43 protein-coding genes (2 of these 43 only partly in view) are annotated in these 57,671 nt (G+C 69.4%); 30 read left to right on the forward strand and 13 right to left on the reverse strand.

Going from position 1 to position 57,671, the window contains the following annotated elements; all coding sequences use genetic code 11:
* Together istA and istB are read left to right on the forward strand one after the other, a co-directional pair.
* Nucleotides 1–474: the 3' end of an IS21 family transposase gene (gene istA, locus ACFFJD_RS15145; protein ID WP_382365626.1), read on the forward strand. The gene continues 738 nt to the left of window position 1, outside the view; 474 of the gene's 1,212 nt are visible here — the last part of the coding sequence; its start codon lies off the left edge, out of view; the stop codon is at nt 472–474.
* Nucleotides 471–1,271 carry an IS21-like element helper ATPase IstB gene (gene istB, locus ACFFJD_RS15150; RefSeq protein ID WP_382365628.1) on the forward strand — a complete coding sequence of 267 codons (801 nt, stop codon included), beginning with the start codon at nt 471–473 and terminating at the stop codon, nt 1,269–1,271. The genes istA and istB overlap by 4 nt, the downstream gene beginning before the upstream one ends.
* Nucleotides 1,272–1,668: 397 nt before the next feature.
* Here istB and ACFFJD_RS15155 read toward each other — a convergent pair whose 3' ends face one another.
* The 4 genes from ACFFJD_RS15155 to ACFFJD_RS15170 all read right to left on the reverse strand — a co-directional run bounded on the left by ACFFJD_RS15155 (nt 1,669) and on the right by ACFFJD_RS15170 (nt 6,394).
* Nucleotides 1,669–2,589 (reverse strand): hypothetical protein, encoded by a 921-nt coding sequence (locus ACFFJD_RS15155; protein WP_382365630.1) that lies wholly within the window; start codon nt 2,587–2,589, stop codon nt 1,669–1,671.
* Nucleotides 2,590–2,700: 111 nt separating this feature from the next.
* Complete coding sequence (locus ACFFJD_RS15160) at nt 2,701–3,378, reverse strand: MspA family porin (RefSeq protein WP_382365632.1); 678 nt, start codon at nt 3,376–3,378, stop codon at nt 2,701–2,703.
* A gap of 214 nt (nt 3,379–3,592) precedes the next feature.
* Nucleotides 3,593–4,807 carry a CaiB/BaiF CoA transferase family protein gene (locus tag ACFFJD_RS15165; protein WP_382365634.1) on the reverse strand — a complete coding sequence of 405 codons (1,215 nt, stop codon included), beginning with the start codon at nt 4,805–4,807 and terminating at the stop codon, nt 3,593–3,595.
* Nucleotides 4,808–6,394, reverse strand: coding sequence for a Rieske 2Fe-2S domain-containing protein (locus tag ACFFJD_RS15170; RefSeq protein ID WP_382365636.1), 1,587 nt, complete (start codon nt 6,392–6,394; stop codon nt 4,808–4,810).
* A 190-nt stretch (nt 6,395–6,584) separates the two neighbouring features.
* Between ACFFJD_RS15170 and ACFFJD_RS15175 the strand changes: the two genes are divergently transcribed.
* From ACFFJD_RS15175 to ACFFJD_RS15185, 3 genes are all read left to right on the forward strand, one after another.
* The gene (locus ACFFJD_RS15175) at nt 6,585–7,535 is read left to right on the forward strand and encodes an SDR family NAD(P)-dependent oxidoreductase (RefSeq protein ID WP_382365639.1); all 951 of its coding nucleotides are present in this window, start codon (nt 6,585–6,587) and stop codon (nt 7,533–7,535) included.
* 144 nt (nt 7,536–7,679) lie between these two features.
* Nucleotides 7,680–8,372: a fasciclin domain-containing protein gene (locus ACFFJD_RS15180; RefSeq protein WP_382365641.1), complete on the forward strand. Its 693-nt coding sequence runs from the start codon at nt 7,680–7,682 to the stop codon at nt 8,370–8,372.
* 108 nt (nt 8,373–8,480) lie between these two features.
* On the forward strand, nt 8,481–9,095 hold the full coding sequence (locus ACFFJD_RS15185; protein WP_382365643.1) for a lipocalin family protein: 615 nt from the start codon (nt 8,481–8,483) through the stop codon (nt 9,093–9,095).
* A 10-nt stretch (nt 9,096–9,105) separates the two neighbouring features.
* Here ACFFJD_RS15185 and ACFFJD_RS15190 read toward each other — a convergent pair whose 3' ends face one another.
* Nucleotides 9,106–10,452 (reverse strand): TIGR01777 family oxidoreductase, encoded by a 1,347-nt coding sequence (locus ACFFJD_RS15190; RefSeq protein WP_382365645.1) that lies wholly within the window; start codon nt 10,450–10,452, stop codon nt 9,106–9,108.
* Nucleotides 10,453–10,578: 126 nt separating this feature from the next.
* Between ACFFJD_RS15190 and ACFFJD_RS15195 the strand changes: the two genes are divergently transcribed.
* The 22 genes from ACFFJD_RS15195 to ACFFJD_RS15300 all read left to right on the forward strand — a co-directional run bounded on the left by ACFFJD_RS15195 (nt 10,579) and on the right by ACFFJD_RS15300 (nt 41,203).
* Complete coding sequence (locus ACFFJD_RS15195; RefSeq protein ID WP_382365738.1) at nt 10,579–11,913, forward strand: NAD(P)/FAD-dependent oxidoreductase; 1,335 nt, start codon at nt 10,579–10,581, stop codon at nt 11,911–11,913.
* Complete coding sequence (locus ACFFJD_RS15200) at nt 11,910–12,668, forward strand: DUF1365 domain-containing protein (protein WP_382365647.1); 759 nt, start codon at nt 11,910–11,912, stop codon at nt 12,666–12,668. The genes ACFFJD_RS15195 and ACFFJD_RS15200 overlap by 4 nt, the downstream gene beginning before the upstream one ends.
* On the forward strand, nt 12,665–13,972 hold the full coding sequence (locus ACFFJD_RS15205) for a class I SAM-dependent methyltransferase (RefSeq protein ID WP_382365649.1): 1,308 nt from the start codon (nt 12,665–12,667) through the stop codon (nt 13,970–13,972). Before ACFFJD_RS15200 ends, ACFFJD_RS15205 begins: the two co-directional genes overlap by 4 nt.
* Nucleotides 13,973–14,061: 89 nt before the next feature.
* Nucleotides 14,062–14,619 carry an ECF RNA polymerase sigma factor SigK gene (sigK, locus tag ACFFJD_RS15210; protein ID WP_382365651.1) on the forward strand — a complete coding sequence of 186 codons (558 nt, stop codon included), beginning with the start codon at nt 14,062–14,064 and terminating at the stop codon, nt 14,617–14,619.
* Nucleotides 14,609–15,322 carry an anti-sigma factor gene (locus ACFFJD_RS15215; protein ID WP_382365653.1) on the forward strand — a complete coding sequence of 238 codons (714 nt, stop codon included), beginning with the start codon at nt 14,609–14,611 and terminating at the stop codon, nt 15,320–15,322. The genes sigK and ACFFJD_RS15215 overlap by 11 nt, the downstream gene beginning before the upstream one ends.
* Before the next feature lie 21 nt (nt 15,323–15,343).
* Nucleotides 15,344–16,126 carry a lysophospholipid acyltransferase family protein gene (locus ACFFJD_RS15220; protein ID WP_382365655.1) on the forward strand — a complete coding sequence of 261 codons (783 nt, stop codon included), beginning with the start codon at nt 15,344–15,346 and terminating at the stop codon, nt 16,124–16,126.
* A 14-nt stretch (nt 16,127–16,140) separates the two neighbouring features.
* Nucleotides 16,141–16,920, forward strand: a complete 780-nt coding sequence (locus ACFFJD_RS15225) for a lysophospholipid acyltransferase family protein (protein ID WP_382365657.1) — start codon at nt 16,141–16,143, stop codon at nt 16,918–16,920.
* The gene (locus ACFFJD_RS15230; protein ID WP_382365659.1) at nt 16,917–17,765 is read left to right on the forward strand and encodes an HAD-IIB family hydrolase; all 849 of its coding nucleotides are present in this window, start codon (nt 16,917–16,919) and stop codon (nt 17,763–17,765) included. Before ACFFJD_RS15225 ends, ACFFJD_RS15230 begins: the two co-directional genes overlap by 4 nt.
* Before the next feature lie 252 nt (nt 17,766–18,017).
* On the forward strand, nt 18,018–19,721 hold the full coding sequence (locus tag ACFFJD_RS15235) for a SpoIID/LytB domain-containing protein (RefSeq protein WP_382365661.1): 1,704 nt from the start codon (nt 18,018–18,020) through the stop codon (nt 19,719–19,721).
* A gap of 124 nt (nt 19,722–19,845) precedes the next feature.
* Nucleotides 19,846–21,051, forward strand: a complete 1,206-nt coding sequence (gene glf / locus ACFFJD_RS15240) for a UDP-galactopyranose mutase (protein ID WP_382365663.1) — start codon at nt 19,846–19,848, stop codon at nt 21,049–21,051.
* Between the two features lie 13 nt (nt 21,052–21,064).
* Nucleotides 21,065–22,981, forward strand: a complete 1,917-nt coding sequence (locus ACFFJD_RS15245; protein WP_382365665.1) for a glycosyltransferase — start codon at nt 21,065–21,067, stop codon at nt 22,979–22,981.
* Nucleotides 22,962–23,567, forward strand: coding sequence for a phosphatase PAP2 family protein (locus ACFFJD_RS15250; RefSeq protein ID WP_382365667.1), 606 nt, complete (start codon nt 22,962–22,964; stop codon nt 23,565–23,567). The genes ACFFJD_RS15245 and ACFFJD_RS15250 overlap by 20 nt, the downstream gene beginning before the upstream one ends.
* A 10-nt stretch (nt 23,568–23,577) precedes the next feature.
* Nucleotides 23,578–24,489: a decaprenyl-phosphate phosphoribosyltransferase gene (locus ACFFJD_RS15255; RefSeq protein ID WP_382365669.1), complete on the forward strand. Its 912-nt coding sequence runs from the start codon at nt 23,578–23,580 to the stop codon at nt 24,487–24,489.
* Nucleotides 24,482–26,503: an arabinofuranosyltransferase AftB family protein gene (locus ACFFJD_RS15260; protein ID WP_382365671.1), complete on the forward strand. Its 2,022-nt coding sequence runs from the start codon at nt 24,482–24,484 to the stop codon at nt 26,501–26,503. The genes ACFFJD_RS15255 and ACFFJD_RS15260 overlap by 8 nt, the downstream gene beginning before the upstream one ends.
* A gap of 304 nt (nt 26,504–26,807) precedes the next feature.
* Nucleotides 26,808–27,815, forward strand: coding sequence for an alpha/beta hydrolase (locus tag ACFFJD_RS15265; protein WP_382365673.1), 1,008 nt, complete (start codon nt 26,808–26,810; stop codon nt 27,813–27,815).
* 185 nt (nt 27,816–28,000) lie between these two features.
* Entirely contained in the window at nt 28,001–29,416 is a 1,416-nt protein-coding gene (locus ACFFJD_RS15270; RefSeq protein WP_382365740.1) for an alpha/beta hydrolase-fold protein, read from the forward strand.
* Nucleotides 29,417–29,524: 108 nt separating this feature from the next.
* Entirely contained in the window at nt 29,525–30,061 is a 537-nt protein-coding gene (locus tag ACFFJD_RS15275; RefSeq protein ID WP_382365675.1) for a hypothetical protein, read from the forward strand.
* Between the two features lie 4 nt (nt 30,062–30,065).
* Nucleotides 30,066–31,034 carry a cutinase family protein gene (locus ACFFJD_RS15280; RefSeq protein WP_382365677.1) on the forward strand — a complete coding sequence of 323 codons (969 nt, stop codon included), beginning with the start codon at nt 30,066–30,068 and terminating at the stop codon, nt 31,032–31,034.
* A 101-nt stretch (nt 31,035–31,135) separates the two neighbouring features.
* A complete protein-coding gene (locus tag ACFFJD_RS15285) occupies nt 31,136–32,152 on the forward strand; it encodes an LLM class F420-dependent oxidoreductase (protein ID WP_382365679.1) in 1,017 nt (338 codons plus the stop codon).
* A 141-nt stretch (nt 32,153–32,293) separates the two neighbouring features.
* On the forward strand, nt 32,294–34,198 hold the full coding sequence (gene fadD32, locus ACFFJD_RS15290) for a long-chain-fatty-acid--AMP ligase FadD32 (RefSeq protein ID WP_382365681.1): 1,905 nt from the start codon (nt 32,294–32,296) through the stop codon (nt 34,196–34,198).
* Nucleotides 34,199–34,292: 94 nt separating this feature from the next.
* Entirely contained in the window at nt 34,293–39,644 is a 5,352-nt protein-coding gene (gene pks13 / locus ACFFJD_RS15295) for a polyketide synthase Pks13 (protein WP_382365683.1), read from the forward strand.
* A 2-nt stretch (nt 39,645–39,646) separates the two neighbouring features.
* Nucleotides 39,647–41,203: an acyl-CoA carboxylase subunit beta gene (locus ACFFJD_RS15300; RefSeq protein ID WP_382365685.1), complete on the forward strand. Its 1,557-nt coding sequence runs from the start codon at nt 39,647–39,649 to the stop codon at nt 41,201–41,203.
* Nucleotides 41,204–41,468: 265 nt separating this feature from the next.
* Here the strand turns inward: ACFFJD_RS15300 and ACFFJD_RS15305 are convergent, their stop codons facing one another.
* The 6 genes from ACFFJD_RS15305 to ACFFJD_RS15330 form a co-directional block, all read right to left on the reverse strand.
* Nucleotides 41,469–42,197, reverse strand: a complete 729-nt coding sequence (locus ACFFJD_RS15305; protein WP_382365687.1) for a VIT1/CCC1 transporter family protein — start codon at nt 42,195–42,197, stop codon at nt 41,469–41,471.
* Nucleotides 42,194–42,517, reverse strand: a complete 324-nt coding sequence (locus ACFFJD_RS15310) for a putative quinol monooxygenase (RefSeq protein ID WP_382365689.1) — start codon at nt 42,515–42,517, stop codon at nt 42,194–42,196. The genes ACFFJD_RS15305 and ACFFJD_RS15310 overlap by 4 nt, the downstream gene beginning before the upstream one ends.
* Nucleotides 42,518–42,701: 184 nt before the next feature.
* Nucleotides 42,702–46,061 (reverse strand): arabinosyltransferase domain-containing protein, encoded by a 3,360-nt coding sequence (locus tag ACFFJD_RS15315; protein WP_382365691.1) that lies wholly within the window; start codon nt 46,059–46,061, stop codon nt 42,702–42,704.
* Complete coding sequence (locus ACFFJD_RS15320) at nt 46,058–49,402, reverse strand: arabinosyltransferase domain-containing protein (RefSeq protein WP_382365693.1); 3,345 nt, start codon at nt 49,400–49,402, stop codon at nt 46,058–46,060. The genes ACFFJD_RS15315 and ACFFJD_RS15320 overlap by 4 nt, the downstream gene beginning before the upstream one ends.
* 101 nt (nt 49,403–49,503) lie before the next feature.
* On the reverse strand, nt 49,504–52,857 hold the full coding sequence (locus ACFFJD_RS15325; RefSeq protein ID WP_382365695.1) for an arabinosyltransferase domain-containing protein: 3,354 nt from the start codon (nt 52,855–52,857) through the stop codon (nt 49,504–49,506).
* A gap of 75 nt (nt 52,858–52,932) precedes the next feature.
* Nucleotides 52,933–53,349: a DUF7144 family membrane protein gene (locus tag ACFFJD_RS15330; protein ID WP_345312598.1), complete on the reverse strand. Its 417-nt coding sequence runs from the start codon at nt 53,347–53,349 to the stop codon at nt 52,933–52,935.
* 128 nt (nt 53,350–53,477) lie between these two features.
* Between ACFFJD_RS15330 and aroQ the strand changes: the two genes are divergently transcribed.
* The 3 genes from aroQ to ACFFJD_RS15345 all read left to right on the forward strand — a co-directional run bounded on the left by aroQ (nt 53,478) and on the right by ACFFJD_RS15345 (nt 56,491).
* On the forward strand, nt 53,478–53,942 hold the full coding sequence (gene aroQ, locus ACFFJD_RS15335) for a type II 3-dehydroquinate dehydratase (RefSeq protein ID WP_382365698.1): 465 nt from the start codon (nt 53,478–53,480) through the stop codon (nt 53,940–53,942).
* A gap of 253 nt (nt 53,943–54,195) precedes the next feature.
* Nucleotides 54,196–55,686: a DEAD/DEAH box helicase gene (locus ACFFJD_RS15340; RefSeq protein WP_382365700.1), complete on the forward strand. Its 1,491-nt coding sequence runs from the start codon at nt 54,196–54,198 to the stop codon at nt 55,684–55,686.
* A 154-nt stretch (nt 55,687–55,840) separates the two neighbouring features.
* Nucleotides 55,841–56,491: a GAP family protein gene (locus ACFFJD_RS15345; protein ID WP_382365702.1), complete on the forward strand. Its 651-nt coding sequence runs from the start codon at nt 55,841–55,843 to the stop codon at nt 56,489–56,491.
* A gap of 4 nt (nt 56,492–56,495) precedes the next feature.
* Here ACFFJD_RS15345 and ACFFJD_RS15350 read toward each other — a convergent pair whose 3' ends face one another.
* Both ACFFJD_RS15350 and ACFFJD_RS15355 read right to left on the reverse strand, forming a co-directional pair.
* Nucleotides 56,496–57,242 (reverse strand): MBL fold metallo-hydrolase, encoded by a 747-nt coding sequence (locus tag ACFFJD_RS15350; RefSeq protein ID WP_382365704.1) that lies wholly within the window; start codon nt 57,240–57,242, stop codon nt 56,496–56,498.
* 19 nt (nt 57,243–57,261) lie between these two features.
* Nucleotides 57,262–57,671 carry the final stretch of an arabinofuranosyltransferase gene (locus tag ACFFJD_RS15355; protein ID WP_382365706.1) on the reverse strand. Its footprint extends 1,525 nt past the window's final position, so only the last 410 of its 1,935 coding nucleotides appear in the window; its start codon lies off the right edge, out of view; its stop codon occupies nt 57,262–57,264.

Genomic DNA, 57,671 nt, shown 5'->3' on the forward strand with positions numbered 1-57,671 from the left:
GATTTCAACGCCCAGTTCACCGAGTGGCTCGCCTCCGCGAACCAGCGGGTGGTGCGCACCCTCAAGGCGCGGCCGGTTGATCTGCTGGCCGACGATAAGGCGGCGATGCTGGCGTTGCCGCCGGCGGTCCTGCATGTCGGCTGGCACAACCAGATCCGGCTGGGCCGGGACTACTACGTACGCGTGGACACCAACGACTACTCCGTCGACCCGCGCGCGATCGGTGCCCGTGTGGACGTCTCGGCGGATCTGGAGACCGTCAAAGTCCGCCACGGCGGCCGTCTGATCGCGGTCCACCAGCGGCGATGGGCCCGGCACATGGTCGTCGCCGATCCCGAACACGTGGCGATCGCCGGCACCCTGCGCACCGCGTTTCAACAACCCGTGACCCGACCCGAGGCCGAGACGATGGTGCGTGATCTGGCCGACTACGACCGGGCCTTCGGTCTGGACCGCAAGGAGTACCAGCCATGACCCCACCAGTCTCCGATAATGCCGCGACGATCAAACAAATCATCCACCTTGCCGCAGTACTCAAAGCCCCGCGGATCACCGAGTCGGCCGCCCGCCTAGCCGACCACGCCCGCGATTCGGGCTGGACCCACGAAACCTATCTGGCGGCGGTCCTCGAACGTGAAGTCGCCGCCCGCGACGCCTCGGGCGCCCGACTACGGATCCGCGCCGCCGGCATGCCCGCAGCCAAAACACTCGATGACTTCGACTTCGACCACCAGCCCACAGCACGTGGCCCGATCCAGGCCCTGGCCTCCGGGGCCTACCTGACCGAACACCGCAACGTCGTCCTCCTCGGGCCACCGGGCACCGGCAAAACACATCTCGCCACCGCACTCGGGGTAGCCGCCTGCCACCAAGGACACCGCGTCCTGTTCGCCACCGCCACCGAATGGGTAGCCCGACTCAGCGAAGCACACGACCGTGGCCGGCTCGCCACCGAGCTGACGCGTCTGCGCCGATACGGGTTGATCATCGTCGACGAAGTCGGGTACCTGCCCTTCGAACAAGACGCCGCGAACCTGTTCTTCCAACTGGTCTCATCACGCTACGAACACGCCTCACTCATCCTCACCAGCAACCTGCCCTTCAGTTCCTGGGGCACCGTGTTCGGCGACCAGTTCGTCGCCGCCGCGATGATCGACCGCATCGTCCACCACGCCGACGTCATCGCTCTCAAAGGCGCGTCCTACCGCCTCCGCGACCGAGGCCTGGAAACACTGCCCAGCATCAAAGCCGAACTAGAAAACCTAGACTAGAAACTGTTCACTTTTGGACCGCCGAAACCGTCCAGGTTTCGACCGCCGCCGACACCGTCTTGCGGTTAGCTTGAACTAATCTCCCAGAATCAGCTCTGCGGGTACCAGCCGGTGTCCTCCCACGGTGTCTGCTCTACACCCCCCCATGGGTTTAGAACGAGCTGGAGAACGATCGCCGCGATGAAGGCTACGGCGTAGAGACAGAGACACACCTTCCGGTGTCTGCTGCGAAGGTCCCAGCGTCCGTTTGTGCGCAACAGAGATACACCCACTGCGGTCAAGGCGAGCTGGATTGGTATCGCAACGATCGACCCTGTCAACGCGACAGCTAGCGTAATGACCGCAAGGACGACCTCGATTAGCTTTCGCCGAGGTGAGATCTCCGGCTGCACGCGATCTAGCCTCCAATCTGGCATGAGTCGTTCGCGTCGAAGTCTCCCGCAATCGTTGCGGTTCCACCGAAGCACTCCGTACGTTCTCCCGCACCAAGACCATTCCAGACAATTTTCTGGTCGAACTTTTCAGCAGAAAGGGTGTATCCGTGGTAGCGGTCGTAGCCGACGCGAGCGATCGGGTCGAAGGCCATTCCGGTGTAGCTCCAGGTTGGAGTCTTGGTCTCGCCTCCGCGGTGCAGAATCTTGATCGATGTCATCGTGACACCCGGCATACCGCAGATCTCAACCTCCTGCCACCAGGTGTACAGCGTGTTGCCGGCTAGAGCCTTGCGCTCCAGTGTCATCCCCTTGCGAGTGCAATATTCTTCAGCGTTCTTCCGACCGATGTTCTTGATCTGAATCAACGGATTTCCGCGAGTGGGTGTGACGTAGTTATCAGCGAGCTTTTGGTCTGCCTTGGTGTACGACAGGTACTTCGCTCGAGGATTGGCCGCCCTAACAATATCTTCCACCAGCATTTTAGCGCGGTCTAGCAAGTTCTGTGGCTGGGGGTTTCCCTGCTGTACTGTCGGTTGCCCCTGGTCCGGATGTTCGAGCTCTCGCCGTTGTGTGGGCGCGTTCATGCTCGGCGCTTCTCCCGAGTCGTCGCTATCTGGTGCCGCCTTCGTTGGCTCTACTGTCTTGTCGGGCTTGTCCTCGGGTGTCGACGGCGACAAGGTGGGCGGGTCCTCATTTCCGCCCCCGCATTTGTACGGGACGGGCGGCTTAGGGGCATCGCTTGGGCTCTTGCCGGGGTTTGCCTGTGCCCAGGTGTTTTTCCACGCGTTGTTGTAGGCGGCGGTTTCACGCTTGCAGCGTTCAGCTGGGGTCTCGGCTGTTGCTGGAGCCAGCGACACGACCAGCAGGATCGCAGTAGCGATCACCGTCGATGCAACCAGACCGGCCGCGAGTGTCCCGCGCGTCTGAATGTAACGATCCCGCGCGTCTGAATGTAACGATTGAGTGTCTGATTCTGATTCATGATCACGGAGTACTTAGATCCGGCTGGTGGGGCCGTGGTCGTAGTAGACGTAGACACCGGTGTCGGTGGTGACGCTGATCTTGGCGAACGGCTGCACTGAGATGGGGCCGAGGGCGTTGGTGACGTTGAGTTCGACGCCGGACAGGACGATGTCGGCGACGGGCTTGGTCAACGCGATCTCGGCGAGGGTGATGGTGGTGATCTTACCGGCGCCGACCTCGAATTCGAGGTCCGCGGAGGGGATCACGGTGGCTTCGGCTCCGAGTTCGCCGCCTGCTTCACCGAGCTTGCCGCCACCACCACTGCCGGAGATCGTGACCTCGGGCGCGATTTTCGCGTTGAGGCCGCCGGACAGCTTCAGTTCGGGAGTGTGAGCGGTGACCTTCACGCCGTTGGGTGCGACTGAGACGGGGTAGCCGATCTTGTAGCCGACCTCGACGGTGGCGCGTACGGTCTTGCCGTCGATGTTCCCGATCGCCGCGTGCACGTTCGAGGACAGTAAGGCCTGTCCGGACAGGGGTGAGGAGTCCAGCGGTGGGACCGCCCGGACTGACTGCTGGTTGGCGGTCAGCGCGATCGTCAGTCCTTCGCGGGTCTTGTATGTCTTGGCGTCAGCGGGACTGCCGGCTAGCAGTGTGGTGATCGCCAGCGCGCCGAGCAGGGCGAGCAGCAGGGTTGAACGGTGTCTCATCATCACTCCGATTGTGTGGTGTTTCTACGGTGGTGAGCCCCCGACTATGAGCCCGCGGTAACGGTAGGACATGTGATGCCTCTTCGTGGGAGGGGAATCTATAAACATGCAGGTAGAAGGAAGGAATCAGTTTCCGGTCCGGAATTTTCCCAAGGCGTGAACTGGGGAAACGGTTCGGTGCGTATCTTGCGCAGCTGCGGTGCGTCTCCCTAGTTCAGGGGCAGGCCGCCGGTACGTTCACGGCGTCGCCGGCGATGACGCCGGCGGCCGCCAAGGCGTCGAGGCGCTCGGCGGAGTAGCCCGCGTCGGCCAGTACGGTGCGGGTGTGCGCGCCCAGCGCCGGCACCGCGCCCATCGACGCCTCGTGATCGGCGAACGTCGCCGGCGGCAGCAGGGCCTCGACGCGGGCGTGTTCGGTGGCCACGGTGCGCCAGCGGTCCCGGGCGCGCAGCTGCGGATGATCGACGGCGGTGCCGACGTCCTTGATCACCGCCGCGGGGACACCCGCCTCGGCCAGGCGCGCGCTGAGCTCGGCCGCGGTCCACCCGACGGTGAGCTCGGCGACGGCCGCATCGCAGGCCGCGCGATGGCCGACCCGGTCGATGTTGGTGACGAAGCGCGGGTCGTCGACCAGCTCCGGTCGGCCGAGGACGTCGGCCATCAGTGCGCGCCAGCCATTGTCGCTCTGCACGCCGATGAGGATCTCGCCGTCGGAGGTGGGGTAGGAGTCGTACGGCGCGATGGAGACGTGCCCGACGCCCATCCGCGGCGGTTCGGCGCCGGTGTGCATCCGGCTGTACATCGGGTAGCCCATCCACTCGAGTGTCGCTTCGAGCATCGACACCTCGATCTGTGCGCCCTCGCCCGTGCGCTCCCGGCGCAGTAGTGCGGCCAAAACCGCTTGGGCGCAATACATTCCGGACGCGATGTCGGCGGTGGGGATACCGGTCTTGACGGCCGACTCCGGGGTGCCGGTGATCGAGATGAGGCCGGCCTCGGCCTGCACCAGCATGTCGTAGGCCTTGCGCTGCGCGTACGGTCCGCCGTCCCCGTACCCGGACAGATCCACCGTGATCAGCGCGGGGCGGGCGGCCCGCAACGCGGCCGCGCCCAGGCCGAGGCGTGCGGCGGCGCCGGGGGCCAGATTCTGGACGAAGACGTCGGCGTCGTCGATCAACCGGCGCACCAGCGCCCGGCCGTCGTCCGACTTCAGGTCGACGGCGACGGACTCCTTACCGCGGTTGAGCCACACGAAGTGGGCACCGGTGCCCGCGACGAAGTCGTCGTAGCCGCGGGCCAGATCGCCGCCGTCGGGACGTTCCACCTTGATCACCCGCGCGCCGAGATCGGCCAGCTGCCGGGTGGCGAGCGGGGCGGCCACCGCCTGCTCCACCGACACCACGGTGAAGCCCTCCAGCGGCGGCGTCACTCAGCCCTCGGCCGCGGCGGTGCGCTCGGCGCGGAGCTCGTGGCCCTTGGAGGTGAGGCAGCGGCCCGACTCCAGATCCCACTGCCAGCCGTGCAGGTTGCAGGTCAGCTTGTTGCCCTCGATCACGCCGAACTTGCTCAGATCGGCCTTCAGGTGCGGGCAGCGACGCTGAATGGTCCAGCCGTCCAGGTCGACCGAGGCATCGTCGTCGTGGGCCTCGGCGAACCAGCCGTCGGCGTAGGCGATGCGCTCATCGGTGAGGCACTTGAAGAAGGTGTAGAGGAACTCGTTGTAGCCGCCGATACGCCAGGTGGTGAAGCGCGTGGACAGGAAGATCGTGTTGACCCAGTCCGGCTCGTCGTCGCGCAGCACCGTGCGCACCAACTCCGGCGCGATCCGGAAGCCGTAGCGGTACTTGCCGTCGCCCTCTTCGCGCATGCGCACGGTGCGCTGCGGGAAGTCCAGGACGAACGTCTCGTCGCCGATCTCCAAGCCCACCGGGTAGCCGATGCCGTCGCAGATCAGGTCCGACTGCGCCATGATCGGCTCGAACAGGGCCTGCAGCTGCGGCAGCAGCGGCTCGCCGTCCGGGCCGGCCCAGGTGGCCTTCTCGGCGGCGATGATCGGCGCGAACTTGGCCTTCATCTTCTCCAGGTAGTCGGCCTTGTGTTCGCCGAAGACCTGCTCGGGCGGGTACGGGTGGTCCACCTCCAGCAGGTCGGAACCGCGGAACTGCGCCGCCGAACCGGACACCATCATCAGGCCGCGATGGCGCTCGCCGTCGTCGGTGCCGTGGGTGACCATCTGCTCCAGGAACTCGGCCTGGTCGGGAAAGATGCTGGCCTGGTCGGATTCGCTGCCGGTGTTGAAGTCGTTGAGCACGAACAGGTCGTCGTCGAGGAACATCGGCGGACCGGCCGACGGGACCACCCAGGTGGCGCCGACCTGCTCGATGTAGCTGCGGGCCCGGTCCATGCCGCGCTGGCGCTTCTGCTTGGCGAAGTTGGCCTTCGACTTGCGCGGGATGTCGTAGACCATCGGGTACCAGATGGCGCCCGAGTACTGCAGCAGATGCACGTCGACATGGCCGAACTCGTCCTTCACCACGTCCAGGTCCACCGGCCGGGCGTCGTTCATGTTGAACACGACGGTCTCGCCGTCGTCGATGAGGATGCCGGAGTCGCCGATCGGGCCGTCGGCGGGTGCGCGCAGCGCGATGATCATGATGTCCAGATCGCCCTTGGGGCCGCTGACCTTGTGCTTGACCGAGTCGGTGGTCTCGACGAACTTGTGGAAGCCGAGGCGCTCGAGATCGCGCTGCAGATCCGGCACCGGGTAGTCCGGCAGCAGGACGGTCGCGTCCTTGTTGACGTTCTCGATCAGGTTGCGCTCGTCGTAGTGATCGCGGTGCAGATGCGAGACGTAGAGGTAGTCGCAGTCGCCGAGGGCTTTCCAGTCCAGCTCGGTGTTGTCCGGGAACGGAATCCACGAGGCGAAGTAGGCGGGGTTGACCCACGGGTCGCAGAGGATGGAGCCGGCGGCGGTCTCGATGTGGAAACCGGCGTGGCCGATGCTGGTGATCTGCACGGTGGGAAGACCTTTCGGGTAGTGCAAGGCTGTGTCCTCAGCCTATCCGGGCCCGGCGACGCCGCGCCCGGGACCAAGGTCCACGGGTCGCGGACGGACCTGTGATTCCGCCCGCATCCGCGGTGGCCGTGTCGGCCGCTCGACGGTAAGGATGGAGGGGACCGGCGACCTCGAGGGAAATGGACACCGAATGCACGTGTGGGACACCCTGCTCGATCGCTCCGTGATCGCGGGCTATTCGCGACTCGGCTACGCGCTGCGCGCGGCCGGCCGCTCCGACGACGATCCCCGCCCTGGCGCGCTCGCCGGGCGCACCGTAGCGGTCACCGGCGCCACCTCGGGGATCGGGGCGGCCATCGCCGAGGGCGTGGCCGCGCTCGGCGCGCACGTGATCGTCGTGGGCCGAGACGGTGAGCGCGCGCAGCGGGTGGCCGCCGGGCTCGTCGAGCGGTTCCCGGATGCGCGGGTGAGTGTGGAGCTCGGCGACGTCTCCGACGCCGAGCAGGTGCGCGACCTGGCCGCCCGCCTGGACCGCCGCGACGTGGACGCGCTGGTGCACAACGCCGGCGTCATGCCGCCCGAGCGCACCGACTCCGCCGACGGCCACGAACTGTCGTTGGCCACGCACGTCCTGGGTCCGATCGCGCTGACCGAACTGCTGCTGCCCGCGCTGCGGCGCAGCCCGGATGCGCGCGTGGTCTTCATGTCGTCGGGCGGCATGTACACCGCGCCGCTGCCCGTCGACGACCTCGACTACCGGGACGGGCAGTACCGGGGTGCGCGCGCCTACGCCCGCTCCAAACGGATCCAGACGGCGCTGGTGCCGCTGCTGGCCGACCGCTGGGCAGCGGCCGGGGTGATGGTCGCCGGCATGCATCCGGGCTGGGTGGACACCCCCGGTGTCAGCGGATCCCTCCCGCGGTTCGCCACCCTCGCCGGACCGCTGCTGCGCGGCCCCGCCGAGGGCGCCGACACCGCCGTCTGGCTGCTGGGCACCGAGCCCGCGCCGCCGACCGGCGGTTTCTGGCACGACCGCCGCCGGCGCCCCGAGCACTACCTGCGGCGCACGCGGTTCAGCGAGGCCGAGCGTCGAGCGGTGGGCGAGCGGATCGCCCGGATCGTCGACGACGAGTACCGCTGAGCTCTCGCACGAGCTGCGCGGCACGGCGGCCGACGAAAAAACTTCGATCCGCACCCATCCGCTTGTCCCTCCGGTCCGAATGACCCATGTCACTGCTGACGGAGCCGACACCTCGCCGGCGCCACTCACAAGGGAGTTCGAACCATGGGTACTCGTACGACGACCACCGCCAAGACCGGAGCCCTGACCAAGATCGCCGTGGTGGGCTGTTCGCTCGCCGTCGCCGTGGCGATGACCGCTTGCTCCAGCGACGACTCGACCACCAGCTCGCCGAGCACCACCATGTCCACCGGGATGATGACCGACATGACCTCGGCCGACGGCTCCACCGCCCCGGCCGGGCTGATCGGCGCCGGCTGCGCCGACTACGCCGCGCAGGTGCCCACCGGGCCCGGCTCGCTCGACCAGATGGCCACCGAGAAGCTCGGTGTCGCCGTCGCGAACAACCCCATGCTGACCACGCTCGCCGCGGCCGTCTCCGGCAAGCTCAACCCCGACGTCAACCTCGTCGACACGCTCAACAGCGGCGAGTTCACCGTCTTCGCTCCGGTGGACTCGGCCTTCGCGCAGGTTCCCGCCAGCACCCTGGACGCTCTCAAGACCGACACCGAGGGCCTCACCGCGCTGCTGACCTACCACGTGGTTCCCGGCCAGGCCGGCCCGGACAAGGTGACCGGTGAGCACAAGACGGTGGAGGGCAGCATGCTCACCGTGACCGGCAGCGGCGACGACACCAAGGTGAACGGTGCGGGCGTCATCTGCGGCGGTGTGAAGACGGCCAACGCCACCGTCTACTTGATCGACCAGGTCCTGATGCCGCCGGCCGATCAGAACTGACCGCCCCGACCTCGATCAAGCGCTCGTCGACGACGGTGCCCGACCCTCGCGTCGTGCACCGTCGTCGACGAGCATCGCACGGACACCGACAACGCGAAGGAAGAGACCATGACACGCAGAGCTCGTCGAACCTGGGCCGCCGCGATGTGCGCGCTGGCGTTGGCCACGGGCGCCGGCGCGGGCGCGGCGGTCGCCGCCCCGTCGGGCGGCGGACCGGCACCGGTGCCTCGGGTGGAACTGGACCGCTATCTGGGCACCTGGCATCAGCTGGCGGCGGTACCCGCGCCGTTCAACCTCGTGTGCGCGCGGGACACCACGGCGCGGTACTCGGCGACCGACGACGGCGAGGTGGGCGTGCGCAACTCGTGCACCACCTGGGCCGGCACCCCCAACACCATCACCGGGCGGGCGACGGTGCTGGACCGGAAGACCGGCGCGCAGCTGCGCGTCCGCTTCCCGGGCGTCCCGAACTGGGGGCAGTCCGAGAAGGTGCCCAACTACATCGTGGTGGGCCTGGATCCGGACTACGAGTGGGCGGTGGTGACCGATCCCAGCCGCCGGTCGGGTTTCGTGCTCGCGCGCACCCCGGCACTCGAGCGCGCCGACTGGACGGCGGTGCGCGCGGCCATCGCGGCCGCCGGCCAGTCGGACTGCACCTATCTCACCTCCCCGACCACCGGCGGGCTCAGCGGCATCGCGCCGCTGTGCACGACGCCGCGGTAGGGGGACGGCCTCAGGCCCTGCCCAGCTGGTGATCGAGGCATTCGGTGAGGGTCGGTCGCCGGAACCGGTGGCCGTGGGCGGTGAGCACCTCCGGGAACACGGCCTGATCGGCGAGCGCCAACTCGCGGGCACCCTGGCGACCGAGCAGCAGCCGCGGGCCCCACTCGGGGACCGGCAGCAGCGCGGGACGATGCAGGACGTGCGCCAGGGTGTCCGCGTACTCGTTGGCGCTCGCCGGTTGCGGTGCGACGGCGTTCACCGGTCCGCGCAGCCGGTCGTCGTACAGGGCGCGGTGGTAGACATCGATCAGGTCGTCCAGATCGATCCAGCTCAACACCTGGCGGCCGTTGCCCAGCCGTCCGCCCAGCCCGGCGGCGAAGATCGGCCGCTGCAACTGCAGGGTGCCGCCCAGCGGGCTCTGCACGATGCCGGTGCGCACCTGCACCGTCCGCAGCCCCGCGTCGGTGGCCGGTGCGGTCGCCGCTTCCCACTCGCTCACCACTCCGGCCAGGAAGTCGTGGCCGGCTCGCGCCTGTTCGTCGAGCTCCTCGCCGGGGCGGTCGTGCCCGTAGAAGCCGATCGCCGAGGCGCTGACGAAGGTGAGTCCGCCCTCGTCCGCGGCCCGCTCGGCCAGTCGCTGCGTCGGACCCACCCGACTGTCCCGGATCTGCGACCGGTGCCGGTCGGTGAAGCGGCCCGCGATCGGGGCTCCGGCCAGATGGATCACGGCGTCCACGCCGCGGAGCACATCGACGGCCGGGGCCTCCGGATCCCAGGTCCGCTCGTCCGGGCCGTCGGCGGGTCGGCGGACGAGACGGATGACGCGGTGGCCGCCGGTGGTGAGGAAGGCGCAGAGCTGCGTGCCCACCATGCCGGACGCGCCGGTGACCGCGATGGTTTGCGCCTCGAACCCGGCCGCCGCGGCCTGTGCATGCCGCGCCAGATCGTCGGCCACTTGACGATGGCGGAAGCGGAACGTCGAACGCAGGGCGGCGGCCGGCACCGCGGTGGTGACCCGATCGGTCATCCGCGTGCGTGCGGGCGTTTCCGGCGTGAACTCGTGTTCGTGGCGCCAGGTGCCCGATAGGGCGGCGGGAGCGGTGCGCGCGTCGACGGTGATCCGTTCGTCCACGAAGCGATACGGGGGCCGGTAGTCGTCGATCCGATGCTGCGCGCACCAGCGCAGACCGCCCGGCAGACCCAGCAGCGCCCGACCGTCGGCCAGCGACGAGGCCTCGCGCAGCGCGCGCATCGGCTGCCACGGCGGCAGCAGCCGGAGCAGGGCGCCCGGGCGGGCATGCCAGGCGAAGACCTCCTCGCACGGCGCGTCGACGGTACTCGAGTAGCTGATGCTCATGGTGGGACATCCTTTCCGTACGACCACGGTGACAGGTCGGCTCGTCCAGTCATTCGGAACGGCCGCGCACCCGGATGGCGAACGCGGACCCATCCGGGGACGCCGCGGCTCCGAATGCCGGTCGTGATGAATCAACGACTGGCATCGGGATCCGGACGCGTCGCGGTGATCGGCAGCGGCGTGAGCGGTCTGACCTCGGCGTTCCTGCTGGCGCAGCGGCACGAGGTGACCTTGTTCGAGGCCGACGACCGGCTCGGCGGGCACGCGCACACGCATCTCGTCGACACCCCGGACGGCGCGCGGGTGGCCGTCGACACGGCCTTCCTGGTGCACAACGATCGGACGTACCCCACCCTGCTGCGCCTGTTCGGTCACCTCGGCATCGCCACCGCGGCCACCGACATGTCGATGTCGGTGCGGTCGGAACTGACCGGCCTGGAGTACGCCGGAGCGCGGGGCGCGGCCGGACTGTTCCCTTCGTGGCGCAACCTCACCCGCGGTCGTTACCTGCGGATGCTCGTGGAGGTGAAGCGCTTCCACGGCCTCGCGCAGGCCGTGCTCGACGACCCGGCCGACGACGAACCCCTCGGGGTCTTCGTCGAGCGCAGCGGCCTGTCGACCTACTTCCGCGAGAACTTCCTGCTGCCCCTCGTGGCCGCGGTGTGGTCGTGCGATGCCGACGACGCCGAGCGGTATCCGGCGCGGTATCTGTTCGAGTTCCTCGACCACCACGGGATGCTCTCGGTCTTCGGGTCGCCGCAGTGGCGGACGGTCACGGGCGGTTCGGCGGTGTACGTGGACGCGGTGGCCGCGTACGTCGAGGACCACGGCGGGCGAGTCGTGCGCGGCACCCCGGTGAGCGACCTGCGCGAGACCGGCGACGGCGTCGAGCTGACCGCGGGCGGTGCGCGGCAGCGGTTCGACGCCGCCGTCGTGGCGACCCACTCCGGCCAAGCCCTGGCCCTGCTCGGTGCGCCGTCGGCACTCCAGCGCGCCGTCCTCGGCGATCTGCGGTACGCGGCCAAGCCCGCCGTGCTGCACACCGACGAAACCCTGCTGCCCAGGGCGCGCGCGGCGCGGGCCTCGTGGAACTACCAGATTCGCGACGACGGCACGCAGGTCGCGGTGACCTACGACCTGACCCGGCTCATGCGTCTGCCGCACGGGCCGGAGGTTCCGGGGCGCCCGCGGCACCTGCTCACCATGGGGCGCACCGACCTGGTGGATCCGAGCACGGTGCTGGCGTCGATGACCTACGAGCACCCGATCTACGACCTGGCGTCGGTGGCGGCGCAGCGGCGCCTGCCGGAGATCGACACCCCCGCGATCGCCTTCGCCGGGGCGTACCACGGGTGGGGCTTTCACGAGGACGGCGCCGCCTCCGGGCTCCGCGCCGCGCGGCGCTTCGGCGGCGTGTGGCCCGACGAGCGGGCCGACCGGCCGGCGGCGGTGCCGCGATGACCGCCCCGGTGCCGTCCCTGGTGTACACGCGCATCCATCACGCCCGCCGCGCGCCGGTGGAGCACGCCTTCGCCTACCGGAGCCTGACCTGGCTGGTGGACGTCGACGATCTTCCGGTGCTGCCGCGCGGCCTGCGGTGGGCCGCCCGCTTCCGCGCCGACGACCACTTTCCGGAGGAGAGCTGGCCGGGGCAGACCCTGCGGGGTCGGCTCGACGCCCATCTGGCCGACGTCGGCGCGCCGGCGATCGACGGCCGGGTCACCGCGCTGCTGTCGCCGCGGGTGGCCGGCTACGTGTTCAATCCGCTGTCGGTGTTCTGGTGCCACGACCGGGTCGGACGGCTGCGCTGCGTGATCGCCGAGGTGCACAACACCTACGGCGGCCGGCACTGCTACCTGGTGTATCCGGACGTGCGCGGTCGCGCCGAGGTGGACAAGCAGTTCTACGTCTCCCCGTTCAACGACGTCTCCGGCCGCTACCGGCTGGCCGTACCCGAACCGGATGCCGCCGGGCGGGTGCGCGTGGCCATCGCTTTGGATCGCCCGGGACAGCCGCCGTTCACCGCGACGCTGCGCGGTGCGGCCCGGCCCGCGACCACGCGCGCGGTGCTGCGCGCGCAACTGCGGGCGCCGTTGGCCCCGTGGCTCGTAGCGCTGCGCATCCGCGTTCACGGCATCCGGCTGTGGGCGCGCGGCCTGCACATTCACCCCAGACCCCGACCGTCGGTACCGACGAGGAAAGGACATGTTCGATGACCGTCACCGACTGCTGCGATCACACCGAGGTGCGCGTCGATGCCACCGCCTGGCCGGATGTGGCGCTGCCGCGCGGCGGCAAGCTGCGCGGCGCGGCGGCAGGCTGGCTGTTCGCGATGGCGACCCGTCGTCTGCCGCTCTCGATCGAATACCCGTCCCGGGCTCGCGGGCCCCGTCGCGATACCCGGCGAGCTGCCGGAGAAGTGTTGCCGCGCATGATCATTCGCGATCCGGATGCGCTCTTCCGGCGGGTGGGCGCCGACGGTTTGATCGGATTCGGGGAGGCCTTCATGGCCGGCGACTGGACCACCGACGACCTGGTCGGGGTGCTCACGCCCTTCGCCGAACGGGTCGCCGAGCTGGTGCCCGCCCCGTTGCAGCGCCTGCGCACGCTGGTGCTGCCCGGGCATCCCGACGACGAGCAGAACACCGTCGCCAACACCCGGTCGAACATCTCGCGGCACTACGACCTGTCCAACGACCTGTTCGCGGCCTTCCTGGACGAGACCCTGAGCTATTCCAGCGCCTACTTCGGCACCGACGAGGCCGCCGAGAGGGCGGACTGGGACGATCTGGCCGCGGCACAGCGGGCCAAGATCGACCGCCTGCTCGATCAGGCGGGGGTGGGACCGGGCACCCGGCTGCTGGAGATCGGCACCGGCTGGGGCGAGCTGTGTCTGCGGGCCGCCGAACGTGGAGCGCAGGTGCGGTCGCTGACCCTGTCGAGCGAGCAGCGGGAGCTGGCGCTGACCCGGATCGCCGAGGCCGGCCACGCCGAGCGGGTCCGCGTGGACCTGCTCGACTATCGCCTGGTCGACGGCGAATACGACGCCGTGGTGTCGGTGGAGATGCTCGAGGCGGTGGGCCGCGAGTACTGGCCGGAGTACTTCCGCACCGTCCAGCGGGTACTCGCTCCCGGCGGTCGGGCGGCGATCCAGGTGATCACCATGCCGCACGAGCGCATGCTCGCCTCCGGGTCGACGTACACCTGGGTGCACAAGTACATCTTCCCGGGCGGCTGCCTACCGTCGATCGAGGCCTTGCGGGAGGTGGTGGCCACCGCGACGGATCTGACGGTGACCGACGAACTGGCGCTGGGCCGCCACTACGCGCGCACGCTGCGGCTGTGGCGCGAGCGGTTCCGTGCGCAGTCCGCACTGATCGGGCGTCTCGGCTTCGACGCGGTCTTCGAACGCATGTGGACCTTCTATCTGGCGTACTCCGAGGCGGGTTTTCGCGCGGGCTACCTTGACGTCTATCAGCTGCGTCTGGACAAGCCCGCCGTCGCCGCGCCGCCGGACTAGTCATGACCGCGGTGCTCGGGGCGGCTAGGCTGGCAGTCGATGAAGACGCCCGCAGCCCCGAGAATGGGCCCCCGGAGAGAGAGTCGGACGTGACCGCCGACGTCGCCGGCCTCGAGGACCTGCTGTCCCGGGTGGCCGACGGCGACCGCGGCGCGTTCGCGGAGCTGTACGACCGGACCAGCGCCCGCGTTTACGGGATGGTCATGCGGGTGCTCCGCGACCGGGGCTACAGCGAAGAGGTCACCCAAGAGGTGTACCTGCAGGTGTGGCGGGAGGCGGGCAGCTTCCGCGCCGAGCGTGGCAGCCCGCTGTCATGGCTGCTCACCATCGGGCACCGTCGTGCCGTGGATCGGGTGCGCGCCGAGTCGTCGGCGTCGGATCGGGAATCGCGGTACGGACGCGCTGCGTACGTGGGCGAGACCGACGGCGTGGAGTACGAGGTGCTCACGCGGGAGGAGGCGCGGCGCGCCCGGGACTGCTTCGAGACGCTGACCGACCTGCAGGTCGAGGCGGTCAGCCTGGCCTACTACGACGGGCTGACCTACCGCGAGGTCGCCGACCGGCTCACGGTGGCCCTGCCCACGGTGAAGAGTCGGATTCGCGACGGACTCAAGAGGTTGAGGGGGTGTTTGGGCGGTGATCGATGACTCCGACCTGCACGAACTCGCCGCGGTGTTCGCGCTGGATGCGCTCGACGACGTCGAACGCGCCCGCCTGCTGCGATCGCTTCGCGAGGCCTCGGACGCCGAGCGCGCCGACTTCGACGCCGAGGTCGCCGCGATCCGCGAGGCGATGGCCGACCTCAGCGCGACGACGGCCCTGACCCCGCCGCCCGCCCTGCGGGCGCGGGTGCTCGACGCCGTCGACGCCCGGCCCGCGCGGACCGAGGCGTCCGACCGGAACCGACTGCGGCTGTTCGCCGCGGCCGCGGCGGCGGCCGTGCTGCTCGGGGCCGGCGGCGTGGTGCTGGGCTACACGCTCGGCGGCGACGCGGAACCGGTGAATCAGACCACGGCCGAGCAGGTCTTCGCCGCACCGGATGTGCGCACGACCAGCGGCGAGGTGGCCGGCGGTCGGGCGACCATCACGTACTCGCCTGCGGCCGGGGAGGGCATTCTGGTGATGAATCAGGTTCCACAGCCCGCACCGGGCACCATCTATCAGATGTGGCTGGACGGCCCGGGCGGTCCGCGACTGGCCGGCACCATGTCCGATGCCGACGTCGCGCCGTCGACCACCGCGACCCTGCACGACATGGGCGGCGCCACCGCGGTCACCTTCACCGTCGGCGATGCCGCCACGCCGGACAAGATGATCGGCGAGCCCGTCGCCCGGCTCCCGCTGTCGTGACGCCCGGCTAGGCTGACGAGTATGGAACCCGTATACGACACGGTGATCGGCGCGGCACGCACGCTGTGGCTGGCCCAGGGCCTCAAGTTCAAGATCTCCGGCGTCGAGAACGTGCCGGTGAGCGGGCCGGGCGTGGTGGCGATCAACCACACCGGCTACCTCGACTTCACCCTCGCGGGCATCCCCGCGCACCTTCAGGGGCGGCGCAAGGTTCGCTTCATGGCGAAGAAGGAAGTCTTCGACAACGCGATCGGCGGCCCCATCATGCGGGCCCTGCGGCACATTCCGGTGGACCGCGGCAACGGTGCCGAGAGCTACCAGACGGCCGTCGACTACCTGCGCAGCGGCGAACTGGTGGGCGTCTATCCCGAGGCGACGATCAGCCGGAGTTTCGAGATCAAGGCGTTCAAGTCCGGCGCGGCGCGCATGGCCCTCGATTCCGGGGCTCCGATCATCCCGACGGTGATCTGGGGTGCCCAGCGCATCTGGACCAAGGGGCACCCGAAGGCGCTGGGCCGGAACAACTTCAAGATCGCGATCGGCGTCGCCGAGCCGATTCTGCCCAACGGCTCCGCCGAGGAGATCACCGCGCAGTTGCACGCCTCGATGTCGGCCAAGTTGCTGGAGCTGCAGGACATGTATGCGCAGTGGAATGGTCCGTACCCGGCCGGCGAGTTCTGGGTGCCGGCCCGCTTGGGCGGCGGTGCGCCGACCCTGGCCGAGGCCGACGCCATGGACGCCGCCGATGCCGCTGCCAAAGCCGCCAAGCGCGCCGCGGGTGAGCAGAGCGCCGGAGACGCCTGACGCTGCGGGGCAGTATGGAACCGGTCTATCGGACGCTGCAGCTCATCGCCGGTGCGCTGGTGCGGGCCCAGGGTGTGCGCCGTCGCTATCGAGGACTGGAGAACATCCCCGCCACCGGTGGTTTCGTGCTGGTCCTGAACCACAACAGCTACACCGACTTCCTCGCACCCGGCCTGGGCTTGACCCGGGTGGGGCGGCGCGGACGGTTCCTGGCCAAGTCCGAGCTGACCGACAACGCCATGATGCGGTTCCTGGTGAAGCACACGCGGTCGGTCCCGGTGGATCGTTCGGCGGGGGCCCGGGCCTATCGGACGGCCGTCGACACGCTGCAGGCCGGTCACGCGATCGTGGTGTATCCGGAGGCCACTATCAGCCGCAGCTTCGAGCTGAAGGAGTTCAAGTCCGGGGCGGTGCGGATGGCGGCGGAGGCCGGGGTCCCGGTGGTGCCCGCGGTGCACTGGGGTGCGCAGCGGCAATGGAGCAAGGGCACCCGGCGACGCCTGGGTCATGCGCGGATCCCGGTATACGTGAGCTTCGGCGAGCCGATCGAGTACCCGGCCGCGGTGGACGTGGACCGGGCGACCGAGGAACTGCGTGCGCACATGGCGGTCATGCTGACCGACCTGCAAGAGACCTATCCCGAAGCGCCGGCCGGGGCCGACTGGCTCCCCGCGCGGCTGGGCGGATCGGCGCCGACTCCGGAGTCGGCGTTGATCATCGAAGAAGCCGAAGCGGCCGCGAAGGCGCGTCGACGCGCCGCGAAGGCCGCCGCAGACGAAAGGAAGCGTCGATGACATCGCAACCATGGGGGCCGCCGTCGCTGATCGCCTCCGACGTGGACGGAACGCTGCTCGACGACGCCGAACGCCTGACGTCGCGCACGCGGGCCGCGCTGGAACGCGCACGTGCGGCCGGGGTGGAACTGGTCTTGGCGACGGGACGGCCGCCGCGGTGGATCCCGCAGGTGGCCGATCAGCTCGCCGACTCCTCGGCCGCCGTCCGGTATGCGGTGTGCGCCAACGGCGCGATCGTCTACGACGTCGACGCCGACGAGATCCTGCATGTGAACGCCCTGGCCCCGGAGGTGCTGCGGACGTTGGCCGAGGTGATCGCCGAGCGGCTGCCCGGCGCCGGGCTCGCCGCCGAACGGGTGGGCTCGACGGGCCGGCGTCGCGGCGACGCAGCCAACCCCGAGTTCGTGGCGACCGCGGGCTACGAGCACGCCTGGCTCAATCCCGATCACGTGCAGGTGGGCGACGAGGACCTCTTCGAAGCGCCGGCGGTGAAACTCCTGGCCCGCGTGCCGGGGATGTCCTCGCGCGAGATGGCGCATCGGATCCGTCCGGCGCTGGGCGGCCTGGCCGAGGTGACGTACTCGATCGGCACCGGCCTGATCGAACTCTCCGTCCCGGACATCCACAAGGCCAGCGGCCTGGCGTGGTTGGTGGCCAACAGCGACATCGACGGGCGGGCCCCGATCGCCTTCGGCGACATGCCCAACGACATCGAGATGCTCTCGTGGGCCGGTCTGGGGGTGGCGATGGGGCACGGCGACGAGGCGGCGCTGGCCGCCGCCGACGAAGTGGCGCCACCCAACTACGAGGACGGCCTGGCGCAGGTCCTCGAGCGCTGGTTCTGACCCCGATGTCGCGACCCGTACCTCGTCTCGCCCGCGCTGCAACTCGGCGACACGAAGGATGAGTCGCGACACCCGTCTTGGGGAGGTGCGGGGGCGTCGGCGTGGGGTGTTCGAGGGGTGTTCGATAAGCGTGACCCGGTTGTGACCGTGCCGGGTTGTGTGGGTGGCCTTGTGATCACTACTGTCACATGAGTCCCAGTAATCACACGGGCCACAGACTGCAGCTGGGGTCCCGCGCGAAGAGGTAATGCAGTGCCACTGACCCGACCCGGCCGAGCCAAGAAGCGAACGATCACCTTTGCTGCCCTCGGCCTTGCGCCGTTGCTGGCAGCCGGCGGACTGGCTCTCGGCGGCGGCCAGCTGCTGCCGGAGACGGGTGTCACCTTGAGCGTGAACTCGCCGCTGACCCTGCAGGGCAAGGGCCACGGACACGGTCGCGGCATGGGCCAATGGGGCGCCTACGGCTACGCCAAACAGGGCTGGAATGCCGACAAGATCCTGCGCCACTACTACGGCAACACGACCGCGGGGAAGGTGGACAACCCCGACGTCACCGTCTCGCTCAGCGAACGGAACTCGGTGAATGTCCGCGCGGACGCCGGTGCCAAGGTAGGTGGCCAGACGGTGGCTCCCGGACAGGCAGTGCGCCTGTCCGGGGGCAACGCCACCATCACCGACGGGTGCAACGGTGCCGTCGTCAAGACGGTGCCCGCCCAATGGGTCGAACCGATCCACGCCGGGCCCAATCGGCCCGCGAACGAACTGCTCACCTTCTGCGACGGCGGCAAGTACCGCGGCGCGCTGGGCTTCGGCCCGGACGGGGTGGCCAACAAACTCAACGTCGACGACTACGTCAAGGGCGTCATTCCCAAGGAGTCGGTGCCCGCGTGGGCCGATTCTGGCGGCTTCGAGGCACTCAAGGCGCAGGCGGTGGCGGCGCGTTCCTACGTCCTGGCCGGCCTGGCGTCGGGACGCAAGATGAACAACACCCAGCAGTCGCAGGTGTACCACGGTGTGTCGGGGGAGGACCCGCGCACCAACCGGGCCGCGGATGCGACGGCGGGCCAGGTGCGGATGCGCGGCGGCAAGCCCGCCCTCACCGAGTTCTCGGCGTCCACCGGCGGCTACACCGCGGGCGGCGACTTCCCGGCGGTCCTCGACGAGGGCGATCGTGTCTCTCCGAACCACCGCTGGACCGCGACGGTCAGCCCGGGCAGCATCGCCTCGGCGTTCGGGGTCGGCGCGCTGCGCAGCTTCGAGGTGATCGAGGCCAACGGTCTCGGCGAGGGCAGCGGCCGGGTGGGCAAGGTCCGCGTGGTCGGCAGCAACCGGACCGTGGAGGCCACCGGCGACGAGGTGCGGCAGAAGCTGCAGCTCAAGTCCGACTGGTTCTCGGTGGTCGGGCAGAAGAGCATGCCGAAGATCGTCAAGCCGCCGATGGGTCCGGCCACGCCGGGTGGCGGCGGCCTGCTGGACTTCCTGGATCTGAGCCCGCTCACCTCGCTGATGTCCGGTGACCTGCCGGATCTCTCGGCCCTCGGGCTCAGCGAGTTCAGCGATGTGACCGGTCAGCTGACCCCGCTCATCGAGCAGATGATCACCGCCGGTCTGGGCATCCTCGGCGCCAAGCAGGTGGCGTTGGATCGTAGCGACAACTCGCAGGGTTCGTTGGGCACGGTGGCCAAGGATCGCAGCGACAACTCGCAGGGTTCGCTGGGCACGGTGGCCAAGGATCGCAGCGACAACTCGCAGGGATCGACGGGCACGGTGGCCAAGCCGGAACTCGTGGTCGACGGCAAGGGCATGCACGGACTGGTGCAGGTGCTGGAGAACGGCGTGATCTACTACAGTCCGCTGACCGGGGCCAAGGCGTTGCTGGGTGAGGCGTTCACCGACTTCCTCAACCGAGGCGGCCTCGCGGTCCTGGGCTTCCCGACCGCCGACGCGCTCGGCTGAGCACTTCGACGCACAACCCCTCACTCCCTCGCCCGGCATCGGGCGGGGGAGTGATCTTTCTCCGGTACCGCCCCACGCCGCGCCTTGGTCAACACTCAGGTTCGGTCGGATAACCTGAACAGTTGTGACCGATAACAGTGCCTACGACCTGATCGTGGTCGGATCCGGATTCTTCGGCCTGACCGTGGCCGAGCGGGCCGCAACCCAGCTCGGCAAGCGCGTTCTCGTCGTCGAACGACGCAACCACCTCGGTGGCAACGCCTACTCCGAAGCCGAGCCGACCACCGGCATCGAGGTGCACAAGTACGGTGCGCACCTTTTCCACACGTCCAACCAGCGGGTGTGGGACTACGTCAACCAGTTCACCTCGTTCACCGGCTACCAGCATCGCGTGTTCTGCATGCACGACGGCCAGGCCTACCAGTTCCCGATGGGTCTGGGCCTGGTGGCGCAGTTCTTCGGCCGGTACTACAGCCCCGACGAGGCGCGGGCCTTGATCGCCGAACAGGCCAGCGAGATCGCCACCGCCGACGCGACCAACCTGGAAGAGAAGGCGATCAGCCTGATCGGTCGGCCCCTGTACGAGGCGTTCATCAAGCATTACACCGCCAAGCAGTGGCAGACCGACCCGAAGAACCTGCCCGCAGGCAACATCACCCGGCTGCCGGTGCGCTACAACTTCGACAACCGCTACTTCAGCGACACCTACGAGGGTCTGCCCGTCGACGGCTACACCGCCTGGCTGGAGAACATGGCCGCCGACGAGAAGATCACCGTCCGGCTCGACACCGACTGGTTCGACGTGCGCGACGAACTGCGCACGGCCAACCCGTCCGCGCCGGTGGTCTACACCGGCCCGCTGGACCGTTACTTCGACTACGCGGCCGGCGATCTGGGCTGGCGCACCCTGGACTTCGAGCTCGAGGTCCTCGACACCGGCGACTTCCAGGGCACCCCGGTGATGAACTACAACGACGGCGACGTGCCGTTCACGCGGATCCACGAGTTCCGCCACTTCCACCCCGAGCGCACCGAGTACCCCACCGACAAGACCGTCATCATGCGCGAGTTCAGTCGGTTCGCCGGTACCGACGACGAGCCCTACTACCCGATCAACACCCCCGAGGATCGGGAACGCCTCGGCGCCTACCGCGACCTGGCCAAGACCGAGACGGCCGAGCGGGGAGTGCTCTTCGGTGGACGCCTGGGCACCTACCAGTACCTCGATATGCACATGGCCATCGCCAGTGCGCTGACCATGTTCGACAACACGCTGGCCCCGCACCTGCGTGACGGCGCGCCGCTGGCGGGTCGACCCGACGCGGACTGACGGAGCACGATAGATGAGTTCAACCGACCTTGCCGGGGCCGACAGCCGAGCGACCTCCCTGCTGCAGCGCGTGATCTTCCCCCGACCGGGTGAGCCGCTGGACGTGCGCTCGCTGTACCTGGTCGAATCCGACCGCAACGAGGCGCGCGCCCACGCCCCCGACCGCACCAGCGTGCGGCTGGGCGGCGAGTCCGAGGTCAGCTTCGCCACCTACTTCAACGCCTTCGCCGCCTCCTACTGGCGCCGCTGGACCGTCCTGAAGTCGGTGGTGCTGCGCGTTGAGGTGATCGGCAATGCGCGGGTGGATCTGTACCGGTCCAAGATCGACGGCTCGCGCATCGCCATCGGCGGCGACCTGGTGCTTCTCGATGCCGACGGGCGCGGCGTCTTCGAGTACGAGACCGACCTGGGGCCATTCGAGGACGGCGGCTGGATCTGGTTCGACGTCACCACCACCGAGGCCACCGAGATCGTGGCCGCGGGCTGGTACGCGCCCACCGAACCCCCGGAGGGGGCGGGCTCGCCCAACGTGACCGTGGGCATCCCGACCTTCAACAGGCCCACCGACGCCGTGGCCGCGCTGGCCGCGCTCACCTCGGACCCGATGGTCGACGCCGTCGTCGACGCGGTGATCATGCCGGACCAGGGCACCCGCAAGGTGGTCGACGAGCCCGGTTACACCGAGGCCGCCGCCGCTCTCGGTGATCGCTTGCACATCTTCGACCAGGGCAACCTGGGCGGTTCCGGCGGCTACTCGCGCATCATGTTCGAGGCGCTGCGGCTCACCGACAGCCCGTACGTCCTGTACATGGACGACGACATCATGATCGAGCCGGACTCGATCCTGCGCGCCCTGGCCATGTCCCGCTTCGCGAAGAAGCCGATGCTGGTCGGCGGCCAGATGTTGAACCTGCAGGACCGTAGTCACCTGCACTGCATGGGCGAGGTGATCGACCGGCACCGCTTCATGTGGACCGCGGCGCCGTTCGTCGAATACGACCACGACTTCGCCAAGTACCCGCTCAGCGATCGGGACAACTCCAAGAACCTGCACCGGCGGATCGACGTCGACGGCAACGGTTGGTGGATGTGCATGATCCCGCGCGTGGCCGCGCAGGAGATCGGTCTGCCGCTGCCGCTGTTCATCAAGTGGGACGACTGGGAGTACGCGCTGCGTGCGGACCGTGCCGGGTATCCGACGGCCACCGTCCCCGGTATCGCGATCTGGCATATGGCCTGGTCGGACAAGGACGACGCCATCGACTGGCAGGCCTACTTCCACCTGCGCAACCGGCTGGTGGTGGCCTCGCTGTACACCGACGGCCCGGTCACCGGCATCCTGAGCTCGCACGCGAAGGCCACCGCCAAGCACTTGCTGTGCCTGGAGTACTCGACGGTCGCCATCCAGAACGAGGCCATGCGGGACTTCCTGGCCGGCCCGTTCCACATCCGGGAGATCCTGCCGACCGCGCTGGGCAAGATCGCCGAGATGCGCAAGGCCTATCCCGACGCGGTGGTGCTGCCGTCGGCGGAGGATCTGCCGCGGACCACGGGCGAGGCCACGCACCTCGGGGTGAACGAGCCCACCGGCGCCGTCGCCAAGGTCAAGGCCCTGCTCGGGGCCGTGGTGAACAACGCGCGCCCGGCCGATCCGCGCCACCACGAGGTGCCGCAGGCCAACTACCCGCCGGTGGAGGCCCGATGGTTCTCGCTGGGCCGGGTGGACGGGGTGACCGTGACCACTGCGGACGGCCGCGGCGTGGTGTACCGCCAGCGCGATCGGGACAAGATGCTCGAACTCGCCAAGGAATCGGCACGCCTGCAGAAGGAACTGCGCGACCGGTTCGACGAGATGCGCGCGCAGTACCGCGCCGCACACGAGGAATTGGGCAGCAAGGAGAGTTGGGCACGTGTCTACGGAATCGACTGATCCGATGATCGACGACGCCGACCGCGCGCCGCGCGGGGAGGAGCTGATCCTCATCGGCGTGCAGGCGGCACTGGCCGGGCGTCCCGGCGTGCTGCCGGCGGCCCGCGGCCTCAGCCACCTCGGCGAACACGCCCTCGGCTGGATGGGGCTGGCCGCGGCCGGCGCTCTCGTCGCCGCCCGCGCGGGCGACGACGAGCGCAAGCGCAAGTACATCGAGGCCGGCGTCGGCGCCTTCGGCGCGCACGCGGCGTCGGTGGTCATCAAGCGCATCGTGCGGCGCCGCCGTCCGCACCACCCGCAGATCACCGTCGGCGTCAGCACACCGAGCAAGCTGAGCTTCCCGTCGAGCCACGCCACGTCGACCACCGCGGCCGCGGTTCTGCTCGGCCGCGCGGCCGGGTTGCCCCCGGCGGCGCTGCCCGCCGCGCTCGTCGCCCCCATGCTGCTGTCTCGCCTCGTACTCGGCGTCCATTACCCTTCCGATGTAGCGGCGGGTGCGCTGATCGGTGCGGCGAGCGCCGGCGCGGTGATCGCGGCAGACAAGCTTTACATCGATCGGCTCGCGCCGTCGGCGTCGAACAAGTGAGGAACAGCAGATGAGCGAGGAGCCGATCGAGGGCCCGGTCACCGGACCGCCGAAGAATCTGGCCACCGGCCTGATCAAGGCGCTGCGCCCCCGTCAGTGGGTGAAGAACGTCCTGGTGCTGGCGGCGCCGTTGGCCGCGGGCACCGACTCGCTGACCGACGCCGCCAAGATGGGCAACGTGGGCATCGCCTTCGTGGCCTTCTGCCTGGCGGCCTCGTCGATCTACCTGGTCAACGACGCGCTGGACGTGGACGCCGACCGCGCCCACCCGACCAAGCGGTTCCGCCCGATCGCCGCCGGTGTGGTCCCGGTGAACCTGGCGTACGTGCTGTCGCTGGTGCTGATGGCCGGAGCGGTGGGCATCAGCTTCCTGGCGAACTGGCAGACCGCCGCGACCATCGGCGTGTACCTGGTGGTGCAGCTCGGCTACTGCTTCGGGCTCAAGCACCAGGCCGTGGTGGACATCTGCATCGTCTCCTCGGGCTTCCTGCTGCGCGCGATCGCCGGCGGTGTGGCCGCCGACATCGATCTGTCGAGCTGGTTCCTGCTGGTGATGGCCTTCGGTTCGCTGTTCATGGCCGCGGGCAAGCGGTACGCGGAACTGCAGCTGGCCGAACGCACCGGCGCCAAGATCCGCAAGTCGCTCGAGTACTACACCACCACCTACCTGCGGTTCGTGTGGACGCTGTCGGCCACGGCCGTCGTCCTCTGCTACGGCCTGTGGGCCTTCGACGGCCAGCACAGCCAGAACGTCTGGTACGCCATCTCGATGGTGCCGTTCACCGTCGCGATCCTGCGCTACGCGGTCGACGTCGACGGCGGTTCGGCCGGCGAGCCGGAGGAGATCGCCCTGGGCGACCGGATTCTCCAGTTCCTCGCGATCGCGTGGGTCGTCTTCGTCGCGGTCGCCGTCTATGGCTGACGACGTCGACTCGCGCAGCGCGACCGACGGCGGGACCCGCCGTCGGTGGCGCGGTGACCGGCGCCTGCTGGCGCCGGGACTGAGCTGGCTCATCGGCACCGTGCTGGTCACGGTGTTCTTCGCGATCGGTGCCTGGCAGCGGCGATGGATCGCCGACGACGGCCTGATCGTGCTGCGCACGATCCGGAACCTGTACGCGGGCAACGGTCCGGTGTTCAACGCGGGCGAGCGGGTGGAGGCCAACACCTCCACCGCGTGGACCTATCTGCTGGCCTTCTGGGGCTGGGTGACCGGCGGTCAGCTGGAGTACGTGGTGCTGTGGGTGGCTCTGGTCCTCTCGGTCGCCGCGATCCCCATCGCCATGTACGGCACGGCGCGGCTGTACGGCAACCGATTCCTGGGTGCGGGTTCGGCCGCCAAGAGCATCACCCTGCTGCTGCCGCTCGGCTCGATCGTCTACATCGCCCTGCCTCCGGCCCGCGACTTCGCCACCAGCGGCCTGGAGAACGGGCTGGTGATCTTCTGGATCGCCTGCCTGTGGTGTCTGTTCCTGGCCTGGGCGATGCGCGACCGCGAACGGACCGACGTCCGCGCGAAGGCCGCCTTCCTCTTCCTAGCGTTCTTCGCCGGCCTGGCCCCGCTGATCCGTCCGGAGATCACCATCCTCGGCGGGCTGGTGCTCCTGGTGCTCTTCTGCGCCCCCATCGGCTGGCGGATGCGCGTGTCGATGGTCGTGGTGGCCGCGGCCGTCCCGGTGGGCTACCAGATCTTCCGGATGGGCTACTACGCCATCCTGGTGCCGCACCCGGCGATCGCCAAGGACGCCAGCGGCGCCAAGTGGGGTCAGGGCTTCACCTATCTGGGCAATCTCTTCGGGCCGTACACGCTGCTGCTGCCGGTGATCCTGGCGGTGCTGGTGGCCGCCGTGATCGTGGCCACGCGGGTGCGCAGCCACGATCCGGCGCAGATCGACCCGCACGCGCACATCGCCGACGACATCCCGGACATCATGGAGCCGGTCGCTTCGCGGCCACGGAACCTGGCCGCCCGGTGGGTCGACTTCCAGGCGCGGCTGCAGCAGCCGAGCACGGTGGTCATCACCGTCGCGACCGCGGGAGCGCTGCTCACGCTGTACTGGCTGCGACAGGGCGGCGACTTCATGCACGGCCGCGTCCTGCTGGCCCCGCTGTTCATCCTGTTGCTGCCGCTGATGGTGGTGCCGGCGACGATCCCGATGAGTGCGCGCTCGGCGCTGGCGCGGTGGCGCCTGGCCGCGGCCGGGTTCATCATCCTGGTGGTCGGCGGCACGGTCTGGTGGGCCGCGGCGATCTCGCAGAACGTCCTCTCCGACGCGGGCATGGACATCGGTCGCGACGGCATCGTCGACGAGCGGCGCTTCTACGTGGCCAACATGGCCAACGAGAACCCGATCACCGCCGAGGACTATCTGGACTATCCGCGAATGCGCGCCATGATGGAGCGCATCGAGGAACTCGATGGCAAGGGCGGCATCATCCTGCCCTCGGGCAACTACGACGAGTGGTACGTGGCGCAGCTGCGGAACAATCTGCCCGAGGACAAGCAGCACCAGACCACCCTGTACTTCCTGAACCTGGGCATGACGGGCATGAACGCCCCGCTCGACGTCCGGGTGATCGATCAGATGGGCCTGGCTTATCCGCTGGCGGCGCACACCGAGCGGCTGACCGACGGCCGCATCGGCCACGACAAGAATCTGCCGACGGCGTGGGTGATCGCGGAGACCGGTGGGGTGTCCGGTGGGCCCGGGTTGCCGGGCTACATCGATCCGTTGGAGGTGCGACAGGCCAATGTGGCACTTACGTGCCCCATGACGCAGGCGCGCTTCGCCTCGTACAAGGACACCTGGTCGTTCGCGCGTTTCCGGCACAATCTGCGGCAGGCCTTCGATTTCAACGGCTACCGGATCGTGCGGCAGCCGGAGTACGAGATCCTGCGGTGCGGACTGGATCCGGTCGACGTGAAGCCGAGGTGACCTGTGTCACCGAGTGGGCATTTTCTGTCTCGAAACGGTAACGTCACCCCTCGACCGCTCGATGGTATTGATAGCGAACGACTGCGCGTGTGACGCATGCGTATAGTCATTCGCCGCCGATGCCAAGCACCGACATCGTGATCCAGATCACTATTTTGGAGTGCGGCGAATGGGGCGGATAGGCTTCCGTCAATCCGGTTACGGGTGTGGCGTGTGTCAAGTCAGGGGACCTCTGGCACGGACGAGACGGATGTTGGACCTGAGAAGGGCCTGACAGCCGCGTAAGCGAAGGAAGAGAGCAGTAATGCGTGAAGCTAAGAGGAAGCCGTGGCGGGGCCGTCGCCTGACAGCGGTCCTGATCGCCGCGGCGACCACCGTCGGTCTGATCGGCACCACGGTCGGTACCGGCGAGGCCAGCGCGGCCGTCGGCAAGACCTACTGGACTGACTCCTGCGGGATGCCCACCAACGGCGCCTTCGGCAACAAGTCGATGAACCCCGGCAAGGTGAAGGTCCGCATCTGGTCCAAGCCCGGCAACCGTCGCACCGTCATCATGCTCGACGGCATGCGCGCTGAGTACGGCACCAGCGGCTGGGAGCAGCAGACCAACATCCAGCGTCTGGCCGACCGCGGCGTGAACGTGGTCGAGCCGATCGGTGGCCCGGCGAGCTTCTACACCAACTGGGATGCGCCCTCGAACTTCAACAACCAGAAGCGCACCTACAAGTGGGGCTGCGTCATCACGCGCCTGGCGCAGAACCTGCGCAAGGGCACCGCGGGTGTCCCGCGGCTCGCGACCAAGAACGGCAAGTTCGCGATCATGGGCATCTCGTCCGGCGGTAACGCCGCACTGACCCACGCCGCGCAGCGTCGCGATCTGTTCTACGCGGCCGCCTCGCTCTCGGGCTACAACTACCTGACCGCGCCGGGCATGCGCACCATGCTGCGCGTGGCCATGCTGGACGTCGCGCCGGCTCCCTGGAACGTCGATTCGATGTGGGGCCCGCCGTGGAGCCCGCGTTGGCCGCAGAACGACCCCTTCATGCTGATCAACCGGATGCACGGCCTGAAGCTGTACATCGGTTCCGGCAACGGCCTGTTCGGCAAGTACAACTACCCGCAGAACGTCGGCGACGACCTGTTCAAGGGCACCCCGCTGGAGATCCTGGCGCTGACGCAGGCGCTGGCCTTCGAGGGCGGCGCTCGCCTGCAGGGCCTGAACCCCATGACCTACTACGCCAACGGCACCCACGCGTGGGGCTACTGGCAGGACATGGTGTGGAACGCGCACAGCCGCGGGTTCTTCAACTGAGCCGGTGACCGTGGCTAAGCAACATTAGTCACACAATTCACATGCGCCACAGCGTGGCGTACGGACATCGAGGCGCTCCACGTGTACAAAAGCACGTGGAGCGCCTCGCATCGTTGTGTGGGCGATCCGCGTGAGCACAGCGAACGGGGTCCGCGATGGGCGCAGTGAAGGAGCAGGACGTGGCGATGTGGCGTAGGGCGACGAGGCGATCGGTGACCGGTCGCCGATCCCGGCTCCGGACGACCGCGGTGGCGGCCGCGACGACGGCGGCCATGCTGCTGCCCGTCGCCGGTCCGGTCGGTGCCGAGCCGTCCCCGGCGGCGCCCGCACCCGCCGATCGCCCGGCTGCCCCGGCCCCGGCCGCGCCGGCCCCCGCTCCGGCGGCTCGGGTCACCAAGACCTTCTGGTACGACAGCCATCGGGTGGCGCTGTGGGTGTTCTCCCCGGCGATGAAGCAGGAGATCCAGGTGCAGTTGCTCCTGGCGCGCGACTGGTTCTCCAAGCCGCGCGACAAGTTCCCCCAGCTGCTCACCCTCGACGGACTCCGGGCGCAGGACGATCAGAGCGGCTGGGTCCTCAACACCGACATCCAGCGCTTCTACCAGGACAAGAACGTCAACGTGGTGCTGCCGATCGGCGGCGAGTCGAGTTTCTACACCGACTGGAAAGAGCCGGACCGCGGCAAGAACTACCAGTGGGAGACCTTCCTCATCCGGGAGCTGACCCCGCTGCTGCAGGACCAGTGGCGCTCGACGGACGTGCGCGGAGTCCAGGGCCTGTCCATGGGCGGCACCGCCGCGATGATGCTGGCCGCGCGCAACCCCGGCTTCTTCAAGTTCGCCGCGTCGTACTCCGGCATCCTGCAGTTGACCTCCTACGGCATGCCCCAGGCGATTCAGTTCGCGCTGCGGGACGGCGGCGGCTACGACTCGATGAAGATGTTCGGCCCGCCCAGCGATCCGGCCTGGGCCGAGCACGACCCGTACCTGCTCGTCGACAAGCTCCGCGGCACCAGCCTGTACATCTCCTCGGGCAACGGCGTCGTCGGCCCGCACGACAGCCCCAGCGAGCTGCCGCTGCTGGCCACCAACTACTCCGGCGTCGGCCTCGAGGTGCTGGCCCGCTCCACCAGCCAGCAGTTCGCCACCAAGCTGAACAAGGAAGGCATTCCGGCGCAGGCCGTGTACCGGGCCTCCGGCACGCACACCTGGCCGTACTGGGAGTTCGAGATGAAGCAGGCCTGGCCGCAGGCCGCCAGCGCCCTGGGTCTGTCCGGTGACCGGGTCGACTGCAAGGTGGGCCCGGCGTTCAAGAAGGCCAAGCAGCTCCGCGGTCTCAACGGCTGCCTCACCGCGCAGTACCCGATTCCGGGCGGACACGCGCAGGACTTCCGCGACGGACGGATCTTCACCGGACCGGACGGTCCGAAGGTGGTTGCCGGCGCCATCGGCGGTGCCTATGTGACGGCCTTCGATCGCCTGGGGCTGCCCACGAGCGACGAGCGCACCACGCGTGACGGCAAGGTGAAGTACAACACCTTCCAGCGCGGCAAGATCACCTGGACTCCGCAGGGCGGAGCGCGGGTGGAAGCCAAGCCGTGAGTCAGGTCACCGTCGAGTGTGATAATCGGCTGAGTTTCTGCCGTGTTTATGCAGGTGAGTACCCCGCGGGGCGTTGCGACGCGGTGTGTGGAAGGTAGCCTCTCCACCATGACTGGCAAGTTCTCTCGCGGCCTTCTCGGATGCGCCGCCATCGCTGCCGCCGCGGTCACGTTGACCGCGTGCGGGGATTCGTCGACGGCGAATTCACCGCTCGATCAGGACGTCACCACGACGATGATCTCGGGCAGTGCGCCCGAATCGGGGGAGACGTCGGTGCCGCCGTCGGAGGCGGCGGCCTCGAGCAGCGCGGTCGAGGCGGCCTCCAAGGCCACCAGCACGTTGCCTGCCACCAAGCCGGAGACGCCCTCGGGCGGTGGCCAGCCGAACAGCGCCAAGCTGAGCGAGAAGGACAAGAACTACCTGGCCGCGCTCAAGCGGGACGACGTGGCCTTCCTGGGTGACGAGGACGGCAACGCCGCCCTCACCTGGGGTCACTACGTCTGCGATGCGAAGGGCAAGAAGACCGATCCGGCGATGGTCAAGATCTACGTCAGCGCCGGCCTGGGGCCGTCGGTCAAGAGTGAGAACGAGGCGGGGGCCAAGGCGGACAAGCTGATCGCCGCCGCCGAGAAGAATCTCTGCTGAGCTCGTGAAACGCCGCACTCGTCGGGTGGCGTTCGGCCTGGGTTTCCTGGCGCTCGCCGCCCTGATCCTGGTTGTCGTGCTGGTGATCTCCATGCTGTCGCCCACGCCGCCGCCCCCGCCGGGCACGCCCACCGAAACCACCGCCCCCGATCATCGGCCCAAGGCGCAGCCCGCCGACTGTCCGGACGTCCTGGTGGTCTCGATCCCCGGTACCTGGGAATCCAAGGCCAACGACGATCCGTACCGCCCCACGGCCAACCGCAACTCGCTGATGCTCCGGGTGACCAAGGCCCTGCAGGCCAAGTTCCCCCGCAGCCGGGCCGAGGTGTACACCGTGCCGTACGTGGCGCAGTTCCGGAATCCCACGGTGCTGACCGACAAGCAGCGCGACTACAACGATTCGCGCGCCCAGGGCAAGCGTCGGGCGGCCGCGAAGCTTCGCGAGACCCACGAGCAGTGCCCGCTCACCGGTTACGTCCTGATGGGCTTCTCCCAGGGCGCGGTGATCGCCGGCGACATCGCCTCCGACATCGGCAACGGGCGCGGTCCCATCCCCGAGGCCGACCAGGACCTGGTACTCGGCGTGGGCCTGATCGCCGACGGCCGTCGCGAATCGGGCCGGCAGCACGACGTCGGACCCAGCCCCGACGGTGCCGGCGCGGAGATCACGTTGGCGCCGTTCGGTTCCCTGGTGCCCGGCATCGCGATGACGGGCTCCCGCTCCGGCGGCTTCGGCACCCTCGAGGATCGGACCTATTCGATCTGCGCACCGGGAGATCTGATCTGCGATGCGCCGCGCGTGACCAACCCCCTCGCGGCGATCGGCAAGCTCGCCAACGCCGCGCAGAATCCGGTCCACGCCCTGTACGCCACCACCCGGTACTGGGCCCTCGACGGGTCCACCGCCACCCAGTGGATGTACGCCTGGGCGGCGGGGCTGATCAGTGACGCACCGCGCCCGGCGCATTCCTGAGCGACTTCCTTTCGGCGGATGCGCCGCGCCGGTTTCGTTGTGCTCACCTGCTAAGTTAACCTTTTCGTGACATTGCGATGCACAGGAAAAGGAGGATGTCGGTGACGTCAGAGCAGACTCCGAATCCGGCGACCCACACCGCCGAGGGGCTCCGCAAGTTCCGCTTCGGCGCCGGCGGGGAGGGCAACAAGGAAGAGGGCGGCGCCCGCAAGTTCGTCAAGCTGGCCCAGACCGCCGAGGAATACGGGTACGACACCTTCGCCATTCCCGATCACCTGGGCAATCAGGTGGGACCGCTGGCGGCGCTGGGGGCGCTGTCGCAGGCCACCAGCAAGATCCGGCTGGCCACCTCGGTGCTGGCGAACGGTTTCCGGCATCCGGCGATCCTGGCCAAGGAAGCGACCACCATCGACGTCCTGTCCAAGGGGCGCTTGGAACTGGGCATCGGCGCCGGGTGGATGAAGGACGAGTTCGACAAGGCGGGGATCGAGTTCGGCACACCGGCCGAACGCCTCCGCAAGCTCGACGAGGCCCTGACGATCCTGGACCGCTTGCTGCGGGGCGAGACCGTCGACTTCGACGGTGAGTTCTACACCATCCGCGGCCTCGAGGGCAGCCCGCGCCCCCGGCAGGGCCCGCGGCCGCCGATCGCCGTCGGGGGCGGCGGACCGAAGATGCTGGCGCTGGCCGCCAAACACGCCGACATCATCTCGGTGGCGACCGGCTCCACGCCCGAGGGGCTGCTGCGGCTGTCGGACATGACGATGGCCAAGACCAAGGAGCGGGTCGATCGCATCCGGCAGGCGGCGGGGGACCGCTTCGACGAGATCGAACTGAACTGGACCATCGCCACGATCGTGATCACCGACGACCGTGTCGGCACCGCCGAGATGGCGCTCAAGGCACTGGAGCAGGGCTATCCCCCGAATATCGCGCGGGACGTCGACCTCACCGTCGACGACATCCTGCAGTCGCCCTACCTGGCTTTCGGTACCTTCGAGGAGATCGCCGAACAGGTCCGCGAAGTCCGTCGTCAGACCACGATGAGCTACGTCGGGGTCTTCCCCACGCAGCTGGATGCGTTCGCACCTGTCATCCCGCTGCTACGGGAGGAGTAGAATCAGCGTGTTTGTGTGTCCCGGCTCGATGCGATACGTCGAACGGCGGGACGTGGATAGGGTGCCGATACCTTGGGGTGGCGGATCCGGCACCGATGTGAATGAGAAGACGCCGCACGTGCGGTACAGGAGTTTGTTGCAATGCTGAAGACCGAGTTCGAGGAGTTCCTCGACGAATCCGGCAACCTTCGAATCACCGAAGACGCCACCCTGGTGGACTACGTGGAGCGAAATGTCCGCGAGCAGGCCGACACCCTGGCGTACCGGTTCATCGACTACAGCCGGGAACGTGACGGCGAGGCCCAGGATCTGACCTGGGCCCAGTTCGGCAAGCGCCTGCGCGCCGTCGCCGCGCGTCTGCAGCAGGTCACCAAGCCCGGGGACCGCGTCGCGATTCTGGCACCGCAGTCGCTGGAGTACGTGATCGGCTTCTTCGCCGCCCTCTACGCGAGCAACATCGCCGTCCCGCTGTTCAGCCCGGACGAGCCGGGCCACACCGACCGCCTCAAGGGCGTGCTGGCCGACTGCGAGCCCACCGCGATCCTGACCTCCACGAAGTCGGCCGAGGCCGTGCGCGACTTCTTCGCCGATCGGCCCGCCAAGGAGCGCCCGCGCGTGATCGCCGTGGACGCCGTGCCCGATTCCGTGGGTGCGACCTGGGTCGCGCCGATCGCCGGCAAGGACCACAACCGCGACACCGTCGCCTACCTGCAGTACACCTCGGGCTCCACCCGGGTGCCGGCCGGTGTCGAGATCACCTACGAGGCCGTCGCCGCCAACTGCCTGCAGATCTACGACTGCATCGAGATCGACCGCAACTCGCGCGGTGTCACCTGGCTGCCGATGTTTCACGACATGGGTCTGCTGACGGTGATCCTGCCCGCGCTCGGCGGCAAGTACATCACCATCATGAGCCCGGCCGCCTTCGTGCGTCGCCCCGGCCGGTGGATCCGCGAACTCGCGGCCGCCGACGACCGCGCACCCACCTACGCCGCGGCTCCGAACTTCGCCTACGAGCACGCCGCCGTCCGCGGCCTGCCGGGCGAGGGCGAAGAACTGGACCTGTCGAACGTGATCGGCCTGATCAACGGGTCCGAGCCGGTCACCGTGAGCTCGATGCGCAAGTTCAACGAGGCGTTCGAGCCGTACGGTCTCTCGCCCAAGGCCATCAAGCCCTGCTACGGCATGGCCGAGGCCACCCTCTTCGTGTCCGCGACCCAGCGCGACAACGCGGCACTGATCAGCTACGTCGACCGCGAGAAGCTCAACGCCGGTGAGTTCGTGCCGGTGGCCGAGGACTCCGAGAACGCCATCGCGCAGGTCTCCTGCGGTCAGGTCGCGCTCAGCCAGTGGGCCTGCATCGTCGACGGCGACACCGCCGCCGAGCTGCCCGACGGCCGGGTGGGCGAGATCTGGTTGCACGGCCTGAACATCGGCAAGGGCTACTGGAACAAGGACGACGAGACCACCGAGACCTTCCACAACCAGCTCGCTGCGCGCCTGCCCGAGGGCAGTCACGCCGAGGGCACGGCGGCGGATGCCAAGTGGATGCGCACCGGGGACTACGGCGTGATCTACGGCGGCGAGCTGTACATCACCGGCCGCGTCAAGGACCTGGTGATCGTCGACGGTCGCAATCACTACCCGCAGGATCTGGAGGCCAGCGCGCAGGAGGCCAGCGCCAACCTGCGCCCCGGGTTCGTCGCCGCCTTCGCGGTGCCGGCCAACCAGCTGCCCCGCGAGGTCTTCGAGGGCGGCTTCTCCGGCCTGACCTTCGACGCCGACGATGCCTCCGAGCAGCTGGTGATCGTGGCCGAGCGCGGCCCGGGCCGCAAGGCCGATCCGCAGGAGATCGCCGACAACGTGCGCGCGGCCATCGCCGCCCGCCACGGTGTCATGGTGCGTGACCTGCTCCTGGTGCCCGCCGGTTCGATTCCGCGCACGTCGAGCGGCAAGATCGCTCGCCGGGCCACCAAGGCGGCCTACGTCGACGGCACTCTGCGCGGCGGATACCAGCAGACGGCCTTCCCGGACGCCGGCGAATAAATCGTGACCTTCCCGCGGACAGCCCGGTATGTCATCGACATACCGGGCTTGACGCGTACCCACCGACTTTGACGAATCAGTAGGCTGTAGAGCGATGTCTGACACTGAAAACACCGGTACCGACTCCACCGAGTCGGCGACCGAGCACCCGCAGGACGCAGGAACCCCGGAGCATGCAGGAGCCGCCGTCGCCAAGACGGACACTGCGGGCGAGACCGCCGGGGAGTTGACCGTCGAGGAACTGCGGGACTGGCTGCGCAGCTGGGTCTCCACCACCACCGGCCTGCCGGTCGAGCAGATCTCCGACGACCGGCCGATGGAGGAGTTCGGGCTCTCGTCCCGCGATGCGGTGGCCCTGGCCGCCGACGTCGAGGACCGGACCGGCGTGATCCTGACGGCCACCGCCGCCTACAACCATCCGACCATCGCGATGCTCGCCAAGCGCATCATCGAGGGCGACCCGGACGAGGGTCTCGATGTCGACGCGGACCGGTTCTGGGAACGCGAACGCGACGCCGACGACGACATCGCGATCATCGGCCTGGCCACCCGCTTCCCCAAGGCCGGGTTCACCCCGGAGTCCACCTGGGAAGCACTGATCACCGGCGTCGACGGCATCACCGATCTGCCCGAGGACCGCTGGGCCGAGTTCCGCGCCGATCCGCGTCTGGCACAGGTGATCGCCGACGCCAACGTGCACGGCGGCTACCTCGACGACGTGTCCGGCTTCGACGCCGACTTCTTCCAGATGAGCCCGCGCGAGGTCGAGATGGTCGACCCGCAGCAGCGGCTGGTCCTGGAGCTGACGTGGGAGGCGCTGGAGAACGCGCACCTGCCGGCCAGCGACCTCAAGGGTGCGCCGGTCGGTGTCTTCCTGGGCACCTCGACCAACGACTACCAGATGCTGGCCACCATGGGTCTGGGTGAGGGCGCCAGCGAGACCGCCGCCTACGCGCTGACCGGTACCGCGACGTCGATCGTCGCCAACCGCGTCTCCTACTTCTTCGACTTCCGCGGGCCGTCGATCGCGGTGGACACCGCGTGCTCGTCGTCGCTGGTGGCCGTGCACCAGGCGGTGCGCAGCCTGCGCAGCGGGGAGACCGAGGTGGCCCTGGCCGGCGGCGTCAACATGATCGTCACCCCGGCGGTGACCCTCGGCTTCGACAGCATCGGTGCGCAGGCGCCGAACGGCAAGATCAAGGCCTTCTCCTCGGACGCGGACGGCATGATCCGCGCCGAGGGCGGCGGCGTGTTCGTCCTCAAGCGGCTGTCCGCGGCCCGCGCGGACGGCGACCAGGTGCTCGCGGTGATCGCCGGCAGCGCCGTGAACTCCGACGGCCGCTCCAACGGCATCTTCGCGCCCAACCCGGACGCCCAGGTGGACGTGCTGCGCGCTGCGTACGCCGATGCGGCGATCGATCCGCGCACCGTGGACTACATCGAGGCGCACGGCACCGGCACCGTGCTCGGCGACCCGATCGAGGCAGACGCCCTCGGGCGCGTGGTGGGACGCGGTCGCACGCCCGACGCCCCCGCGCTGCTGGGCTCGGCCAAGACCAACTACGGCCACATGGAGTCGGCGGCCGGTGCGGGTGCACTCGCCAAGGTGGTGCTCTCGCTCCAGCACGATCAGATTCCGGCCTCGCTCAACTACGTGGGACCGAACCCGTACATCCAGTTCGAGGCCACCAACCTGAAGGTGACCGCCGAGAACACCGCGTGGCCGCGGTACTCCGGGCACGCGATCGCCGGTCTGTCCGGCTTCGGTTTCGGCGGCACCAACGCCCACGTCGTGGTGCGCGAGGTGACCCCGGACGATCTGCGCCCCGCCGCCGTCGCGGCACCGGCAGCGGTCGTCGAGACGACGGTGCCGGAGGACGACTTCGACGACGAGGAGGACTTCCTCACCGAGGCCGAGCGGGCGGTGCTCGCCGCGCAGGCCAAGAAGGCCGAGCCCGCGGTCGAGACCGCGGCGGAGGTCGATCCGGCGGAAGGCTTCGCTCCGGTCGCCGCCGACGGCTCGGTGGTGCCGCTGGTGATCAGCGGTTTCCTGCCGTCGCGTCGCCGTCGGGCCGCCGCCGAACTGGCCGCGTGGCTGCAGACCGAGGAGGGCGCCGCCACGCCGCTGGTGGAGATCGGCCGCACGCTGGCGCGACGCAATCACGGGCGCACCCGCTCGGTGATCATGGCGCGCAGCCATGCCGACGCGCTCAAGGGCGCCACCGCCGTCGCCGAGGGCAAGTCCGCCCCGTTCGTCTTCACCTCCGATTCGCCCGACGCGACCTCGGCGGTCTGGCTGCTCAGCGGCTTCGGCTCGCAGCACCGGAAGATGGCCAAGCAGCTCTACACCGACAATCCGGTCTTCGCCAAGTACGTCGACCGGGTCGACGAGCACATCCAGAACGAGCTGGGCTACTCGATCGCCGAGATCTTCCTCGACGACGAACAGACCTATGCCATCGAGACCTCGCAGATCGGCATTTACACCATTCAGGTGGCGCTGGCCGACACCATGCGGCACTACGGCGCCGAGCCGGGCGTTCTGGTGCCCCACTCCATGGGCGAGGCCTCGGCGGCCTACATCAGCGGCGGTTTGTCGCTGGCCGACGCCACCCGCGTCATCTGCCAGCGCTCGCGGCTCATGGGCGAGGGCGAGTCGATGCTGGTGGGCGACGACATTCGCCTGATGGCACTGGTCGAGTACAGCGCGGAGGACATCAACGACGTCCTCGTCGACTTCCCCGATCTGGAGATCTGCGTCTACGCCGCACCCACGCACACCGTGATCGGCGGCCCCGAGCCGCAGGTCGACGCGATCGTGGCGCGCGCCGAGGCCGAGGGCAAGCTCGGCCGCAAGCTGGCCACCAAGGGTGCCAGCCACACCTCGCAGATGGACCCGATCCTCGGTGAGCTCGCCTACGAGCTCACCGGCATTGCGGCGTTGCCGCCGACCACCGGCTTCTACAGCTCGGTCGATCGCGAGGTCTTCTACCGTCCCGGCTCCGAGCCGGTGCACACCATCGAGTACTTCACCAAGGGGCTGCGGCACAGCGTCTGGTTCGCCCAGGCGATCGAGAAGGCCGTGGCCAACGGCCACCGCACCTTCATCGAGCTGGCGCCCAACCCTGCGGTCCTGATCTCGGTCGCGGCGGCCGCCTTCGGCGCCGGTATCCACAACGCCGAGCTCATCGAGACGCTGCGGCGCAAGGAAGACGAGAACGTCGGCCTGCTCACCGCGCTGATGAAGCTGTGGGTGCACGGGCATCCGGTGGAGGTGGGCGCGCTGTTCGGTGTCGGCCAGGAGCTGCCGTACGCGAACGTGCCCCGGACCAGTTTCGAGCGCAAGCACTACTGGCTCACCGCCACGGTCAACAGCGGATCCGGCCTGACCGTGATGCCGGGCGCGCACGTCGCGCTGCCCGACGGCCGGCACGCCTTCGAGGTGGCCGCGACCGTCGTGACCGATCCGCGCGAGCTGGTCCTGGCCGCCGCCAAGCAGGTGCTGACCGAGCCGGCCGTCGTCGCCGCCGACGCCTACGGTGAGCTGCCCGCCGAGGGCACGTTGACCACCGTCTACACCCGGCACCCGGGTGGCGGCGCGCTGTCGATCTTCGCCGACGCCGACCACGGTCACGCGCTGCTGTTCGAGGCCTCGGTCACCGGTGGCCGCGTCGCCGGTGCCGTCGCGCCCGTCGCGGCTCCGGCACCGGTCGCCGCGTCGCCCGCGGGTGAGTCGACCGGACCGGTGGTGGTCGAGGACGAGGTCATCGACACCATCGGCGACCGGTGGACACCGGAATCCGGCCAGACCGTCGAGCAGCGGCTCGCCGTGATCGTCGGCGAGTCGATGGGCTACGACCCGGACGACTTGCCGCGCGAGGTGCCGCTGATCGAGCTGGGGCTGGACTCGCTGATGGCGGTCCGGATCAAGAACCGCGTGGAATACGAGTTCGAGATCCCACAGCTGCAGTTGCAGGCGATGCGGCAGGCCAACCTCGCCGACGTCACCAAGTTCGTCACCTTCGCGGTGGAGAACCGGGATCAGGTGGATCTGCTGGCCACCGGTGCCGGCGACGGCCAGGAACTCGACACCGCCGCGCTGAGCGCGCTGATCGACGAGGCCAACGCTCGCAAGGCCGCGGCCACGGCTGTCGAGCCCGTCGCGGAACAGGCTCCGCCGGAGGAGGCCGACCAGGAGGAGGCCCCCGTCGCGGAGGCTTCCGCTCCGGAAGCACCCGCCGCACCTGCGGCGGCAGCGCCGGCCGCGCCCACCCCGACGGCAGAGACGGCCGACCTGACCGATCAGGCGCAGGTGGCCGCGGCCGCCGGTGCCGACGTCCCGCCGCGGGATGCGGCCGAACGCCTTACCTTCGGTGCCTACGCCGTGGTGACCGGCAAGTCGGCGGGCGGCGTGTTCAACAAGCTGCCGGTGCTCGACGAAGAGGCCGCGCAGAAGCTGACCGACCGGTTGAACGACCGCACCGGCGGCGACATCGACGTGGAAGACATCCTCGATGCGGAAACCATCGAGGACATGAGCGAGTACGTGCGCCGCCACATGGAGGCCGCCGCCGACGTGGACGGCTTCGTCCGCTACCTGCGAGTGCCGACCAGCCCCGGCGGCGAACGTCAGCATCGCTTCGACACCACCGCGGGCGACCCGATGCCGATGCTGGTCTTCCACCCGGCGGGCGGCAACACGTCCGCCTACGAGGCGCTGCTCAAGCGCCTGCCCGAGGATCAGCCGGTGATCGGTTTCGACCGCGTCGAAGGCTCCATCGAAGAGCGGGTGCACCAGTACCTGCCCAAGCTCCGCGAGATTGCGCCGCACGGCCCGTACGTGCTGGTCGGCTGGTCGCTGGGCGGCGTGCTCGCCTACGGCGCCGCGCAGGTGCTGCGGGAGGCCGGCGAGGAGATCGCCTTCGTGGGCCTGATCGACGTCGTCCGTCCCCGCGAGGATGTGATCGAGACACCGGAGACCAAGCGCGCCCGCCTGGAGCGCTGGAAGGACTTCGCAGTCAAGACCTACGACCTGGACGAGGACGTGCCGCTTCCGATGGATCGTCTCGTCGAGGCCGACGACGACGAGCAGTTCGCGATCATCATGGAGATGATGGCGATGTCGGGCACCAAGATCCCCGGCGGCATCATCGAGCACCAGCGGACGTCGTTCCTCGACAACCGCGCGCTCACCAACATCGCCCCGACCCCGTACGCGGGCAAGGTGGTGCTCTACCGCGCCGACAAGATGCACGACGGCGCCATCGAACTCGAACCGCAGTGGGCCGAGATCGACGAGGACGGTCGCTGGGGCGAGGTGGTGGAGGATCTGGAGATCGTGCACATCGGCGGCGACCACCTGTCGATCGTCGACGAGCCCTACGTGGCGAAGGTCGGCGCCGATCTGACCAGTCGGATCGCGCAAGTGAATCAGAAGGAGTCCTGACCGTGACGACCGAACACACCACCGCGGGTAAGCTCGCCGAGCTGCGCGAGAAGCTGGCGCTGGCGCAGGAACCGGGCGGAGCGAAGGCCATCGCCAAGCGTGAGGCCAAGGGCATCGGCTCCCCGCGGGAGCGGCTGGAGATGCTGTTCGATCCGGGAACGTTCGTGGAGGTCGGCGGGCTGGCCAAGATGGCCGGTGCCGCGGACAGCGGCTACGGCGACGGGGTGGTGACCGGGCACGGCCTGGTCCACGGTCGTCCGGTGGCCGCGTTCAGCCACGACCAGAGCGTGCTCGGCGGCACCGTCGGCGAGATGTTCGGCCGCAAGGTGGCCAACCTGATGGAGTGGGCGGGCAAGCTCGGCTGCCCGATGGTCGGCATCAACGACTCGGCCGGCGCCCGCATCCAGGACGCGGTCACCTCGCTGGCTTGGTATGCCGAGATGGGCCGCCGCAACGACCTGCTCTCGGGTCTGTCGCCGCAGGTGTCGGTGATCCTCGGCAAATGCGCAGGCGGTGCGGTGTACACGCCGGCCAACACCGACGTGCTCGTCGGCGTCGAGGACAAGAGCTACATGTTCGTCACCGGCCCGGACATCCTCCGGGCGGTCAACGGCGAAGAGGTCTCGGCCGAGGACCTCGGCAGTGCTCACAACCAGGCGCGCTGGGGCAACATCCACCACGTGGCCCCGGACGAGAAGGCCGCCTTCGAGTGGGTGCGCGAGTACCTGCAGTACATGCCGATGACCTGCCACGAGCAGCCGCCGGTGATCAACCCCGGCCTGGAGCCGGAGATCACCGAGTCCGATCTCGGGCTCAACGCCTTCATGCCCGACAACGACAATGCCGGCTACGACATGCACGACTTGATCGTGCGCTTGTTCGACGACGGCGCTTTCCATGAGGTCGCCGAGCTCTTCGCGCCGAACATCATCACCGGCTTCGCGCGCGTGGACGGCCGCAGCGTGGGCGTCGTCGCCAATCAGCCCGCGGTGATGGCGGGGACCTTGGACACCGACGCGTCCGAGAAGGCCACCCGCTTCGTGCGGATCTGCAACGCCTACAACATCCCGCTGATCTTCCTGGTGGACACGCCGGGGATCCTGCCCGGCGTGGTGGAAGAGGCCAAGGGCACCATCCGGCGCTCGGGCAAGTTCCTCTACGCCTACGTGGAGGCCGACGTCCCCAAGATCACCGTGGTGCTGCGCAAGGCCTACGGCGGTGCGTACGCGGTGATGGGCTGCAAGCAGCTCGGCGCCGACATCAACTTCGCGTGGCCGTCGGCCAAGATCGCGGTGATGGGCGCCGAGTCGGCCGCGGTGATCCTGACCCGGCACCAAACCGAGGGGTTGTCCGCGGCCGACGCCGACAAGGTGCGGCAGGACTTCATCACGTTCTACAACGCGATGATGGCTACCCCGTACCTGGCGGCCGAGCGCGGCTACATCGACGCGGTGATCGAGCCGGCCGAGACGCGGCTGCAACTGCGCAAGGCCTTGGCTCAGCTGCAGGACAAGAAGGTGCTGCGCGTGCCGCGCAAGCACTACCTGATGCCGATCTGACCGCTACCGACGTGATGGCCCGGGACAACTAGCGCATTCCGGGGTCGGATCGACGCCGTCCGGCTGGAAAGTGTTGAAAATCAGGGGGTCCGCGGGCAATATGTCCGCGGACCCCCCGCTTTTCAGCACTCTTCAACGCGCTGGGTGTCGAGTCCACGGGGTCGAGTCCACGGTGGCGTCCGGCCCTACTTGCGTGAGTGCGATCCGATCACCGGAGGCCGCCCGCCGATGAGCCGCCTGCTACCGACGTGATGGCCGGGTACATCTAGCTGACGGCCGTCCCGAACAGCGTGCCGATGCCGTAGGTCACGCCCATGGCCAACGCGCCGCCGATCATCACCCGCATGGTGGGCCGCAGCGGCTTCGCGCCGCCGAGCAGCGCGCCGACGGTGCCGGTGAGCGCTAGCGCGACGAGCACCACGACGAACACCGTCGGCACGCGCCAGGTGGCCGGCGGCAGCAGCACCGCGAGCAGCGGAAGCAGGGCGCCCGAGGTGAACGCGATGGCCGACGAGAAGGCGGCCATCCAGGGATTCACCAGGTCCTCCGGGTCGAGCTTGAGCTCGGCGTCGGCGTGCGCGGCGAGCGCATCGTGCTCGGTGAGTTCGCGTGCCACCTGGTGGGCGGTGGCCGAGCTCAGGCCCTTGGCCTCGTAGAGGCCGGCCAGCTCGTCGAGTTCGGCCTCGGGGTCCTCGCGCAGCTCGCGACGTTCCTTGGCCAGCAGGGCGGCCTCGGTGTCGCGTTGAGTGCTCACCGAGACGTATTCGCCCAGGGCCATCGACACCGCGCCCGCCGCCAGCGCCGCGATGCCCGCGGTGAAGATGGGGCCGCGGTCGACGGTGGCCGCGGCCACGCCCACCACGATGCCTGCCGTGGACACGATGCCGTCGTTGGCTCCGAGAACACCCGCCCGCAGCCAGTTGAGGCGGTTGGCCAGGCCCGCGCCGTGCGGCTCGGCCTCGTGGGCGTGCGGGTTCTCGGCCGGTGCCGTCATTCGTCGACGGAGAGGACGCTCAGCGGCTCCCAGCCGTCACCGTCCACCTTGCGGGCGATGAGCTCGGGGGTGCGGGCCAGGAACGGCTTGATCAGCGCGCCGCCCTCGCGGAAGTGTTCGCTGGTGGCGTGCGCCATGAAGCCCTCGTCGGTGTAGCCCTCGAGCACCACGTACTCGGTGGGGTCGTCGATGCTGCGCGACCACAGGTACCAGAGATTGCCCGGTTCGTTACGCGTGGCCTCGGTGAGGGCGGTCAGCGCGCTGGGGAACTCGTCGGCGAGCTCGGGCTTGACGTAGAAGCGGACGTTGACGATCTGCACGGGCGGCATCCTTCGTTGGGGGAGACAGTGCCCCGAAGGCTACCCAGTCCCCACCGCCCCGGCGCACCGGATCCCCCGTTTACCCACCACCGGTGTCGGTTCCCCCCACCGGTTTCGGGTGCCGACGTCGATCTGGAACGACGGGGCGACCCGAAACCGGGGGCGTCACCGGAAACGACGGGGGTCAGTAGCCGGCCGAGCGCATCGGGGCCGGGCTCCAGAAGCCGTTCACCGTGCGGTAGCCGAGCTCCAACTCGGCGGGCGTTGCGTCGGGCACCAGCGGGGTGAACCGCTCCAGCCCGCCCCAGTCGCGACCCCAGTTGTTGCGCAGGTAGGTCGGGACCAGCGTGTGCGACAGCAGCGCGTCGGTGATGCCGAGCGGACCGCCGGACTTGCCCGCCATCCAGGTCTGGCTGTTCTTCTGGGTGGCGTCGGCGTCGGGCATGATCCGCCAGTCGGGCAGCTCCAGCACGCCGTTGCGGACCGCGACGGGACGCTGGCACGGGAACACCAGGCCGGGCAGCCAGTCGATGAGCACCGGATCGGTGCGGCCGACGACGTCGTTGAGGGTCCGCAGCTCCGGGACGCGCGGCGGCGTGAACGCCAACCACTCGCTCAGGGCAGGGGCATCGTCGACCACGTTCAGCCGGACCAGGGTCGCGCCGGGCGCGGCCTCGGCCAGCGGGAAGCGCAGGCTGCGCCACTCGGTCTTGGTCTCCATGGCGTCGATCGGGAGCTGCGGCGCCCCCACCGGGATCACCCGCCCGTCTGCGCCGACGCGGCCGTACTGGGCCACCAGCTTGCGGCCCTGCGTCAGGGCGCCGAGGCCGTTGATCGACTCGATGGAGCCGGCCGCGGCGACGGTCAGCAGCGGCGACGAGTCCGGAGCCTGGCCGGCGGCGAACGGCAGCTGGTACCAGTCGGTGGTCACCGCGGCCGGTCCCTGCGTGCGGTAGCTGCCGAGCACCGGGGTGGTGGCCGGGTTCAGGCCGTACGGCAGGCGGACGGTGCTGCTCTGCGGCGCCGGCGTTGCGGAGCCGCCGGTGCCGTCGCCGTTGCCCTCGCTGCCGTTCTCCTCGCTGTCCTCGCCGCTGGCGTCGTCGGTGGTCGGCAGGGAGGTCTGCGGTCCGCTGTCGTCGGATTCGCCGCTGGACTTGCGCTCCAGGGGGTCGATGCCGGTGTTCGACGGCACCCCGTCGGGGGTGAAGCCGACGTTCTCGCCGGCCAGAGCCGCCTTCGGGGTCGGTGCCGGACGTCCGTCGAGCGCCGCGGGCTTCAGGATCGACGCGGTGGGATCGCTCTCCACCAGGACGTCATTGGCCAGGGCGCACTCGTCGCCGGTCAGGGCCCGCACATTCGACTTGGCCCACGACCAGCTGTCCCGCTGCTCCCAGGCGCCCTTGGCGAACGAACCGAGCATGAACAGGATCACCAGACCGGAGATCACCGGCAGCGGGGACACCTTGAAGCGGTTGAGGCCGGTGCGCTGGTAACCGGTGCGCTTGGCCTCGTCGACGTAGTCGTTGCGGAAGTAGTACCAGAGGCCCATCAGCGCGCACAGGATCGACAGGGCCAGGACCACCCAGCCGAGTTTGATCCCGGCCACCTCGATCGGGCGGTCCCACCACGGGATGCCGTAGCTGCCGACGTACCACCACATGTTGGTGCCGGTGGCCGCGACCGCCGTCACCAACAGCACCGCGGATGCGAAGAACGCGCGGTTGCTCCGCGAACGCAGCAGCGCGGGCGACATCATGGCGGCCGTCGCGGCCACCAGACCCGCACCGATACCGGCGTAGATGCCCAGGTGGTGGGTCCACTTGGTGGGCGTGAACGAGATGAAGAACATGGTGCCGAGCATGATCGCGACCAGGCGCCAGATCGGTGCGCGGGCCACGCCGTTCAACGGGCTCTTGGACAGCAGGCGGAAGATCACCACCACCAGGGCCAGGAACATGATCAGAATGCCGAAGCGACGCGAGAACGTGCCGTCGCCGGTCTGCAGGATCAGGTAGTAGTAGCGGACCGGTTCCTGCCACCATTCGAGGGTGGGACCCACCTCGGAGGAGGTGGTGCTGCTCTCGATCAGCGGCATAAGCGGCTGCCAGTAGAAGATCACGTACAGCACCGAGGTGCCGGCGGCGAGCACCGAGGCGATCAGCGGCAGCAGACCGTCCCGCTCACGGCGGGAGACGATACCGCGCACCACCGGCCGCAGACCGGCGAGCAGAGCGGCCACCGCCATCAGACCGCCGGGCGCCACCGCGAGGGTGAAGGCGCCGATGATCGCGGCCACCGCGTACGGCAGCAGACGGCGGGTGGCGATGGCTCGTTCGACGGCGCACCAGGTCAGCAGGGCGCCGATGGCTTCCAGCGGTTCGAAGCGGATCCCGTTGTTGTACGGCAGCCAGATCGCCAGGAACACCAGGGCGCTGGACCAGATCGCCGCCTGGTTGGTGCGCACCGCGCGCCCGAGGCGGGGGATCACCTCGCGGCTCAGGAGCCACCAGCCGAGCAGACCGAGCAGGAAGGCGGGCAGGCGCAGCCAGGGCGCGCTCACGCTGATCTGCGTCATCCACGACAGCACCTGGTAGGGCCAGCCGAACGGATCCTGCGGCACGCCGAAGTAGCGGAAGTAGTTGTCGGCGTAGCCGGCTTCCTCGGTGATGCGAGCGACGGTGATGTTGTAGCCGTCGTCGGAGGTGTTGCCGCCGATCAGCCACCAGAGCGCGAGCACCACGATGACCACGGCGTCGGGGCCGCGGATGGTGAACCAGCCGCGAGGCAGGAACCGCTTGTGGCGGCGACCGTCGCGGGCGTCGAGGACGCCGAGGGCCAGCAGCGCCAGCAGCGTCATCACGATGCCGACGATGATGGCGGCCAGCTTCAGCGGGGTGGGGGAGTTGACGTAGCGGGTGTCGATGTCCGCGTGCAGGGACAGCCCGTCGCGCGAGGCGTCGGCGGGCAGGTCGGAGAAGACGCCGACGATCTGCGGACGCATGTCGGTGTCGTCGGTGCGGAAGCTGGTGCCGTCGCCGTCCAGGCCCGCGACCTGCGCCGTCACGCCGTCGGCGCCGCCGGTCAGCTCGAAGGCGCAGTTGGGGTTCGCCTGCGCGGCCTTGCGGTCGACGCTCAGCAGCAAGACGTCGCGGACGGTCATGACGATCCGATCCGTGTCGGCCTTGACGAACAGGCCGCGCGCGGACGCCTGCTTGCCGGACGCGGGGATCGTGGACATCAGCACGCCGCCGGACGCGGGCAGGTTCCGGGCCAGCGCACACGGCACCGTCAGGCTCATGTCGGCGGGCACGAAGGCGACCAGCGGCGCGGTCACGTTGCCGATGGTGTCGGCCTGCGGCCACTGCAGCGCGGCGCTGCGCTGCTGCACCGGGAGCAGCGGGGTGGCGATCGCCATCGCGAGGCCGATGAGGCCGGCGATCGCGGCCACCAGTTTCGCCACGCGGTAATCGTTGCGCTGCAGGAACGCCCACCGTCCGGCGGGCTGCGGGGTCGACGCGGTGTCGACGGTGTTTTCAGCGGTCATTTCGAAGGCTCCAGGCGGATCGAGCCGGCGCGGGCCAGGCCGGACTGCGACACCTGTTCCGTCGTGACGACGGCGGTGGCGGCGTCCGGGGCGAGCGGGGCCAGCTTCTCGAGCGTGCCCCAATCCTGGTGCCAGTCATGGTTCAGATAGGTGGGCACCACCGTGGGCTTGGTGGTGGCCTCGGTGATCGACAGCAAACCGCCGCCGCTCGTCGACATCCAGGTCTTGGACTGCATGTTCATGGTCACGTAGTCGGGCAGGATGCGCCACTGCGGCACCTGCGCCACGCCGTGCTGGAAGGTCATCGGCTGCTGGCACGGGAAGAACGCGCCCACCGAGAAGTCGATCAGCGTGGGCGCCTGCGAGCCGACCAGCTCCTGCAGGGTCTGCAGCTTGGGCGCACGCGGCGGCGTGATCCCGATGAACTGCATGGCGCCGAGGTTGGTGTCGTTGAGCACCAGGCGCATCACGGTGGCCCCGGCGGGCGCCGAGGACATCGGGACGCGCAGGTTCCGCCACGGACGGTTGGCGATCTTCGGCCCCGGGTCGATCGGCAGCACATTCGGGCCGACGCGCTCGAACTCGCCGTTCGCACCGGTCTTGCCGAACTGGACCACCAGCGACTGGCCGGGGATGTGGGTGCCGTTGGCGTCGATCGAGCCGATCGCGCCGGCGGTGGAGAAGACCAGCAGCGGGGAGGCGTCGCGGGCCGGCAGCTGGTACCAGCCGGTCTGCAGGTGGGCGTTGCCCTGGTAGCCGAAGCTGCCCAGGACCGGCGTGATCGCCGGATCCAGGCCGAACGGCAGGGCCACGGTCGAGCCGTTGACCGTGCGCGGGCCGGTGCCGCCGGTGGTGCCGGCGCCCAGGGTGCCGATCGTGGAGAACGGGCGGGACGTGGATCCGGAGACGTGCATCTGGCCGGGCCGCGACACGATGGCCTCGGGCGAGAGGTCGGTGGCCACGCCGTCGGGCGTGAACCCGACGTTCTCGGTGCCGGCCAGCGTGGCCGAGGCCGAGCGGCCGTCGGCCGGGGTCAGGAAGTTGGCGTTCGGATCGGGCTCGGCCAGGACCTGATCGGCCATGCCGCACGAATCGCCGCCGAGGGAGGCGAGGTTGTGGCTGAGTCCGGTCATCGCCTCGCCGCGGGTCACGACGGCCTTGCCGAACATGGCGAGGGTGACGAGCACGGTGACGGCGGCGATGATCGTGATGGGCGAGGAGGCCACCGCCATGCGGCGGACGTCGGCCGCGCTGTCGGGCTGCCCTTCCGTGTGGTGGGCCATGCCGCGGTTCTTCACGTAGTCCAGGCGCAGGGTCTGCCACAGGGCGACGGCCACCGCGGCCACCGCGAGGATCAGGATCAGGGAGGACAGCGGGCGGCCGGCGATCGACGGTGCCTGGTCGAACCACGCGATGTTGTAGCGCGCCACGTACGGCCAGGCGTTGTAGCCCGCGGCGACGGCGGCCAGCCCGAACAGCAGCCCGGCGATGAACACCGTGAGATTGCGGCTCGAGCGCGCCGCGGCCTGGGCCACCGCGAGGGTGCCGGTGGCGGCGAGGGCCGCCGCGAGCCCGGCGAAGACGCCGAACTGGATGGACCACTTGACCGGGACGAAGAAGAACAGCAGCAGGGTCACGGCGAAGGCGCCGACCAGGCGCCAGGCCGGCCGTGGCTGCACGCCGTCGATGGTGCCGCGGCGCAGCAGCAGCGCGGCGGTGACGATGGCCCCGGCGAACAGCAGCAGCACCGGGATGCGGCGTGCGATGGAGCCGTCGGGTGTGGTCACGGTGAGGAAGTAGTAGCGCAGGAACTCCTGGCTCCACGGGATGATCGGACCGGTCTGGTAGCGGATCTTCATCGCTTCGATGACGGTCATCAGCGTCTGATCGCGGAAGACCACCACCAGCACCACCAGCGCGGTGGCCCCGATCGGCGCGAGGAGCGCCGACAACGGGTCCTCCCGGCGGCGGGCGGCGAGGATCCTCAGCAGCGAACGGGCCGAGACCAGCAGGATCGCGACGCCGATGACGCCCTGCGGCGCCAGGGCGAGGGTGAACGCGGCGCCGACGGCGGCCAGCGCGGCGGGCAGCAGCTGCTTGGTGGAGATGGCCTTCTCCGCCGCCCACCAGGTGAGCAGCGAACCGAGCACGATGATGCCTTCGGTGCGCAGGCCGGCGCAGAACGGCAGCCAGAACGCGACGAAGACCGAGGCCGCGGCCCAGCCGGTCCACCCGGTGGCCTTCACGGCGGTGCCCAGGTTGGGCAGGATCACGCGGCTCAGCAGGTACCAGGACACCAGCCCGGCCACCAGGGCGGGCAGATGCATCCACAGCAGCGACGGGGACACCTTGGACCACTGGGCGAGGAAGCCGTAGTACCAGTCGAAGGGGGCCTCGGCGATGCCGAAGTAGCGGTAGTAGTTCGAGAGATATCCGGCGGCGTCGGCGGTGCGGCCCATGTTGAGGATGTAGCCGTCGTCGGGTGCGCCCGCGCCCAGGAACAACCAGATCACCAGCACGGCGGTGACCGCGGCGTCGGTGAGCCGGGGCTTGAGCGACCGGAGCCAGGCGAGTGCGCCGCCGCGGCGGTTGGGCGGCGCGCGGTAGCCGCGGAGGCGGTCCAGGCAGTACAGCGCGAACAGCGCCAACACGGTGGCCACCACGGCGAGGGCCATCACGAGGGTCTTGAGCAGCGACGCCGACGACTCGTAGCGGTTGTCCACGGTGATCGTCGAGCGCATGCCCGCGGCCGCCAGGGTCTGCACCTGGTCGGTGGACAGGTCGGTGAACAGGCCGTCGATCTGCGGGCGGGTGTCGGGCGCGAGCACCTTGGCCGGCCCGAGGCCGACGAACTGGGCGCCCGGGCCCGCCGGGGAGGAGAAGATGTGCAGGTTCTTGCAGTCGCCGGAGGCGAGCTGTTCGAGGGTGGCGCTGCCGGCGTTGTTGGCGCGGAACAGCACGGTGACCCGTTCGCCGTTGCTGTTGACGATGAGCGAGTTGTTGGTCTGGCGCTGGGCGCCCGGCGGCATCGTGGTCAGGACGGTGCCCGGGGTGCGGGCGGCCTCGGCCAGCGGCGCGCACGGGATGCGGATGTCCAGGGCCTGCGAGGTCTGCGCGATGAGCGGCGCGACGATCGACGGGTCGTCGGCGGCCAAGTCCTGACCCTGCGGCCAGGTGATGGTGGCCTGCGTCGTCGACACCGGCAGGAACGGCACGGCCAGGGCCGCCAGAATCGCTACGACACCCGCGACGGTGGCGAGCAGTCGTGCGTGCGGAGCCGACAGCGGCGCCGATCGCGGTGGGCGCTCGGTCTCTTCGATGTCTGTCGTCGGCTCAGGCACGACTTCTGAGGTTAGTCGAACATGCTGAGTGCGTCCCAAACGCGCGCCGCGCGGGAGGCGGGCGGAATCGCTGGAGCGAGACCCTCGCCGTCGCCGAACCGTCAGTAACGGATCGGCGCCGGGCTCCACAGGCCGCTGCGGACGCGGGTGTCGTAGTCGATCACGGCCGGGCGGGCATCGTCGTACGGCTGGTAGCGCTCGAGCGCACCCCAGTCGCGGCCGATGTCGCCCTGCAGATAGGTGGCGACGGTCTCCGCGCGCTGGGACACGTCGAGCCAGCCGAGCGGTCCGCCGCCCTGCGCGCTCTGCCAGGCCCCGACGGCGGCGGCCAGGTCGGCGCCCGGCTTGATCCGCCACAGCGGAGTCTCGGCGACGCCGGCGTGGAAGTTGAAGGGACGCTGGCACGGGACCACCAGGCCAGAGGTCCAGTCCGCATGCACCGGGTCGGTGCTGCCGACGGTCTCCTGCAGCGTCGTCATCTCCGGCAGCCGGGGCGGGGTGACCACCAGGTAGTGGTCGCCGGCCAGGTTGTGGTCGTCGGCGACGATCCGGATCGCCGTGAGGTTCGACGGCAGGCCGTCGGTGTCGATGCGCACGTTGCGCCACGACGGATTGGGGCCCGGGTCGATCATCGCGACGCCGCCGGTGGGCGCCAGCGAACTGTCGCGGGTCTCCGGCCCGATCGGATCGTCGGTGTACTCCAGCCGCAGTTCACCCTGGTAGAAGCTGCCGGCCACGGAGAAGGTGATCAGCGGGAAATCCCGATAGTCGGCGGGCAGGCGGTACCAGCCGGAGGTGAGGCCGGCCGGGGTCTGGGTGTCGGCGGAGTAGCTGCCCAGCACCGCGGTGCGTTCCGGGTCGAGCCCGAAGGGCAGGGCGGCCAGGCTGCCGTTGATCCCCGGCGTGTCGAGCACGCCGCCGCCGGTGCCGCCGCTGTTGGCGATCAGTAGGTCGGGGTCGGCGGACGCGGCGCCGGCCAGCACCCCGAGGCTGCCGGAGGAGGCCCGCGCATTCAGGTCCAGCGGCACCCCGTTGGCGGAGAAACCGGTGGTGGCGCTGCGATCGGAGCCGGACGGTTGGCTGGTGGGCCCGGCGAGCGGATCGCGCAGGCTCGAGTCCACCGGCGTCAGCAGGTAGTCGCTCGGCGCCGATTCCACCCACACCTTGTCGGCCATGCTGCACGGGCGGCCGGCGAGGGCTTCCAGGTTGCTGCGCGGCACCGAGTACGACGCGGACTGGTTGATCCCGGCGAAGATCGCGGTGACCAGGGCGAACACGACGAGCAGTCCGGCGGCCACGCCCATCGGTGCGCGTCCCGGCCAGGCGAAGCTGCGCCGCAGTCGCGCCCAGCGCACCTGCTCGGGGTGATCGAGCACCGGATCGGTGCCGGTGAACGGCTCGCGGAAGTGGAACCAGAGGGCCACCGCCAGCAGCACGAGTGTCAGGTACAGCAGGATCTGGCCCACCATGGCGCCGCCGATGGTCACCTGCCAGACGCCCCACGGCATGCCCCACGCGGAGGAGTAGTAGTACGAGTTGGGCGCGGTCAGCGCCAGACCCGCGATGAAGACCACCAACGCGCCGAACAGGGTGCGGTTGCGCCGCGAGTGCGTCGCGCCCGAGCTGGCCGCCACCGCCGCCAGCGCCGCGAGGGCCGCGGCCAGACCGGCGAAGACACCGAAGTGGTGGGTCCACTTGGTGGGGGTGAACATGAGGAACAGCAGCGAGGCGAAGGTGATCCCGACGATGCGCTGCGCGGGACCGGCGGCGGTGCCGGGGATCCGACCCTTCCGGATCAGCACGGCGCCCGCCACGATCAGCGACAGCACCATCGCGAGCACGGCGAACCGCCGCATGATGGAGCCGTCGGCGGAGAAGGCGAACAGCGACGAGTATCGGTCGATCTCGTTGTACCAGTTCAGCGACGGTCCGACGGCGGTCTTCATGGTCGAGCTCTGCAGGAACGAGGCCAACGTCAGGTTGGTGAAGACGACGAACAGGACGAAGGTGCCCGCCGCCAGGATCGGCGCGATGAGCGAGGCGTAGGCCCACTTCGCGGTGCGGCCGGTCTGGGCGGCGACCTCCCGGGCGCGCCGGACCAGGGCCAGCAGCATCGGGCGGGCACCGGCCACGAGTGCGGCGACGGCTAACACCCCGGTGGGGCCGGCGGCGATGGAGAAGGCCGCGATCAGGCAGGCGAGGGCGGCAGGCAGCAGGCGGCCGGTGGCGATCGACCGTTCCACCGAGCACCACGCCAGCAGGGCGCCGAGGCAGATGATGGGTTCCGGCCGCAACCCGTTGTTGAACGGGAACCAGCAGGCCAGGAACACCGCGGCGGCGGTCCAGGCGGGCGCCGAGCCGGCCGAGTGCAGCCGACCCCGCATCCCCGCGGTGGCCCGACCGAGCCGGGGCAGCACCTCGTGGCTGATGATCAGCCAGCTGGCGATGCCGCAGGCCAGCGCGGGCAGCCGCATCCAGGGACTGGCCACGCTGACCTGGCTGAGCAGGCCGAACACCTGGTAGTACCACCCGAAGGGAGATTCGGGTGCGCCGAACCAGCGGAAGTAGTTGGCGGTGTAGTCGCTGTCCTGGGCCACCCGCGACATGGTCATCAGGTAGCCGTCGTCGGAGGTGTTGGGGCCGATGAAGTGCCAGACGAGCAGCAGCGCGATCACCACGCCGTCGCGCGCGTTCAGCCGCCACCACCGGGCGGGGAACACGCGCCCGTGGCCGCGGCCGTCGGTGGCGTCCAGCCGGGCGAGGGCCAGCAGCGAGATCAGCGTGGCGGCGACGCCGACGATGATGGCCAGCCACTTGAGCAGGGTGGGGCTGGTGCTGTAGCGGGAATCGATCACCACGTGGGCGGTCAGGCCGGGCAGCGCGTCGGCCGAGCCGGACAGCTGGGTGAACAGGCCGGTGACCTGCGGGCGCTGGTCGCCGAGGTCGTCGTCGCTGGTCGAGGCGGTGCGCGGCTGGCCGTCGTCGGTGCGGAGGCCGACGAAGGCCGCGGTCACCTCGGTGGCGTCGGCCGAGACCGTGATGGTCCGGCAGTCCCCGGAGAGCACCTGGTCCAGCGGGGCCGACAGCAACGGGATGTTGCGGTTGACCACCTCGACGGACCGGTCGGCGGCGAGGGCGTCGCTCGATCCCGTCACCCGCACGAAGAGGCCGCGTTCGGCGGCCTTGGGGGCGGACGGGGAGGTGGTGGACAGCAGGACCTGCTGGCCGCGCGGGAGTTCGGCCACCGCCGCGCAGGGAATGGCGGCCTCCAGCGTGACCGGCGCGTACGAGATCAGCGGCGCCGAGACCGAGTTGACGGTGCCTTCCTGCGGCCAGCTGATCTCGGCGGTCGTCTGCTCGACGGGAAGCAGGGGAGCCAGGAGTGCCAGAAAGAACCCGAGGAGGCCCGTGATGATGGCGGTGACTTGGGCCCGCCGGACCGAGAACGATGGCACAGGGGCATCGTAGCGATGCCCCTGTGCCATCGGGTCAGTCGTGGTGCGCGACGGCGTGGTGCCGGGCGCGCGGGATCAGTTGTCGCCGCTCCAGTTGGCGACGGCCCAGATCACCAGGATGTCGATCGCGATGACCAGGATCGACCACCACGGGGTGTACGGCAGCCACAGGAAGTTCGCCACGATCGACAGCGAGGCGATGATGATCGCGCAGACCCGGGCCCAGGTGGCGCCGAGGAACATGCCGACGGCGATGCAGACGCCGATCACGCCCAGGACGATGTGAATCCAGCCCCAGGTGGTCAGGTTGAAGGCATAGATGTAGTCGGAGGTCACCGCGACGAGGGTCTCGTCGTTGGCCACGGCGGCGATGCCCTGGAAGAAGGCCAGGACCGAGGCGACCAGCAGCAGTGCGGCGGCGGCCCAGGTGGTGCCGGCGGCCCACGGGTTGCCGGGTTCGCGATTGACGGTGGGGTTGTTGTTCGCAGTCATGACCTGTACTTATCACGTCGCTCGGACTGAGATCGGGTAGGTCAGCAGATTTCCGCGCAGAAACCCGACGATGGCGCAGATCGTGCTGATCCGGTGATCGGACTGCGATCTCTCGTAGACTTCGCAGCATGTCCACCGATCGGTCCGCTGCCGCTGCTCCGCTGCCCATTCTGCTGCTCAACGGGCCGAATCTGAACATGCTCGGGACCCGCCAACCGGAGGTCTACGGGAGCCTTACCCTCGACGACGTGGTGGCGCTGGTGGAGCGGACCGCCGCCGAGGCCGGATTCGGCGTGCAGGCGCTCCAGACCAACCACGAGGGCGTGATGCTCGACGCGATCCACGCCGCGCGCGGCGCGATCAGCGGCATCGTTATCAACCCGGGTGCGTGGACGCACACCTCGGTAGCGCTGCACGACGCCCTGGTGATCCCGGAGGTGCCGATCGTGGAGGTCCACATCTCCAACGTGCATGCGCGCGAGTCGTTCCGCAGGCACTCCTACGTGTCGCCGATCGCGGCGGGCGTGATCGCCGGTTTCGGTGTGCAGGGCTACGAATACGCCGTCCGTCGTCTGGTGACGCTCATCTCTTGATGCGGGTTCGGGGTCGTCGGACGCGTACGGTGGATTCATCGGTGCTTCGGCACCGCGCGTCGTAGAACGCTCCGGAGATCGCAGCCGATGTCATAGTTGCCGGCCGATCACTGACTTTCCTGCGGCGAACGGATACGCACACCTGCGTGTTCGCCACGTGACTTTCCTTGCGGTGGCTCGGCCGTGCACTCACTGTGCCCCGGCCCGCCCATGCGCGCCGGGAGGTCCTTAGCCGTAAAGGGCTGACATCACCATGACCACCACTTTCGCCGAACTCGGCGTCCCCGCTCCGATCGTCGGAGCACTCGCCGCCGACGGCAAGACCGCGGCCTTCCCGATTCAGGAGCACACCCTCCCCGACAGCCTCGCCGGTCGGGACGTGCTCGGCCGCGGCAAGACGGGCTCGGGCAAGACCCTGGCCTTCTCGATTCCGCTGGTCGCGCGCCTGGCCCAGGCCGGCCGCAAGCGCACACCGGGTCGTCCGACCGGGCTGATCCTGGCGCCCACCCGCGAGCTGGCCACCCAGATCGCGACCGCGCTGACCCCGATGGCCGAGGCGATGGGCCTCAAGGTCACCACCATCTTCGGCGGCGTCAAGCAGGCCGGTCAGGAACGCGCGATGCGCGGCGGCGTCGACATCGTCGTCGCCTGCCCCGGTCGCCTCGAGGATCTGATGGGCCAGCGCATCGTCTCCCTCGACGACGTGGCCGTGACCGTGCTCGACGAGGCCGACCACATGGCCGACCTGGGCTTCCTCCCCGGTGTGACCCGCATCCTGAACGCCACCCCCAAGGGCGGCCAGCGCATGCTGTTCTCGGCCACCCTGGACAACGGCGTGGACAAGCTGGTCAAGCGCTTCCTCGATCGGCCCGTCACGCACTCGCTGGAGGAGGCCACCAGCCCCGTCGAGAAGATGACCCACCACGTGTTCGAGGTGCGCTCTACCGGCGACAAGAACGATCTGGTCCAGGAGCTGGCCTCCGGCACCGGGCGCCGCATCCTGTTCATGCGCACCAAGCACCAGGCCAAGAAGTTGGCCAAGAAGCTGACCGCGGCCGGTATCCCGTCCGTGGATCTGCACGGCAATCTGTCGCAGAACCAGCGTGACCGCAACCTGGCCTCGTTCGCGGCCGCCGACGGCGCCCGCGTGCTCGTGGCCACCGACGTGGCCGCCCGCGGCGTGCACGTCGACGACGTCGAACTGGTCGTGCACGTGGATCCGCCCGCCGAGCACAAGGCGTTCCTGCACCGCTCCGGCCGCACCGCGCGCGCCGGCAGCAACGGTGACGTGGTGACCGTGTGCCTGCCCGAGCAGCGCGCCGACCTCCGCAAGATGCTGCAGAAGGCGGCCATCAAGGTGACGCCGCAGCAGGTCACCGCCTCGTCGGCCGCTGTCGACGAGCTGGTCGGCGAGCGCGCTCCGTACCGGGAGCCCGCTCCGGAGGCGGCACCTCAGCAGCAGCAGCCGCGTCGCCGCTCCGGCGGCGGTGGCGGCGGCCAGGCCCGCTCGGGTCGCGGCGGCGGTCAGGGTCGCGGATCGGGCCGGGGCGCGGGTGCTTCCAGCGCCACCGGCGGCGGTCGTAGTCGCGGCAACAGCGGTCGTCGGGCCGATGGTGCCGGCGAGTCCGGCCAGCGCATGTACACGTCCTCGTCGTCGCAGCCGCGTACCGACAGCGCCGGTGCTCCGGCGCAGCGTCGTCGTCGCAGCGCGCGACGCCCGGCCGGTGCACCCACCGCTCGCTGACACTCCATTCGCTGATACACGTCGCGGTGGTCGCCCCAGTGGCGACCACCGCGACGTGGCGCGCGCATCGCCCGCCGGTCCGCAGGTGGATTCCAGGCACTAAGGTCGGCGGGGTGGCGCCGTCGGCGCCGACCCGAGCGAGAGGTGCCCCACGATGAATCCGGTGGTCGGAGAGATCCTGCCGATGGCGGTGGGCGTGGCGATCTCGCCGATGCCGATCATCGCCGTGATCCTGATGCTGCTCGGCGGAAGTGCGCGCACCAAAGGCCTCGGCTTCGCGGTGGGCTGGCTCGGCGGGCTCATCGGAGCGACGGCCGTCTTCATCGCCCTCGGCGACGCCGTGGACCAGACCGATGAGCCCGGAACGGCTGCCGGCTGGATCAAGATCGTGCTGGGCATCGGGCTTTTGCTGGCCGGCATCAAGCAGTTCCGCGCGGACAGCAAGGGCACCCCGGCGTGGCTGACGGCCATCGAGGAGATGACCTGGCTCAAAGCGACGGCGCTCGGCGTCGTGCTCGCAGCCGTGAATCCCAAGAATCTGATGCTGTGCGCTGCCGCCGGTGTCGCGATCGGATCGGCCGGGCTCGCGACGGGCCCGCTGGTCGGCGCGGCCGGCGTCTTCGTGGTGCTGGCCTCCGCGAGTGTCTTGGCTCCGGTGCTCGCCTACCTGGTGGCCGCGGACGCGCTGCGTCGCCCGCTGAACGCGATCAAGGAGTGGCTCGACGCCAATAACCAGGCGGTGATGGCGGTGCTGTTCGTCGTCCTGGGCGTGGTCCTGATCGGCAAGGGCCTGGGCGGACTGTGACCGCTCAGCGGCGGGAGAGGGCTTGGTTGACGGCGTTGCGCATGGTGCCCGCCCAGCGCGGACCGTGGCCGGGCAACAGCAGACGCGCGTCGGTGGTGGCCAGTGCCTCGAGCGACTCGGCATTGCGGTCGGGGTCGTGGGTGAAGACCGGGCTTAGACACTGCGGCCCGGGCGGGGTCGTGGTCGGATGGGCGCTGATCAGCGCGTCGCCGGAGACCAGTGCCTGCCCGTCGGCCACCAGAAACGCGGTGTGCCCGCGGGTGTGCCCGGGCGCGGGCACGGCGACCGGGGCACCCGGCAGCGCCGCCAGATCGGGAAACTCGGTGGCGTCGTCGAGCCCGGTCTTGTCGAGGGCGCCCAGCGGAATGATCTGGCCGAGCCAGCGCAGCACCCGAGGCCGCCAGGCGATCGGCGCCAAACTCGCCGCGGTCGCCTGCTCCAGGTACTCCCGTCGCGCATGCGCCACCTCGTCGGCGCCGGCGTAAACCTCGAACCGATACCGCTGCCGCAGCCGCACCAGGCCGCCCAGGTGATCGACGTGTGCGTGCGTCAGCAGCGCGGCCCGGATCTCCTCGGGCGCACCGCCGACGCGGCGCAGCGACTCGAGCACCGCCTCGGCGTGGCCGGGGTAACCGCCGTCGATCAGCGTCACGCCGTCGTCGGACCGCAGGATCACCCAGTTCACCGTGTCCGTGGACACGAAATGCACGTCGCCCGACGCACCCGTCGAACTGTCGATCCGCAGGTCCATGGCCGCTCCCTCGCGAAGGCTAGTTGCGGACCACCAGAACGAACGGGCCCACTTCGGTCACCGTATAGGCCGGATCGTCGAAGACGGCCGGATCGAAGGTCACCGTGTACCGCTTGATGTTCGGATCGTTCGGGTAGACGTCCTTGGCCAGACGCAACGTGTAGCCGTCGGCGCTGTAGCGGAAGACGAAAGCGTCCGGCGTCCGCCACGGACTCGCCTTCATGCGGGCGGCCAGCTCGGCCGGATCGGAGGCTTCCGCCCACTGCGCGATGGTGGCCGCGCGGGCCTCGAACTCCGCCAGCGGGTTGGCGTAATGCGAGGTGAGGCCCTGGAATCCCCAGTACGGGTAGATCGACAGGAAGCTGAAGTCGGCGGTCAACACCACGTTCTCGGTGGCCGGTCGGCCGGTCTGCTCCCGGATGAGGCGAT

This window comes from Gordonia phosphorivorans (assembly GCF_042432625.1).
In the GTDB taxonomy this organism is placed as follows: domain Bacteria; phylum Actinomycetota; class Actinomycetes; order Mycobacteriales; family Mycobacteriaceae; genus Gordonia; species Gordonia phosphorivorans.

What these genes read in the sequence shown, in the direction of transcription:
- ACFFJD_RS15185 (WP_382365643.1), top strand. Translation starts at nt 8,481, where the DNA reads ATGACACGCAGAGCTCGTCGAACCTGGGCCGCCGCGATGTGCGCGCTG.
- fadD32 (WP_382365681.1), top strand. Translation starts at nt 32,294, where the DNA reads ATGCTGAAGACCGAGTTCGAGGAGTTCCTCGACGAATCCGGCAACCTT.
- ACFFJD_RS15180 (WP_382365641.1), top strand. Translation starts at nt 7,680, where the DNA reads ATGGGTACTCGTACGACGACCACCGCCAAGACCGGAGCCCTGACCAAG.
- ACFFJD_RS15350 (WP_382365704.1), bottom strand. Translation starts at nt 57,242, where the DNA reads ATGGACCTGCGGATCGACAGTTCGACGGGTGCGTCGGGCGACGTGCAT.
- ACFFJD_RS15175 (WP_382365639.1), top strand. Translation starts at nt 6,585, where the DNA reads ATGCACGTGTGGGACACCCTGCTCGATCGCTCCGTGATCGCGGGCTAT.
- ACFFJD_RS15275 (WP_382365675.1), top strand. Translation starts at nt 29,525, where the DNA reads ATGACTGGCAAGTTCTCTCGCGGCCTTCTCGGATGCGCCGCCATCGCT.
- ACFFJD_RS15315 (WP_382365691.1), bottom strand. Translation starts at nt 46,061, where the DNA reads ATGACCGCTGAAAACACCGTCGACACCGCGTCGACCCCGCAGCCCGCC.
- ACFFJD_RS15260 (WP_382365671.1), top strand. Translation starts at nt 24,482, where the DNA reads ATGGCTGACGACGTCGACTCGCGCAGCGCGACCGACGGCGGGACCCGC.
- ACFFJD_RS15255 (WP_382365669.1), top strand. Translation starts at nt 23,578, where the DNA reads ATGAGCGAGGAGCCGATCGAGGGCCCGGTCACCGGACCGCCGAAGAAT.
- ACFFJD_RS15270 (WP_382365740.1), top strand. Translation starts at nt 28,001, where the DNA reads ATGTGGCGTAGGGCGACGAGGCGATCGGTGACCGGTCGCCGATCCCGG.
- ACFFJD_RS15330 (WP_345312598.1), bottom strand. Translation starts at nt 53,349, where the DNA reads ATGACTGCGAACAACAACCCCACCGTCAATCGCGAACCCGGCAACCCG.
- ACFFJD_RS15220 (WP_382365655.1), top strand. Translation starts at nt 15,344, where the DNA reads ATGGAACCCGTATACGACACGGTGATCGGCGCGGCACGCACGCTGTGG.
- ACFFJD_RS15160 (WP_382365632.1), bottom strand. Translation starts at nt 3,378, where the DNA reads ATGAGACACCGTTCAACCCTGCTGCTCGCCCTGCTCGGCGCGCTGGCG.
- ACFFJD_RS15230 (WP_382365659.1), top strand. Translation starts at nt 16,917, where the DNA reads ATGACATCGCAACCATGGGGGCCGCCGTCGCTGATCGCCTCCGACGTG.
- ACFFJD_RS15225 (WP_382365657.1), top strand. Translation starts at nt 16,141, where the DNA reads ATGGAACCGGTCTATCGGACGCTGCAGCTCATCGCCGGTGCGCTGGTG.
- ACFFJD_RS15200 (WP_382365647.1), top strand. Translation starts at nt 11,910, where the DNA reads ATGACCGCCCCGGTGCCGTCCCTGGTGTACACGCGCATCCATCACGCC.
- ACFFJD_RS15340 (WP_382365700.1), top strand. Translation starts at nt 54,196, where the DNA reads ATGACCACCACTTTCGCCGAACTCGGCGTCCCCGCTCCGATCGTCGGA.
- ACFFJD_RS15305 (WP_382365687.1), bottom strand. Translation starts at nt 42,197, where the DNA reads ATGACGGCACCGGCCGAGAACCCGCACGCCCACGAGGCCGAGCCGCAC.
- ACFFJD_RS15205 (WP_382365649.1), top strand. Translation starts at nt 12,665, where the DNA reads ATGACCGTCACCGACTGCTGCGATCACACCGAGGTGCGCGTCGATGCC.
- ACFFJD_RS15195 (WP_382365738.1), top strand. Translation starts at nt 10,579, where the DNA reads ATGAATCAACGACTGGCATCGGGATCCGGACGCGTCGCGGTGATCGGC.
- ACFFJD_RS15345 (WP_382365702.1), top strand. Translation starts at nt 55,841, where the DNA reads ATGAATCCGGTGGTCGGAGAGATCCTGCCGATGGCGGTGGGCGTGGCG.
- aroQ (WP_382365698.1), top strand. Translation starts at nt 53,478, where the DNA reads ATGTCCACCGATCGGTCCGCTGCCGCTGCTCCGCTGCCCATTCTGCTG.
- ACFFJD_RS15190 (WP_382365645.1), bottom strand. Translation starts at nt 10,452, where the DNA reads ATGAGCATCAGCTACTCGAGTACCGTCGACGCGCCGTGCGAGGAGGTC.
- ACFFJD_RS15265 (WP_382365673.1), top strand. Translation starts at nt 26,808, where the DNA reads ATGCGTGAAGCTAAGAGGAAGCCGTGGCGGGGCCGTCGCCTGACAGCG.
- ACFFJD_RS15245 (WP_382365665.1), top strand. Translation starts at nt 21,065, where the DNA reads ATGAGTTCAACCGACCTTGCCGGGGCCGACAGCCGAGCGACCTCCCTG.
- istB (WP_382365628.1), top strand. Translation starts at nt 471, where the DNA reads ATGACCCCACCAGTCTCCGATAATGCCGCGACGATCAAACAAATCATC.
- pks13 (WP_382365683.1), top strand. Translation starts at nt 34,293, where the DNA reads ATGTCTGACACTGAAAACACCGGTACCGACTCCACCGAGTCGGCGACC.